56 protein-coding genes and 2 tRNA genes (1 of these 58 only partly in view) are annotated in these 55,653 nt (G+C 64.4%); 43 read left to right on the top strand and 15 right to left on the bottom strand.

Going from position 1 to position 55,653, the window contains the following annotated elements:
- The 3 genes from ACZIRK_RS35745 to ACZIRK_RS35735 form a co-directional block, all read right to left on the bottom strand.
- Window positions 1–434 carry the 5' portion of a DUF1186 domain-containing protein gene (locus tag ACZIRK_RS35745; RefSeq protein ID WP_130229107.1) on the bottom strand. Its footprint begins 532 nt before the window's first position, so the window shows 434 of its 966 coding nt (coding positions 1–434); the start codon lies at window positions 432–434; its stop codon lies beyond the left edge, outside the window.
- Between the two features lie 99 nt (window positions 435–533).
- Window positions 534–627 (bottom strand) — tRNA-Ser (locus tag ACZIRK_RS35740).
- 829 nt (window positions 628–1,456) lie between these two features.
- The gene (locus tag ACZIRK_RS35735; protein WP_474419083.1) at window positions 1,457–3,622 is read right to left on the bottom strand and encodes a lytic transglycosylase domain-containing protein; all 2,166 of its coding nucleotides are present in this window, start codon (window positions 3,620–3,622) and stop codon (window positions 1,457–1,459) included.
- 317 nt (window positions 3,623–3,939) lie between these two features.
- On the opposite strand from ACZIRK_RS35735, the gene dapA reads away from it, so the two are divergent.
- The 4 genes from dapA (at window position 3,940) to ACZIRK_RS35715 (ending at window position 6,481) form a co-directional block, all read left to right on the top strand.
- Window positions 3,940–4,830: a 4-hydroxy-tetrahydrodipicolinate synthase gene (dapA, locus tag ACZIRK_RS35730; RefSeq protein WP_130229098.1), complete on the top strand. Its 891-nt coding sequence runs from the start codon at window positions 3,940–3,942 to the stop codon at window positions 4,828–4,830.
- A 60-nt stretch (window positions 4,831–4,890) separates the two neighbouring features.
- Entirely contained in the window at window positions 4,891–5,304 is a 414-nt protein-coding gene (mscL, locus tag ACZIRK_RS35725; RefSeq protein WP_028166662.1) for a large conductance mechanosensitive channel protein MscL, read from the top strand.
- Between the two features lies 1 nt (window position 5,305).
- Entirely contained in the window at window positions 5,306–5,779 is a 474-nt protein-coding gene (smpB, locus tag ACZIRK_RS35720) for an SsrA-binding protein SmpB (protein WP_028166661.1), read from the top strand.
- A 120-nt stretch (window positions 5,780–5,899) separates the two neighbouring features.
- Window positions 5,900–6,481: a peroxiredoxin gene (locus ACZIRK_RS35715; protein WP_130229099.1), complete on the top strand. Its 582-nt coding sequence runs from the start codon at window positions 5,900–5,902 to the stop codon at window positions 6,479–6,481.
- Here the strand turns inward: ACZIRK_RS35715 and ACZIRK_RS35710 are convergent.
- Both ACZIRK_RS35710 and ACZIRK_RS35705 read right to left on the bottom strand, forming a co-directional pair.
- On the bottom strand, window positions 6,478–7,140 hold the full coding sequence (locus ACZIRK_RS35710; RefSeq protein WP_130229100.1) for a uracil-DNA glycosylase: 663 nt from the start codon (window positions 7,138–7,140) through the stop codon (window positions 6,478–6,480). The two genes, ACZIRK_RS35715 and ACZIRK_RS35710, sit on opposite strands and share 4 nt — an antisense overlap.
- Window positions 7,118–7,759, bottom strand: a complete 642-nt coding sequence (locus ACZIRK_RS35705; RefSeq protein WP_028166658.1) for a LabA-like NYN domain-containing protein — start codon at window positions 7,757–7,759, stop codon at window positions 7,118–7,120. The genes ACZIRK_RS35710 and ACZIRK_RS35705 overlap by 23 nt, the downstream gene beginning before the upstream one ends.
- Window positions 7,760–8,111: 352 nt before the next feature.
- Between ACZIRK_RS35705 and rpoZ the strand changes: the two genes are divergently transcribed.
- The 17 genes from rpoZ to ACZIRK_RS35620 all read left to right on the top strand — a co-directional run bounded on the left by rpoZ (window position 8,112) and on the right by ACZIRK_RS35620 (window position 25,368).
- Entirely contained in the window at window positions 8,112–8,504 is a 393-nt protein-coding gene (gene rpoZ / locus ACZIRK_RS35700) for a DNA-directed RNA polymerase subunit omega (RefSeq protein ID WP_027583153.1), read from the top strand.
- A 215-nt stretch (window positions 8,505–8,719) separates the two neighbouring features.
- Entirely contained in the window at window positions 8,720–11,005 is a 2,286-nt protein-coding gene (locus ACZIRK_RS35695; protein WP_474419081.1) for a RelA/SpoT family protein, read from the top strand.
- A gap of 107 nt (window positions 11,006–11,112) precedes the next feature.
- On the top strand, window positions 11,113–11,883 hold the full coding sequence (locus tag ACZIRK_RS35690; protein WP_130229102.1) for a pyridoxine 5'-phosphate synthase: 771 nt from the start codon (window positions 11,113–11,115) through the stop codon (window positions 11,881–11,883).
- Window positions 11,880–12,299, top strand: coding sequence for a holo-ACP synthase (gene acpS, locus ACZIRK_RS35685; RefSeq protein WP_028166655.1), 420 nt, complete (start codon window positions 11,880–11,882; stop codon window positions 12,297–12,299). Before ACZIRK_RS35690 ends, acpS begins: the two co-directional genes overlap by 4 nt.
- A 286-nt stretch (window positions 12,300–12,585) precedes the next feature.
- Window positions 12,586–13,344 (top strand): signal peptidase I, encoded by a 759-nt coding sequence (gene lepB / locus ACZIRK_RS35680; protein ID WP_028166654.1) that lies wholly within the window; start codon window positions 12,586–12,588, stop codon window positions 13,342–13,344.
- A complete protein-coding gene (rnc, locus tag ACZIRK_RS35675; RefSeq protein ID WP_028166653.1) occupies window positions 13,341–14,165 on the top strand; it encodes a ribonuclease III in 825 nt (274 codons plus the stop codon). Before lepB ends, rnc begins: the two co-directional genes overlap by 4 nt.
- Window positions 14,155–15,084, top strand: a complete 930-nt coding sequence (gene era / locus ACZIRK_RS35670) for a GTPase Era (protein ID WP_130229103.1) — start codon at window positions 14,155–14,157, stop codon at window positions 15,082–15,084. Before rnc ends, era begins: the two co-directional genes overlap by 11 nt.
- 13 nt (window positions 15,085–15,097) lie before the next feature.
- Window positions 15,098–15,478 (top strand): hypothetical protein, encoded by a 381-nt coding sequence (locus ACZIRK_RS35665; protein ID WP_028166651.1) that lies wholly within the window; start codon window positions 15,098–15,100, stop codon window positions 15,476–15,478.
- 112 nt (window positions 15,479–15,590) lie between these two features.
- Window positions 15,591–16,343 (top strand): DNA repair protein RecO, encoded by a 753-nt coding sequence (recO, locus tag ACZIRK_RS35660; RefSeq protein ID WP_130229104.1) that lies wholly within the window; start codon window positions 15,591–15,593, stop codon window positions 16,341–16,343.
- A 132-nt stretch (window positions 16,344–16,475) separates the two neighbouring features.
- On the top strand, window positions 16,476–17,057 hold the full coding sequence (locus tag ACZIRK_RS35655; RefSeq protein ID WP_035691373.1) for a hypothetical protein: 582 nt from the start codon (window positions 16,476–16,478) through the stop codon (window positions 17,055–17,057).
- 22 nt (window positions 17,058–17,079) lie between these two features.
- Window positions 17,080–18,630 carry an ABC transporter ATP-binding protein gene (locus tag ACZIRK_RS35650; protein WP_474419080.1) on the top strand — a complete coding sequence of 517 codons (1,551 nt, stop codon included), beginning with the start codon at window positions 17,080–17,082 and terminating at the stop codon, window positions 18,628–18,630.
- Window positions 18,617–19,300 (top strand): energy-coupling factor transporter transmembrane component T family protein, encoded by a 684-nt coding sequence (locus tag ACZIRK_RS35645; protein ID WP_165435623.1) that lies wholly within the window; start codon window positions 18,617–18,619, stop codon window positions 19,298–19,300. The genes ACZIRK_RS35650 and ACZIRK_RS35645 overlap by 14 nt, the downstream gene beginning before the upstream one ends.
- The gene (locus ACZIRK_RS35640; protein ID WP_130230997.1) at window positions 19,297–19,926 is read left to right on the top strand and encodes a phosphoribosyltransferase family protein; all 630 of its coding nucleotides are present in this window, start codon (window positions 19,297–19,299) and stop codon (window positions 19,924–19,926) included. Before ACZIRK_RS35645 ends, ACZIRK_RS35640 begins: the two co-directional genes overlap by 4 nt.
- 77 nt (window positions 19,927–20,003) lie before the next feature.
- Complete coding sequence (parC, locus tag ACZIRK_RS35635; protein ID WP_130230995.1) at window positions 20,004–22,256, top strand: DNA topoisomerase IV subunit A; 2,253 nt, start codon at window positions 20,004–20,006, stop codon at window positions 22,254–22,256.
- Window positions 22,257–22,392: 136 nt separating this feature from the next.
- Window positions 22,393–23,322: a cation diffusion facilitator family transporter gene (locus ACZIRK_RS35630; protein WP_130230993.1), complete on the top strand. Its 930-nt coding sequence runs from the start codon at window positions 22,393–22,395 to the stop codon at window positions 23,320–23,322.
- Window positions 23,323–23,476: 154 nt separating this feature from the next.
- The gene (dmeF, locus tag ACZIRK_RS35625) at window positions 23,477–24,442 is read left to right on the top strand and encodes a CDF family Co(II)/Ni(II) efflux transporter DmeF (RefSeq protein ID WP_130230991.1); all 966 of its coding nucleotides are present in this window, start codon (window positions 23,477–23,479) and stop codon (window positions 24,440–24,442) included.
- Between the two features lie 95 nt (window positions 24,443–24,537).
- Window positions 24,538–25,368 (top strand): N-acyl homoserine lactonase family protein, encoded by an 831-nt coding sequence (locus tag ACZIRK_RS35620; RefSeq protein ID WP_474419079.1) that lies wholly within the window; start codon window positions 24,538–24,540, stop codon window positions 25,366–25,368.
- Between the two features lie 21 nt (window positions 25,369–25,389).
- On the opposite strand, the gene ACZIRK_RS35615 is transcribed toward ACZIRK_RS35620, so the two are convergent.
- Entirely contained in the window at window positions 25,390–26,550 is a 1,161-nt protein-coding gene (locus ACZIRK_RS35615) for an MFS transporter (protein ID WP_474419078.1), read from the bottom strand.
- 129 nt (window positions 26,551–26,679) lie between these two features.
- On the opposite strand from ACZIRK_RS35615, the gene ACZIRK_RS35610 reads away from it, so the two are divergent.
- Complete coding sequence (locus tag ACZIRK_RS35610; protein ID WP_474419077.1) at window positions 26,680–27,939, top strand: adenylate/guanylate cyclase domain-containing protein; 1,260 nt, start codon at window positions 26,680–26,682, stop codon at window positions 27,937–27,939.
- On the opposite strand, the gene ACZIRK_RS35605 is transcribed toward ACZIRK_RS35610, so the two are convergent.
- From ACZIRK_RS35605 to ACZIRK_RS35595, 3 genes are all read right to left on the bottom strand, one after another.
- Window positions 27,936–29,156 (bottom strand): Bcr/CflA family efflux MFS transporter, encoded by a 1,221-nt coding sequence (locus ACZIRK_RS35605; RefSeq protein WP_130231494.1) that lies wholly within the window; start codon window positions 29,154–29,156, stop codon window positions 27,936–27,938. The two genes, ACZIRK_RS35610 and ACZIRK_RS35605, sit on opposite strands and share 4 nt — an antisense overlap.
- A gap of 142 nt (window positions 29,157–29,298) precedes the next feature.
- Window positions 29,299–30,543 (bottom strand): MFS transporter, encoded by a 1,245-nt coding sequence (locus ACZIRK_RS35600; RefSeq protein ID WP_474419076.1) that lies wholly within the window; start codon window positions 30,541–30,543, stop codon window positions 29,299–29,301.
- 170 nt (window positions 30,544–30,713) lie between these two features.
- Window positions 30,714–32,297, bottom strand: coding sequence for a porin (locus ACZIRK_RS35595; RefSeq protein WP_474419075.1), 1,584 nt, complete (start codon window positions 32,295–32,297; stop codon window positions 30,714–30,716).
- A 245-nt stretch (window positions 32,298–32,542) separates the two neighbouring features.
- Here ACZIRK_RS35595 and ACZIRK_RS35590 point away from each other — a divergent pair, with 245 nt between their 5' ends.
- On the top strand, window positions 32,543–33,919 hold the full coding sequence (locus ACZIRK_RS35590) for an Nramp family divalent metal transporter (RefSeq protein WP_474419074.1): 1,377 nt from the start codon (window positions 32,543–32,545) through the stop codon (window positions 33,917–33,919).
- 7 nt (window positions 33,920–33,926) lie between these two features.
- Here the strand turns inward: ACZIRK_RS35590 and ACZIRK_RS35585 are convergent, their stop codons facing one another.
- The 3 genes from ACZIRK_RS35585 to hemB all read right to left on the bottom strand — a co-directional run bounded on the left by ACZIRK_RS35585 (window position 33,927) and on the right by hemB (window position 36,711).
- Complete coding sequence (locus ACZIRK_RS35585) at window positions 33,927–34,703, bottom strand: arginyltransferase (protein WP_028162898.1); 777 nt, start codon at window positions 34,701–34,703, stop codon at window positions 33,927–33,929.
- A gap of 88 nt (window positions 34,704–34,791) precedes the next feature.
- A complete protein-coding gene (locus tag ACZIRK_RS35580; RefSeq protein WP_028162897.1) occupies window positions 34,792–35,337 on the bottom strand; it encodes an RDD family protein in 546 nt (181 codons plus the stop codon).
- Window positions 35,338–35,649: 312 nt separating this feature from the next.
- Window positions 35,650–36,711 carry a porphobilinogen synthase gene (gene hemB, locus ACZIRK_RS35575; RefSeq protein ID WP_130231476.1) on the bottom strand — a complete coding sequence of 354 codons (1,062 nt, stop codon included), beginning with the start codon at window positions 36,709–36,711 and terminating at the stop codon, window positions 35,650–35,652.
- Window positions 36,712–36,882: 171 nt separating this feature from the next.
- Here hemB and ACZIRK_RS35570 point away from each other — a divergent pair, with 171 nt between their 5' ends.
- From ACZIRK_RS35570 to ACZIRK_RS35510, 13 genes are all read left to right on the top strand, one after another.
- Entirely contained in the window at window positions 36,883–37,344 is a 462-nt protein-coding gene (locus ACZIRK_RS35570) for a DUF6163 family protein (RefSeq protein ID WP_028162895.1), read from the top strand.
- A 374-nt stretch (window positions 37,345–37,718) separates the two neighbouring features.
- On the top strand, window positions 37,719–38,237 hold the full coding sequence (gene ldtR, locus ACZIRK_RS35565) for a transcriptional regulator LdtR (protein ID WP_028162894.1): 519 nt from the start codon (window positions 37,719–37,721) through the stop codon (window positions 38,235–38,237).
- 239 nt (window positions 38,238–38,476) lie between these two features.
- Window positions 38,477–38,704, top strand: coding sequence for a hypothetical protein (locus ACZIRK_RS35560; RefSeq protein ID WP_028162893.1), 228 nt, complete (start codon window positions 38,477–38,479; stop codon window positions 38,702–38,704).
- Between the two features lie 22 nt (window positions 38,705–38,726).
- Entirely contained in the window at window positions 38,727–38,948 is a 222-nt protein-coding gene (locus ACZIRK_RS35555) for a hypothetical protein (protein WP_028162892.1), read from the top strand.
- Window positions 38,949–39,138: 190 nt separating this feature from the next.
- Window positions 39,139–39,399, top strand: a complete 261-nt coding sequence (locus tag ACZIRK_RS35550; protein WP_130231478.1) for a hypothetical protein — start codon at window positions 39,139–39,141, stop codon at window positions 39,397–39,399.
- 467 nt (window positions 39,400–39,866) lie between these two features.
- Window positions 39,867–41,177: a serine hydroxymethyltransferase gene (glyA, locus tag ACZIRK_RS35545; RefSeq protein WP_474419073.1), complete on the top strand. Its 1,311-nt coding sequence runs from the start codon at window positions 39,867–39,869 to the stop codon at window positions 41,175–41,177.
- Between the two features lie 12 nt (window positions 41,178–41,189).
- Entirely contained in the window at window positions 41,190–41,672 is a 483-nt protein-coding gene (nrdR, locus tag ACZIRK_RS35540) for a transcriptional regulator NrdR (protein ID WP_028162889.1), read from the top strand.
- Window positions 41,669–42,820: a bifunctional diaminohydroxyphosphoribosylaminopyrimidine deaminase/5-amino-6-(5-phosphoribosylamino)uracil reductase RibD gene (gene ribD, locus ACZIRK_RS35535; protein WP_474419072.1), complete on the top strand. Its 1,152-nt coding sequence runs from the start codon at window positions 41,669–41,671 to the stop codon at window positions 42,818–42,820. The genes nrdR and ribD overlap by 4 nt, the downstream gene beginning before the upstream one ends.
- 123 nt (window positions 42,821–42,943) lie before the next feature.
- A complete protein-coding gene (locus tag ACZIRK_RS35530; protein WP_130231125.1) occupies window positions 42,944–43,552 on the top strand; it encodes a riboflavin synthase in 609 nt (202 codons plus the stop codon).
- A 172-nt stretch (window positions 43,553–43,724) separates the two neighbouring features.
- Window positions 43,725–44,216, top strand: coding sequence for a 6,7-dimethyl-8-ribityllumazine synthase (gene ribH / locus ACZIRK_RS35525; protein ID WP_028162886.1), 492 nt, complete (start codon window positions 43,725–43,727; stop codon window positions 44,214–44,216).
- A gap of 2 nt (window positions 44,217–44,218) precedes the next feature.
- The gene (nusB, locus tag ACZIRK_RS35520; RefSeq protein ID WP_028162885.1) at window positions 44,219–44,713 is read left to right on the top strand and encodes a transcription antitermination factor NusB; all 495 of its coding nucleotides are present in this window, start codon (window positions 44,219–44,221) and stop codon (window positions 44,711–44,713) included.
- A 118-nt stretch (window positions 44,714–44,831) separates the two neighbouring features.
- Complete coding sequence (gene thiL, locus ACZIRK_RS35515; protein ID WP_130231127.1) at window positions 44,832–45,833, top strand: thiamine-phosphate kinase; 1,002 nt, start codon at window positions 44,832–44,834, stop codon at window positions 45,831–45,833.
- 317 nt (window positions 45,834–46,150) lie between these two features.
- Window positions 46,151–48,271: a sodium-translocating pyrophosphatase gene (locus tag ACZIRK_RS35510; protein ID WP_130231129.1), complete on the top strand. Its 2,121-nt coding sequence runs from the start codon at window positions 46,151–46,153 to the stop codon at window positions 48,269–48,271.
- 175 nt (window positions 48,272–48,446) lie between these two features.
- Here the strand turns inward: ACZIRK_RS35510 and ACZIRK_RS35505 are convergent, their stop codons facing one another.
- Together ACZIRK_RS35505 and ACZIRK_RS35500 are read right to left on the bottom strand one after the other, a co-directional pair.
- The gene (locus tag ACZIRK_RS35505) at window positions 48,447–49,454 is read right to left on the bottom strand and encodes a Bug family tripartite tricarboxylate transporter substrate binding protein (RefSeq protein WP_464344729.1); all 1,008 of its coding nucleotides are present in this window, start codon (window positions 49,452–49,454) and stop codon (window positions 48,447–48,449) included.
- A 162-nt stretch (window positions 49,455–49,616) separates the two neighbouring features.
- Window positions 49,617–50,093 carry an outer membrane protein assembly factor BamE gene (locus tag ACZIRK_RS35500; protein WP_028162881.1) on the bottom strand — a complete coding sequence of 159 codons (477 nt, stop codon included), beginning with the start codon at window positions 50,091–50,093 and terminating at the stop codon, window positions 49,617–49,619.
- 107 nt (window positions 50,094–50,200) lie between these two features.
- On the opposite strand from ACZIRK_RS35500, the gene ACZIRK_RS35495 reads away from it, so the two are divergent.
- From ACZIRK_RS35495 to ACZIRK_RS35470, 6 genes are all read left to right on the top strand, one after another.
- Window positions 50,201–50,752, top strand: coding sequence for a ubiquinol-cytochrome C chaperone family protein (locus ACZIRK_RS35495; RefSeq protein ID WP_130231467.1), 552 nt, complete (start codon window positions 50,201–50,203; stop codon window positions 50,750–50,752).
- Entirely contained in the window at window positions 50,749–51,357 is a 609-nt protein-coding gene (locus ACZIRK_RS35490) for a YceD family protein (protein ID WP_474419071.1), read from the top strand. Before ACZIRK_RS35495 ends, ACZIRK_RS35490 begins: the two co-directional genes overlap by 4 nt.
- Window positions 51,358–51,696: 339 nt before the next feature.
- Window positions 51,697–52,758, top strand: coding sequence for a phosphate acyltransferase PlsX (gene plsX / locus ACZIRK_RS35485; RefSeq protein ID WP_130231463.1), 1,062 nt, complete (start codon window positions 51,697–51,699; stop codon window positions 52,756–52,758).
- Window positions 52,755–53,732 carry a beta-ketoacyl-ACP synthase III gene (locus tag ACZIRK_RS35480; protein ID WP_130231461.1) on the top strand — a complete coding sequence of 326 codons (978 nt, stop codon included), beginning with the start codon at window positions 52,755–52,757 and terminating at the stop codon, window positions 53,730–53,732. Before plsX ends, ACZIRK_RS35480 begins: the two co-directional genes overlap by 4 nt.
- A gap of 132 nt (window positions 53,733–53,864) precedes the next feature.
- Complete coding sequence (locus ACZIRK_RS35475) at window positions 53,865–54,197, top strand: integration host factor subunit alpha (RefSeq protein ID WP_028162876.1); 333 nt, start codon at window positions 53,865–53,867, stop codon at window positions 54,195–54,197.
- A 137-nt stretch (window positions 54,198–54,334) separates the two neighbouring features.
- Window positions 54,335–54,949: a MerR family transcriptional regulator gene (locus tag ACZIRK_RS35470; protein ID WP_474419070.1), complete on the top strand. Its 615-nt coding sequence runs from the start codon at window positions 54,335–54,337 to the stop codon at window positions 54,947–54,949.
- A 30-nt stretch (window positions 54,950–54,979) separates the two neighbouring features.
- Here ACZIRK_RS35470 and ACZIRK_RS35465 read toward each other — a convergent pair.
- Window positions 54,980–55,057, bottom strand: a tRNA-Pro gene (locus tag ACZIRK_RS35465).
- A 256-nt stretch (window positions 55,058–55,313) separates the two neighbouring features.
- Here ACZIRK_RS35465 and ACZIRK_RS35460 point away from each other — a divergent pair.
- On the top strand, window positions 55,314–55,532 hold the full coding sequence (locus ACZIRK_RS35460; protein WP_130232029.1) for a DUF6894 family protein: 219 nt from the start codon (window positions 55,314–55,316) through the stop codon (window positions 55,530–55,532).
- The last annotated feature ends 121 nt before the right edge of the window (window positions 55,533–55,653 follow it).

Raw genomic sequence — 55,653 nt, 5'->3', positions numbered from 1 at the left:
ACGTACTGCTCTACGGAAGCGTCGGCGATGACGCCAAAGAGCGCGTCGGCATCGCCGTCGAAAGCGCCGGCAGCAATCCGCGACAAGTCCTCGGTGACGACATCGCCAAGCAGGTCGTCCACTTCACTCTCTGGCCGGCGCAACAGGCGCAGCAGCGGCTGGAAGGCTTGAGTCTGCTGCCCGCCGCCGAGAAGATAGATTCCGCGGACCAGTAACATCTCGTCTTTTTCCGTCAGCGGTTCTGCGCGCGCCGCACGCTCGAGCACGTCGAGCAAGGCGGGCGCGGATTCCTCTATCCTGACCGCGCACTGGGCAACCGCCAAGTCTGGCAGGCGTCGCTCGGTCGCGAGCAGGAAAAGCTGATCCTCAATCGGACCGATGTCGACCTCGCCGGAGCCGTCGCTCAGAATTGCTTCGAGTTCTTCCTTGCGCATGTGACGTTCCCTGGAAACGATGGTGCAGGATCGTCGTTACGCGGGACAGGGGACGATGAGGCCAACGGTAACGCGACCGAAATGGCTGCCGGAGGCAGCTGGCGGAGACGGAGGGATTCGAACCCTCGATAGGCCTTTACAAGCCTATAACGGTTTAGCAAACCGCCGCCTTCAGCCACTCGGCCACGTCTCCGGCAGCGCCGATATGCACGACGCGCGGGCGAGCCGCAAGCGGCAGATTGAGGGGACACCGGACTGTGCGTCGGCGTTGGCGCCCCGAGGCCCGATTACGCTGTGGATAACATCTGACGTTTAACACGCGACTCGATCGGACAGTATCGATCTTGAAAGCGGGGTTTCGCAATAATTATAGTTATTTCAATGAGTTATAGTAAGGGCGGCTTGCCAAGGGATGGGGCAGGCCGTCACGGCCGGCCTTCGCGGCGCTGAATCCTAACGTTACCGGTGTCGAGGGATAACGCGGACTGTCAGGCGGTTGAAAGCCCCAGGGTTCCCTGTTCCGGCAATTTTGCCTCGGCGCCTATGGCTTGCAGCCCGGCTCAGACGATCTCGCCCTTCTTCGTCCTCACAAATGGCGCTCCGAACCAGCAACACGCCGGGGAGTTCAAATCAGGACGAAAAGAGGGGGCAATGCTCGATAGGGATCGACAAGCCGAACTGAAAGGCGGCGCCCAGCGAAGAAGGGAATGCCAGATGGGCCGCTTTCTCGCGATTTTGGTTTTTGGCCTGGCCATGCCGACGGAGGTGTGGGCGAAGTGCGAGTGTCAGTGCGTCAACGGGCGGATGCAGCCGATCTGCACAAATCCCGGCGAACTTCTTCCGCCAAATTGTCCAATGACGGCATGCCCGATGACGGGGCCAACGGTCGTGCCGATCCAACCTCCGCAACCGCCGCCGCCCGGGACTTCCGCGTGTTCGCAACAGCAGGGACGCCGCGTCTGTCGTTAAGCGCGCTGCGCGGGACCGCCAACCTGTCCCGCCATTCGCCACTCGCTATTCGCCTATTCGACGCTGGCGCCGCGGTGGAGGTCGGCTTCGATCTGCAGCCGCGTGCCGCCGCCGAACCGGGCGCGATAGACCTGCAGGTTCTCCATGATCCGTTGCACATAGTTGCGCGTCTCGGAGAATGGAATCAGTTCGACCCAGTCGACCGCGTCGACCTTGGGATCGCGCGGGTCACCGTAGCGATCGATCCATTTCCTCACGCTGCCGCGGCCGGCATTGTAGGCCGCGAAGGTGAGGATGTAGGAGCCGCGATAGTCCTCGAGCAACCCACCGAGCTCGGCGGCGCCAAGCGCGGCGTTGTAGACCGAGTCGGTCTTCATCCGGTTCAGATCGAACGCGACGCCGGCGCGCTTGCAGACGTAGCGCCCCGCATCCGGCGTGACTTGCATCAGGCCATAGGCCTGCGCCGGCGAAACCACGGCCGGATTGAATGCGCTCTCCTGTCGCGCGATCGCATAGACGACGCTTCGCTCGACTTCGGGTCCGATCGACCTGAAGGACGGAATTCCGTTGATGGGATAGGCGTAGAAATCGAACGGCAGACCACGGTTGAGCGCGGCCTTGCCCATCAACAGCATCCCGCGGGCGTCGCTATAGCGCGCCGTCAGCTCGCCGAGCCCGACCAGCGCGTCGGGGTCGCCGTTTTCACCCATGTCGGCGAGCAGGGGAACCGCGAACTCGCCCGCATCGACCTCATAGAGCAATTGCGCCGCGCGCACGATTTCCAATCGCTCGACGCCGCGGCCGCGTGCGCCCGGGACGCCGTTCAGCTCGATCTGCGGCAAGCCAAGCTTGGCCCGCGCGAGCTGGCCGTAATAGCTGGTCGACTGCTCGGCCGCGCGTAGATAGGCCGCGCGCGCCTCCTGGTTGCGACCGGCGGCCTCGGCGGCGCGGCCTTGCCAATAGCCGGCACGCGCCAGCGCGGTTGGATTGACGCTGCCAACGCCGATGCGGGCAAAGTGCTGCGCGGCGAGCCCGGGATCTCTGAGGAAGCGCAGCGCGATCCAGCCGGCGGTGAACTCCTGCTCGGTCTTGTAGATGTCGCGGGCGGGTAGCGCTGCATCGCGCGCGATCAGATAGGCGCTGCGGTTCTCGCCGACGTCGATCATCTTGCGCGCCAAGAGGCGTCGCTCGATCCACCATTCGTCGACATTGAACAGCCTCGCCGGATCCTTGGGCGCGCTCAACATCACCTGCGCCGCTTCCGCGAATTTCTCCTCGCGACGGAGCAACTGGATTCGGGCGAAGAGATAACCGGTATCGCCGTGCAGTTCGCGCGGCACCGCCTCCAGCAGCGCCCGCAGGTTGGATGCTTTCTTGTTGGCGGCGATCCGTGCCTTGGCGAGCGCGAGATAGCCCGAACCCAGCCGCTTGGCCGCCCGCAGGCCAGCAGCCTCCTGCTCGGTGCCATAGAGCATGGTGTCCATGCGCGCCTTGTGATCACCGGCGGTGAGCAGAGGGCCGAACATGTCCAGCGCGGTGGTCTCGGTGTCCTCGCTCATGGGATCGCTGCGCCAGGCTTCGCGCACCAGCCGCTCGGCATTGGCGCGGTCGCCGCGGGCGAGCATCGCCTTGGCCAGCGCGAGCCGGCCCTTGGCGGACAAGGGCGACTCGTTTTCGAACCACGCCCAGACTGCTGCATCTTCGCGGCGGTCGTCCCACAGCGCGGCCTCGAGGCGGCGGCGCAGGAAGGTCTGCGAGGGCCAGCTCGGATTGGCCGAGATGAAGGCGCGGTAGCGCTCGACCGAGGCGCCGTTGTTTTCGCTGCGCAGGATCAGCCACTCGGCGAGCTTTCGGGCGACGGGATCGGAGATCGTCGCCGCGACCTCGGTCGCATCGCCGGACTTCTGCTTGCGGACGAGCTCGATGACATTCTCGAGCGCGTCCTTGTCGCTCTGGGAGGTCGATGAGGTCGCGGCCACGGCGGCCGGCACCGTCGGCTTGATCCGGGCCGGCGCCGCATGCTGGCGCGTGGCTGGCGCCAGATGGGGCGGGGGCGGAGCAGGCGTGTTGGACGATGTAGCTTTGGGAGGGGCGGTATTCTTGGCGGCGGCGGCGGTCGCGGGCGCGGTGGTGGCAGGCGTGGTTTTCGGAACCACGCTGCGCGCGATCGGCCGTGGTTTCGGCAAGGGAACATTTGGACCGGCCGCGGCTTCTGCCATCGCGGCCAAGGCGAACGCCAGCACCAGCGATGTTGCCAAGGCGGTCGATCGCAATGCGGCTGCGCGGGGGGAAGGGGTCACGGCTTTCCTCTGCGGCGGCGAATCATCTGATCGCTGAGGCCTTAGCTGTATTTGATTGAATATGTAGACAAATTGCTAAAAGTGTCGCGGGAAGCGAATATTTGCGCCATGACAGCGGCAAAATCGCGGCTCGCAATGGGAGGGGGACTGCGGCCCTTTCGCCTCGCCGCCGGACCCGATATGAATCGGCCTTTCTGACCCGCGCGCCGCAACCCTTAAGTGTTTGGAGGAAGTCCATGGCAGCCAAGACAAAATTTCGCGGCTCGTTCACCGCTTTGGTGACGCCATTCAAGAACGGTTCCGTGGACGAGGCGGCCTTTCGTGGCCTCGTGAACTGGCAGATCGGCGAGGGCACCAACGGCCTGGTTCCGGTCGGAACCACGGGCGAGAGCCCGACGCTCAGCCATGACGAGCACAAGCGCGTGGTCGAATGGTGTGTGCAGGAGGCCAAGGGCAGGGTGCCGGTGATCGCGGGCGCCGGTTCCAATTCGACCAAGGAGGCAATCGAGCTGTCGGAGCACGCCGAGCAGGCCGGCGCCGACGCCGTATTGGTCGTCACCCCCTATTACAACAAGCCGACCCAGGAAGGGCTCTACCAGCACTTCAAGGCGATTAACGATGCGATTGGAATACCGATCATTATCTACAATATCCCGCCACGCTCGGTGATCGACATGTCGGTCGATACGATGACGCGCCTGTGGGAATTAAAGAACATTGCCGGCGTCAAAGACGCCACCGCGAGCATGGTGCGGGTGTCGCAGCAGCGGGCGGCGATGGGCGAGGATTTCAACCAGCTCTCGGGCGAAGACGCGACCGTGCTCGGCTACATGGCCCATGGCGGCCATGGTTGCATCTCCGTGACCTCAAATGTGGCGCCGCGGCTGTGCGCCGAGTTCCACGCCGCCTGGCAGAAGGGCGACGTCGCGACCGCACTGAAGCTGCACGACAAGTTGATGCCGCTGCACACCAACCTGTTCATCGAGAGCAATCCCGGGCCGGTGAAATACGCGATGTCGTTGCTCGGCAAGCTGGAGGAGCGGCTGCGGCTGCCGATGGTGCCGGTGTCGGAATCCACGCGCGTGGCGGTGCGCAGCGCCATGGTGCACGCCGGCCTCATCAACTAAAGCCGGACGGGTTGCGCCAATGACTGGTCCGGTTGGCCAGGCGAGGAGAAGGGGCTTCGCATGCTGAAGGAGTTCCAAGAGTTCGCAATGAAGGGCAATGTCGTCGACCTTGCGGTCGGCGTCATCATCGGCGCGGCCTTCGGCGCCATCGTGAACTCCCTGGTCGGCGACGTCATCATGCCGATCATCGGCGCCATCACCGGCGGGCTCGACTTCTCAAACTACTTCACGCCGTTGGCGAAGTCGGTCACTGCCAACAATCTCGCTGACGCCAAGAAGCAAGGTGCCGTATTGGCTTGGGGCAGTTTCCTGACGCTGACCCTGAATTTCCTGATCGTCGCCTTCGTGCTGTTCATCGTGATCCGGCTCATGAACCAGTTGAAGCGCAAGCAGGAAACGGCGCCAGCGCCGCCGAAATTGACCCGTCAGGAAGAACTGCTCACCGAAATTCGCGATCTCCTCAAGAAATCCTGACGTGGCCGAGAAAAACGAACGTCCGATCAAAGTCGTCGCCGAGAACCGCAAGGCGCGCTTCAACTATGCGATCGAGGACACCATCGAGGCGGGCATTGCATTGACCGGCACCGAGGTGAAGTCGATCCGCGGCGGCAAGAGCACGATCGCGGAGTCCTATGCGGATTCCAAGAACGGCGAGATATGGCTGATCAACGCCAATATCCCGGAATACCTGCAGGCCAACCGCTTCAATCACGAGCCGAAGCGCCCGCGCAAATTGCTGCTTCACAAGAAGCAGATCAGCAAGTTGATGGGCGCGGTCGACCGCGAGGGCATGACGCTGATCCCGCTCAAGCTCTATTTCAACGAGCGCGGTCGCGCCAAGCTGTTGCTCGCGGTCGCCAAGGGCAAGAAGCTGCACGACAAGCGCGAGAGCGAAAAGAAGCGTGACTGGGGCCGCGAGAAGGGCCGCCTGCTGCGCGCGCGGGGCTAACGCTTCCATGTCCATCCGTCATTGCGAGCGAAGCGAAGCAATCCATAGCGCCGCAAGCGGAAGGATGGATTGCTTCGTCGCTTTCGCTCCTCGCAATGACGGCGGATGGAGAATAGCCCAATGAACCAGAAGAACCTGCTCGAAGTCGACTGGAGCAAGATCCCCGCGCCGACCGATGATGGTGACGCCGCGCATCTGAAGGGCATGGCGATCCCGCCGGTCAGCCTGGTGGCGACCGACGATACGTCAGTGTCGCTGTCTTCGCTGAAGGGGCGCACCGTGGTGTTCGCCTATCCGCGCACCGGCGAGCCCGGCAAGATCGCGCTGGTCGACGACTGGGACATGATCCCGGGCGCGCGCGGCTGCACGCCACAGACCTGCGCCTTCCGCGACCTGTTCGCCGAGCTCAAGGCCGCCGGCGCTGCCCACGTGTTCGGCCTGTCGACGCAGAGCAACGAATACCAGACGGAAATGGCGTCACGCCTGCATCTGCCGTTTCCGGTGCTCTCGGACGAGACGCTCGAGTTGACGCACGCGCTCAGACTGCCGACCATGGAGGTGGCGGGGCTGACGCTGATCAAGCGGCTGGCGCTGATCATCGACGACGGGCGTATCACCCACGTCTTCTATCCGGTGTTCCCGCCCGACCGGAACGCCGGCGACGTCCTTGAATGGCTGCGGGAAAATCCGGTAACGGGCTAGCCCAGATCCTTCCGCACCTGCGCAAAGACATCGCGGAACATCTTCGGCGTGAGCACGCCAGTATTCGTGTTGTAGCGCGAGCAATGATAGCTGTCGTAGAGGCGGATGTTGCCGGCCTCGTGCACGGCGGCATGCGTAAAGGGCGCGGCGGCATTGCGCAGGCCGAGCGCCTTCACCGTCGATTCATGCGCGATGCGGCCGAGCAGGACGATGGCGCGCAGTCTTGGCATGGTCGCGATGGTCGCTGCCAGGAACTTTCGGCAAGTGTTGATCTCGATCGGCAACGGCTTGTTCTGTGGCGGCACGCAGCGCACGGCGTTGCTGATCCGGCAATCGACCAGCCGCAAGCCGTCGTCCGGCCGCGCCTCGTAGACGCCCTTGGCAAAGCCGAACTCCAGCAGCGTCGCGTAGAGCAGGTCACCCGCATAGTCGCCGGTGAAGGGGCGCCCGGTGCGGTTGGCTCCCTGCAGCCCGGGTGCCAGCCCGACGATCAGCAGCCGCGCCTCGGCATCGCCGAAGGATGCCACCGGCGAATTGAACCAACCCGGCTGCTTGGCACGCGCCTCGGCGCGAAACTCGGCGAGCCGCGGACAGAGCGGGCAGTTGCGGTCGGGTTCGGTGGAGGCGGGAAGGAGGCTAGTCGTCGAAATCGTCGTCATCGGCCCGGGGCGCCGTGGTCGTGGCGCGCTGCAGGAATTGCGGCGCGTGGTGGCGAGACTCGCCGCGCTCGCGCGGGGCCGGGCGCTCGGACGGGTCGCGGCCGAGCTTGGATTGCAGTTCCACCAGGTCGGTGAAGACGTCGGCCTGGCGGCGGAGTTCGTCGGCAATCATCGGCGGCTGGCTTGCGATGGTCGAGACTACGGTTACCCGGACGCCGCGCCGCTGCACCGCCTCGACAAGCGAGCGGAAATCGCCGTCGCCGGAGAACAGCACCATCTGGTCGATATGTTCGGCGAGTTCCATCGCATCGACCGCGAGCTCGATGTCCATGTTGCCCTTCACCTTGCGGCGACCGCTGGCGTCGATGAACTCCTTGGTGGCCTTGGTGACGACGGTGTAGCCGTTGTAGTCGAGCCAGTCGATCAGCGGCCGGATGGACGAATACTCCTGATCCTCGATGATCGCCGTGTAGTAGAATGCGCGGAGCAGGGTGCCGCGGCTCTGGAATTCCTTCAGGAGGCGCTTGTAGTCGATGTCGAACCCGAGCGTCTTGGCGGTTGCATACAGATTGGCTCCATCGATAAAGAGCGCGATCTTGTTGGAAACGGGTGACGACATCAAAGTTTCTCGCCTTTTGTTAGCTTCTCGGCGCAGCGGCGACGAGCCGCGCACCTTAATTCTGCGTTGCAGCCTAAAGTCCGGTGAATCTTCCCCCAACGACAGTCACCATCGCAATTATGGTGAGGCGAGGGCGAAATACCTACACTTTTGACGATGCAATGAAGTGAGTTACTTGTCCACAACGGCGTCCCGCCGCGTTACGGACGCTCCGGCCTTCTGGCCCCGTCACGGGTTAGCAGAGGTTTGGGCGAAGGCAAATCACAAATTTAATGTTGCGAAACCCCGCCTCGCCCTATAACTAACGCACAATAATCAGCAAATTCTGTCCCACTTAACGGAGCGACAGCATATGGCGCGCGTCACCGTCGAAGATTGCATTGATAAGGTCGACAACCGGTTCGATCTGGTCCTGTTGGCTGCCCATCGCGCTCGGATGATTTCCTCGGGATCACAACTCACGGTTGATCGAGACAACGACAAGAACCCGGTGGTATCGCTCCGCGAGATCGCCGACCAGACCATTTCCCCGGAGGACCTGCGCGAGGAACTGGTGCACTCGCTGCAGAAGTTCGTCGAGGTCGACGAGCCGGAGCCCGACACCGTGCCGCTGATCGGTTCGGCTGGCGCCAGCGTCGATGCCGATGATACCGAAGTGGCGATGGAGCGGATGACCGAGGAAGAGCTGCTGAAGGGCCTCGAGGGCCTCGCGCCGCCGGAGGAGCAGCCCGAAGAGGACGAATAGGTCCTCGCTGCGGTCACCCAACAGGGTTGAATTGGCTGAAGGCCTGGGCACTGCCCGGGCCTTTGCTTTTGTTGACATTCTGGTCGCGAGATGCGTCCCTGAAGCCTTGACGGAAATTGAACGATTTTCGGCTCGAACAGGCTAAAGCTTGGTTCGAAATCGCACTAGATTAGAGCCGCAAGCTCAGTCGGCTCGATAGTTGAGGCAGCAATTCCATGGCGTATTGGCGCCGCACACCCCGCCAGATGCAGGCTGCGACCGACGCGGTCGCGGTGGCGCCTGACTCCGCGGTGGTGCAGAAGCCGCTCAAGCCGCGCGCCCGCATGATGCGGCAGTACGACCTGGTCGAGCGCGTCCGCTCCTACAATCCCGATACCAACGAAGACCTTTTGAACCGCGCCTATGTCTACGCCATGAAGGCGCATGGCACCCAGACCCGGGCGTCGGGCGATCCCTATTTCTCGCACCCGCTCGAAGTGGCGGCGATCCTGACCGGCCTCAAGCTCGACGACGCCACCATCGTCGCGGCGCTGCTGCACGACACCATCGAGGATACCGAGGCGACGCGGGCCGAGATCGACCAGGTGTTCGGCCACGAGATCGGCGCGCTGGTGGAGGGGCTGACCAAGTTGAAGCGGCTCGAGCTCGTCTCGCGCGAGGCCAAGCAGGCGGAGAACCTGCGCAAGCTCCTGCTCGCGATCGCCGACGACGTCCGCGTGCTCTTGATCAAGCTCGCCGACCGCCTGCACAACATGCGCACGCTGGAGTTCGTGCCGCCGGCCTCACGCCGCCGCATCGCCGAGGAGACGCTGGATATCTACGCGCCGCTCGCCGGCCGCATGGGTATGCAGGAGATGCGAGAGGAACTCGAGGACCTCTCGTTCCACGTGCTCGATCCGGAAGCTTATGCGGTGGTCAAGCATCGGCTGGATGCGCTCGCCGAGCGTAACCGCAATCTGATCGGCGAGATCGAAAGCCAGCTTTCGAAGAACCTGCAGAAGAACGGCCTCAGCGCACGCGTCTACGGCCGGCGCAAGCAGCCGTTTTCGATCTGGACCAAGATGGAGCGCAAGTCGGTCGGCTTCGAGCAATTGTCCGATATCTACGGCTTTCGGATCGTGCTTGCCGACGTCGAGGCCTGCTACCGCGCGCTCGGCGTCGTGCACACGACCTGGCCGGTCGTGCCCGGGCGTTTCAAGGACTACATCTCGACGCCCAAGCAGAACGACTACCGTTCGATTCACACCACCGTGATCGGTCCCGGCAAGCAACGCGTCGAGTTGCAGATCCGCACCGAGGAGATGAACCAGATCGCCGAGTTCGGCATCGCGGCGCATGCGTTCTACAAGGATGGCACGGGTTCGCCGACCGAGCGGCTGAAGCACGAGTCCAACGCCTTTGCCTGGCTGCGTCACACCATCGGCATTCTCTCCGAGAGCGCCAATCCGGAAGAGTTCCTGGAGCACACCAAGCTGGAGCTGTTTCACGATCAGGTGTTCTGCTTCACGCCGAAGGGCAAGCTGATCGCGTTGCCGCGCAACGCCAATGTGATCGACTTCGCCTATGCCGTTCACACCGATGTTGGCAACAGCGCGGTCGGCTGCAAGATCAACGGCAAGTTTGCGCCGCTGTCCTCCGAGCTGCAGAACGGCGACGAAGTGGAGGTCCTGACCTCGAAGGCGCAGTCGGCGCCGCCGTCGGCCTGGGAAGCGCTCGCGGTCACTGGCAAGGCGCGCGCCGCGATCCGGCGCGCCACCCGCGCCGCGGTGCGCGACCAATATGCCGGGCTGGGCCGCCGCATCATCGACCGCCTGTTCGCCCGCGCCAAGATCGAATACGCCGACGACAAGCTGAAAGGCGCATTGCCGCGGCTGGCGCGCACCTCGATCGAGGACGTCCTGGTTTCCGTCGGCCGTGGCGAACTGAAAGCCTCCGACGTCGCGCGGGCGATGTATCCGGACTACAAGGAAGAGCGGCTGGTGCGCTACGGCACCAAGAAGGCGCTTGCCGCCAAGGCGCAGACGCCGCCGCATCCGGCCCGCGCAGCTTCGGTGATCCCGGTGCGCGGCATCAATTCCGAATTGCCGGTCAAGTTTGCGCCGAACGGCGGCGCGGTGCCGGGCGACCGCATCGTCGGCATCGTGACGCCGGGCGAGGGAATCACGATCTATCCGATCCAGTCACCGGCGCTGAAGGATTTCGAGGACGAGCCCGAGCGCTGGCTCGATGTGCGCTGGGACATCGACGAGACCATGCCGCAGCGTTTCCCGGCGCGGATCCTGGTCCACAACGTCAACGAGCCCGGCAGCCTCGCGCAGATAGCGACCGTGATCGCTGAGCATGACGGCAACATCGACAACATCCACATGTCGCGGCGCTCGCCTGACTTCACCGAGCTGACCATCGACCTCGAGGTCTATGACCTCAAGCATTTGAGCGCTATTCTCGCCCAGTTGCGCGCGAAGGCCGTGGTCGCACGGGTCGAGCGCGTCAATGGGTAGGTCATCGTCATTGCCGGGCTTGACCCGGCAATCCATCTTTTCAAGAAGATGGATGCGCGGGTTGAGCCCGCGCATGACAGTCTAGGTTTCTGGCAGCGAGTTACATCATGCCTGTTCCGCCGCTCCGCCTTGGGGTCAATGTCGATCACGTCGCGACGCTGCGCAATGCGCGCGGCGGGGCGCGGCCCGATCCGGTACGCGCGGCGCTCTTGGCCATCGAGGCCGGCGCCGACGGGATCACCGCACATTTGCGCGAGGACCGTCGCCACATCCGCGACGAGGACATGGCACGGCTGAAGGCGCAGATATCAAAGCCCCTGAATTTCGAGATGGCGGCGACCGACGACATGCTGCGCATTTCACTCGCCACCAAGCCGCATGCCGTGTGCCTGGTGCCGGAACGACGGCAGGAGCTTACCACCGAGGGCGGGCTGGACGTCGTCGGCCAGCACAATGCCCTGGCCCCGTTCATCGCGCGGCTCAGCGACGCCGGCATCCGGGTGTCGCTGTTCATCGCCGCCGACCCGAGGCAGATCGAGATGGCGGCGAAGTTGAAGGCACCGGTGATCGAGATCCACACCGGAGGCTGGTGCGATGCTGTCGTGGACGGTCATCGTGAAAAAGCGGAAGCCGAATGGCGGCGCATTGTCGAAGGCGCCAAGCTGGCGCAGGCGGCCGGGCTTGAGGTCCATGCCGGCCACGGGCTCGACTATGACACCGCCGAGACGATTTCGGCGCTGCCCGAGATCAGGGAACTCAATATCGGCTACTTCATGATCGGCGAGGCGATCCTGGTCGGCTTGAAGGAGACCGTCCGCGCCATGCGCGCGGCGATGGACCGCGGCCGCAAGGCGATCGAGGGTGCGGGCGCGGCATGATCCTTGGCATCGGCTCCGACCTGATCGACATCACCCGGATCGCCAAGGTGATCGAGCGCCATGGCGATCGTTTCCTCGATCGCATCTTCACCGACGTCGAGCGCGCCAAGGCGCTACGCCGCGCCAACAGCGAGAAGATGGTGGTCGCGACCTATGCCAAGCGTTTCGCCGCCAAGGAGGCCTGTGCCAAGGCGCTCGGCACCGGGATCATGCGCGGCGTCTGGTGGCGCGATATGGGCGTGGTGAACCTGCCCGGAGGGCGTCCGACCATGCGGTTGACCGGCGGGGCACTGGAGCGGCTCAGGCAAATCACCCCTGATGGCCTCGAGGCGCAGATCGATCTTTCGATCACCGACGACTGGCCGCTCGCACAGGCCTTCGTCATAATTTCGGCGGTCGCGCCGGCCAAACCTTGAGGTCGGTGGACGGTGCGGCGCTCCGGAATCGGGTAAAACTAAAAAATCATTGATTTTTCAATTGATTATGAAGTTTTAACGCGGCGCTTGATTGCGCGCCCCGTAACAACCGTCTAAAACGCCGCAGGGTAAACCGAGCCAGGGCAAATTCGGGTTCGCGCCGGGACTTGCTCTCTACACCAGACGTAGGAACCATCTTCGTGACGCGAGCGCGGAAAACGCGATTCGCGTGAGGAGCGCGTTCTGCCACCGCGCAGTTAAGGCAGTTGCGGGAATTGGGAAAGCGATGAGCGTGACCACAGGGACGAAATCCGAAAGCGGCCTAGGCGAGACAGTCCGGGTCGTCATCCATGCGCTGATCATCGCGCTCGTGATCCGTACCTTCCTCTTCCAGCCCTTCAACATCCCGTCCGGCTCGATGAAGGCGACGCTGCTGGTCGGCGACTACCTGTTCGTGTCGAAATATTCCTACGGCTACAGCCACTACTCGATCCCGCTTTCGCCGCCCTTGTTTTCCGGCCGCATCTTCGGCTCGGAGCCCAACCGTGGCGACATCGTCGTCTTCCGCCTGCCGAAGGATGATTCGACCGATTACATCAAGCGCGTGATCGGGCTGCCCGGCGACCGCATCCAGATGAAGGAGGGGCTGCTCTACATCAACGACGCCCCCGTCAAGCGCGAGCGGCTCAGCGATTTCATCGGCGAGGACCCCTGCGGATCTGACGCGACCGCACGCGTCAAGCGCTGGAAGGAGACGCTGCCCAACGGCGTCAGCTATGAGACGCTGGATTGCGTCGACAATGGCTTCTACGACAACACCAATGTCTACACCGTGCCGGCCGGCCACTTCTTCATGATGGGAGACAATCGCGACAATTCGACCGACAGCCGCGTGCTGTCGGCGGTGGGTTACGTGCCGTTCGAGAACCTCGTTGGCCGCGCGCAGATGATCTTCTTCTCGATCGGCGAGGGCGAGCACGCCTGGATGTTCTGGCGTTGGCCGACCGCGGTGCGCTGGAATCGCCTATTCACCATTGTGCGATGAAAGACGATACGCCTGTCATTCAGAGTCTTCCGACTGCCGGCGAGCCGAGCGAGCAGCCCGACGCGGTCGGCACCGCTGCGCCGAAGAAGAAGCGCAGCAAGGCCAGCAAGGCGGCCGCCGAGAAGGAGGCGGTTGCTGCAACCGAGGCGCGCATCGGCTACAAGTTCTCGGATCCGGCGCTATTGATGACGGCGTTCACGCATGTCTCCGCGCTGAAGCCGGCCACCCGCCACCGCGCCGACAGCTACCAGCGGCTTGAGTTCCTTGGCGACCATGTGCTCGGATTGATCATCTCCGACATGCTCTATCGCGCCCATCCGCGCGCGGACGAGGGTGAATTGTCGAAGCGTCTCGCCGATCTCGTGCGCAAGGAAAGCTGCGCCGACGTCGCCGAGCAACTCGGTCTGCTCGACGACATCAAGCTCGGCATGGTCAAGGCGGTCGAGGGGGCGCGGTTGCGCAAATCCGTGCTGGGCGACGTCTGCGAGGCCGTGATCGGCGCGATCTTCCTCGACGGCGGCTACGAGGCCGCCGCGAAATTCGTCGAGCGGAACTGGATCGACCGGATGCGCAAGCTCCGCCGGCCGCTGCGCGATCCCAAGACCATGCTGCAGGAATGGGCGCAGAGCAGGGGCCTGCCGACGCCCGTCTACCGCGAGGTCGAACGCACCGGGCCGCATCACGATCCGCAATTCCGCGTTGCCGTCGACCTGCCGGGCCTGGCGCCGGCGGAAGGCGTCGGCCCGAACAAGCGCGCGGCGGAGAAGGCGGCGGCGTCCGCAATGATCGCCCGCGAAGGTGCCGGCAGCCATGACGGCTGAGTCGAGGGCGGAGGCCGATCCGGCCGGGACACGTTGCGGCTTCGTCGCCCTGATCGGGGCGCCGAACGTCGGCAAGTCGACGCTTGTCAACGCGCTGGTCGGCTCGAAGGTCACCATCGTCTCGCGCAAGGTGCAGACGACGCGTGCGCTGATCCGCGGCATCGTGATCGAGGGCAATGCGCAGATTATCCTGGTCGACACGCCCGGCATCTTTGCGCCGCGGCGGCGGCTGGACCGGGCCATGGTGTCGACTGCCTGGAGCGGGGCGCATGACGCCGACCTCGTCTGCGTGCTGCTTGACGCCAAGTCGGGCATCGATGCGGAAGCCGAGGCGATCTTCGCCAAGCTCGATAGCGTGGCCCATCCGAAGATCCTGGTGCTGAACAAGATCGATCTGGTGCCGCGCGAAAAGCTGCTGGCGCTGGCGAAGGCCGCCAATGACCGCCTGCGGTTCGAGAACACTTTCATGATCTCGGCGTTGTCAGGCGACGGTGTCGACGATCTGCGCAGGGCGCTGGCAGGCATGGTGGCCGCCGGGCCGTTCCTCTATCCCGAGGACCAGATGTCGGACGCGCCGATGCGGCACCTGGCGGCGGAGATCACGCGGGAGAAGATCTATCAGAAGCTCCACCAGGAGCTGCCGTACCAATCGACGGTCGAGACCGATAGCTGGACCGAGCGCAACGACAAGTCGATCCGCATCGAGCAGACAATCTTTGTCGAGCGCGAGAGCCAGCGCAAGATCGTGCTCGGCAAGGGCGGCGCCACGATCAAGTCGATCGGCGCGGAGGCGCGGAAGGAGATCGCCGAGATCATGGGCGTCCCCGTGCACCTGTTCCTGTTCGTGAAGGTGCGCGAGAATTGGGGCGACGATCCCGACCGCTACCGGGAAATGGGACTGGAGTTTCCCAAGGAATGATCGGGCTCTTCCGATGAAAGTACCCAGAAACGTGCTTCTGTTCGAGGTGCTGCTGTATCTGTCGCTGACGCTGGACGCGCTGTCGGTGGCGTTCCAGGACCGCACCCCGGGTGGCGAGATGACCGAGCAGATGATCACGGTCGTCACCTGGCTGCAGGCCGGCCTGATCCTGCTCCTGGTCTACTTCGTTTACCTGGCGGCACAGCACCGCAAGAACTGGCCGCGCTGGGTGCTGGCGGCGGTGCTGTTGCTGTCGGTGATCTCGCTGTTGCAGGTGATCGGCACCACCGGCATCCAGCTCGACAGCGGCGTCGAGGTGATCTCCTGCGCGCTGACGGCCGCCGGGCTCTATTTCTCCTTCACCGGCGACGCCCACGGCTGGTTCAACGCGTAGGGCCGAGTGGTGCGTAGGGTGGGCAAAGCGAAGCGTGCCCACCACCTCTTGCACCGATCGTGAATGGTGGGCGCGCTACGCTTTGCCCACCCTACATGCTACTCTCCGCGTCATGGAATGGTCCGACGAAGGCATCGTGCTCGGGGTGCGGCGGCATGGCGAATCTTCCGCCATTGTCGAGCTCCTGACGCGCGAGCACGGCCGCCATCTCGGCCTGGTGCGCGGCGGGGCCAGCGCGCGGATGCGGCCGCTGCTGCAGCCCGGCAACAGCGTCACCGCGATGTGGCGGGCGCGGCTCGACGAGCATCTCGGCTATTACCAGCTCGACGGTACGCGGCTGCGCGCGGCGAACCTGCTGGCGTCGTCGCATGCCGTTTATGGCATCACCCATCTGGCTTCGCTGGCGCGGCTGTTGCCGGAACGCGATCCGCACCAGGACATCTACGAGATGCTGGAGCGGACGCTGGATGATTTCGAGGATGCCGGCGGCGCCGCGATCCATCTCATCCGCTTCGAGCTGGCGATGCTGACCGAACTCGGCTTCGGGCTCGACCTCTCGAACTGCGCGGCGACGGGCGCGACCTCCGAACTGGTCTACGTCTCGCCGAAATCGGGCGGCGCAGTCTCGCGCGCCGCCGGCGAGCCCTGGCGCGATCGCCTGATGCGGCTGCCGCCGTTCCTGCGCGAGGACGATGACGGCGCCGGCACCTGCTCGGACCAGGACCTGCTCGATGGCTTTGCGCTCACCGGCCGCTTCCTCCTGCGCAATGTGCTGGAGCCGCGCGGGCAGGGGCACTCCGACGCGAGGGAAGGCTTCATCAATGCGGTGGTGCGCCGTCGGGCCCGGATCACTGCCCCGCCCTGACGGCAATGCGCGCCGAAATTGCCAACCCACACATGGTGGTTCTATTGCGTGCAACCCTCGGCCCGTTCCATGCCGCATGGCCCGAAACTTGCCTGAAAAATCTCAGGGCAAACTCATGACGGGGAGCATGCAATGAGTACGCAAATCACCTACAGCGAATCCGATTCGGTCGGTTTCTTTCCTATCGTCCTTGCGGTCGTCTGCGGCGTGGCGACGGGCGTGTTGTGGGCCTACGCCAATCCGATCCAGCTTGTGCCCGGCGTGATCCAGTGGCGCATCTTCGCGTTCCTGCCGCCGTTGATCGGGCTGCTGCTCGGGCCGAAGAGCGGGTTCATCTGCGGCTATATCGGCACCATCGTCTGGTCGCTGCTCGCCGGCACCTTCATTCCCGCGCATTCGCTCATCGTGGACGGCATCATGGTCGGGCTCACCGGCGCCGTACCGCCGATGCTGGTCAATCTGCGCAAGACCAATTTCGACCTGTCGATGCCGGTGCTGCTCAAGATCGCGGTGATCTGCGCGGTGGTCGGCATCATCATGGTGGCGGCGGTGTCGGCGAGTCTGGCGGTGCTCGGCATTTTCCCGTTCTGGTATGCGATGCTCTATATCGGCCTGTCGGACATCGTGCCGATGGTGATCGGAACGCCGCTGCTGGTACGTCCCGGCGCCAGGCTGCTTGCCGGCATCAGCCGGGGCACGCTGCACCGGTTCTGACCGCCTTGGGGAGCGCTACTTGATGCTTGATCTGCGTGGAGTAAGCGTCGGCTTTCGGGCCGACGCTCACGTGCTGTCCGATATCAATCTCCGTCTCGAAGCCGGCAGCACCACGATCGTGACGGGGGCGGGCGGTTCGGGAAAATCGACGCTGCTTGCGGTCGCGGCCGGTCTCATTCCGAAGCTGATCCGGCCGCAGCGCATGGAGGGCGCGGTGTCGCTCGACGGCACCGATCTCGGCGCGATTGCGGGCAGCGAGTTGTTTCGCCGCGTTGGCCTCGTGCTGCAATCGGTCGAGGACCAGGTCTGGGATCTTTCGGTCGAAGACCTGATCGCTTTTCCGCTGGAGAACCGAGGCGTGGCGCAGGCGGAAATCCGCGCGCGCGTCGGCGCCGTGATCGCGCAGATGAACATTGGGCGGCTGATCGGTCGCACCGTGCGCACGCTTTCGGGTGGCGAACGCCGGATCGCGGCGCTTGCCTCGGCGCTGGTCTGGCAACCGGACGTGCTGATCCTGGATGAGCCGACCAGCGGACTCGATCCCGATGCGCGGCTGCGCATGATCGGCATCCTGCGCGAGCTTAGGAAAACGAAGCTGACGCTGTTGATCGCCGAGCAGGATCTCGCCTGGTTCGATGGCGTGGCCGATCGTGTGGTGTTCTTGAAGGAGGGCGGCATCATCGACGATCTGTCCTGGCAGGCGGCCGTTCGCGCGACCACGCCGTATGCGGTCGCCGGCATCGAGCCGCCCTTTGCGGCGCCGGCGCCGCGGGCCGTGGTGCGGCCGGCACAGTCGGGCCCGGCGCTCTCGGTCCGGCAGCTTTCGAGCACGCTGCGCCGTCCGAACGGCGAGCCGGTGCTGCGGTCGATTGAGCTCTCGCTCGGAAAAGGCGAGGTAGCGGGGCTGATCGGCAGCAACGGCGCCGGCAAGACCACGCTGATGCGTACGCTGCTCGGCCTGCAGAAGGCGGCCGGCGGCGCGACCGAGATCGGCGGCCGCGATAGCGCCGGCTGGACCATCGCGCAGCGGGCGCGCGAGATCGGTTATGTCGCGCAGAATTTGCGGCGGATGTTCTTCCTGCTCTCGGTCGTGGAGGAGGTCGTGTTCTCGCTGTCCGGCGGCGATGCCGGCGCCAAGGCCGTTGCTGCGCATCGCGAACGGGCGATCGAACTTTTGCAGGGCGTCGGTCTCGCCGACCGCGCCGAGCTTTCGCCATTCGCGCTGTCGGCGCGCGAGCAGTTGATGCTGGCGCTGGTCTGCATCGAGGCGACGGCGCCGTCGGTCGTGATCCTGGATGAGCCGCTGATCGCCTGCGACAGCGTCTCACGTGCCGGCGTGCTGGCCTTCCTCGACCGCTGCCGCGCACGGGGTTGTGCGGCGCTGCTGGTCTCGCACGACCTGCAGCTTGTCGACCGCGCCACCGACCGCGTACTGATCCTGGAGGATGGCCGGCTGGCCTTCGACGGGACGACCGAGGCGGCCTGGTCCTCGGACGTATTTGCGCGTCGCGGCTGGCCGCGCCCGGACCAGAACGTCACAACATCAGGAGGAGGCCAGCGTGCATCGGCTTGATCGCATCAACCCGTTCGTCAAATTGCTGGCGGCGCTGGTGCTGTCATCGCTCGGCTGGGTCGCCGGCAGCGCGGTGACGGCTGGCGTGATCGCCGCGGTCGTGCTGGCGGCCGTGATCGCCTGCCGGCTGCCGCAAACCAGAGGCTATCTCAAACTGATGGCGCTGGTCGGCGGCCTGGTGACGCTGAGCTGGACCTTGAGTTTCGTCTGGAACGGGACGCCGCTCGCCGCGGCGATCGATGATGCGCTGCGCATGGCCTTCCGCCTGATCGCCACCACCGGCAGTTTCTTCGTCGCGATCGAGACTACGTCGGCCGGCACGCTGCTTGCGGCCTGCAGCCGGCTGCGCTTGCCGGGCTCGTTGACGCTGGTGCTGGTGCTCGTGATCGGCATGATCCCGCTGATGCGCGAGGAGTTCCAGAGCATCGGCGAGACCCAGCGGGCGCGCGGCCTCGAACTCGACCGCGGGCCCTTGCCGCGGCGCGTCCTCTATGCGCTGGCGCGCGGCGTGCCGCTGATGGTGCAGACGTTCCGCATGGCCGAGACGATCGCGCTGGCGCTGTCGATCTACGGCTTCGATCCGAAGATGGCGCGCACGAGCTGGCGCGACATCGGCTGGCTCACCATCCAGACCGACTTTCCTTTGACAAATCCGGGCAGGACCACATGAGCGCACTCACCCCCGCCACCTATACTGTCGACATCGGCGGCGAGCCGACGGAGCTGCCGCTCGTCGCCATCAACGAGCGCCTGGCGATTTCGCTTCTGATGGTGATCGACATGGGCGTCGGCTTCGGTGAGCGCATCGGAAAGGCGCTGGCCGCGCGGCTGAAGGGGAAGGAGCCGGACATCGTGGTCGGCGCGGCGACGCTCGGCATTCCCGTCGCCATCGAGGTCTCGCGCCATCTCGGGCTCGACCAATATGTCATCGTGCAGAAATCGCCGAAGATTCATTTGGGCGACGCGTTGGTCGAGTATGTGCAATCGGTGACCTCATCCGGCTCGCAGCGGCTGCTGCTCGACCGCCGGGCGATCCCGCTGCTGAAGGGCCGGCGGGTCGTCGTGGTCGATGACGTCGTGGCGACCGGCTCGAGCCTGGCTGCGACCTTGAAGCTGGTGCGGCAGGCCGGCGCCGAGGTCGCCGGCGTCGGCGTGATCCTGACCGAGGGGCACGAGTGGAAGAAGGTGCTGGGCGCCGATGCCGATCTCGTGACCGGGCTCGGCCATATCCCGCAATTCAACATCACCAATGGCCATGCCACGCCGAACCCGGCGACCCTGGCGGGTGCAGGCTGAAAAATCGGGCTTTTTCTGCGGGGTATGGTGCCGAATCGATTCTTGCCCGATTCGCCCGGAGCGGTTAACCCGTCGGCATGGGAAAAGCACTGATTCCGCCGGAACCGCCGGAGATCCACGAGGTACCGCTGCGCGATGCGCTGGAAGAGCGCTATCTCGCTTACGCGCTATCGACCATTATGCATCGTGCGCTGCCGGACGCCCGCGACGGGCTGAAGCCGGTGCACCGGCGCATCCTTTACGGGATGCGGCTGCTGCGCCTCGATCCGGGCTCGCCGTTCAAGAAATCGGCAAAGATTGTCGGCGACGTGATGGGCTCGTTCCATCCGCATGGCGACCAGGCGATCTACGACGCCATGGTGCGCCTCGCGCAGGATTTCTCCTCGCGCTACCCGCTGGTCGACGGCCAGGGCAATTTCGGCAATATCGACGGCGATAACCCCGCCGCCTACCGCTACACCGAAGCGCGCATGACCGATGTCGCGCGGCTGCTGCTCGAGGGCATCGACGAGGACGGCGTCGAGTTCCGCGCCAACTATGACGGCCAGTCGAAGGAGCCGGTGGTTCTGCCCGGCGGCTTCCCGAACCTGCTCGCCAACGGTTCTCAGGGCATCGCGGTCGGCATGGCGACCTCGATCCCGCCGCACAATGCCGCCGAGCTCTGCGACGCGGCACTGCACCTGATCGAGAAGCCCGACGCCAAGTCGAAGGCGCTCTTGCGATGGGTGAAGGGCCCGGATTTCCCGACCGGCGGCATCATCATCGATTCCAAGGAAGCGATCACCGAGGCCTACAGCACCGGCCGCGGCTCGTTCCGCACGCGTGCGCGCTGGAAGCAGGAAGAGGGTGCGCGCGCCACCTGGGTGATCGTGGTCACTGAGATCCCGTGGCTGGTGCAGAAATCGCGCCTGGTCGAGAAGATCTCCGAGCTCATCGACCAGAAGAAATTGCCACTGGTCGGCGAGGTCAGGGACGAGTCGGCGGATGACGTTCGGCTGGTGATCGAGCCGAAGTCGCGCAATGTCGATCCCGAACTGATGATGGAGTCGCTGTTCCGGCTGACCGAGCTGGAAAGCAAGATTTCGCTGAACCTCAACGTGCTGGTGAAGGGGAAAATCCCCAAGGTGGTCGGCCTCGCCGAGTGCCTTCGCGAATGGCTCGACCACCTGCGCGATGTGCTGGTGCGCCGCTCGAATTATCGCAAGGGTCAGATCGAGAACCGGCTGGAGATCCTCGGCGGCTACCTCATCGCCTATCTGAACATCGACAAGGTGATCAAGATCATCCGCACCGAGGACGAGCCGAAGCCGGTGCTGATGAAGACGTTCAAGCTCACCGAGGTCCAGGCCGACGCCATCCTTAACATGCGCCTGCGCTCCTTGCGCCGGCTCGAGGAGATGGAGATCCGCACCGAGGACAAGGACCTCCGCAAGGAATTGAAGGGCATCGAACAGCTGCTCCGCTCCGAGACCGAGCAATGGGCCAAGGTCGGCGAGCAGGTGAAGAAGGTCCGCGACATGTTCGGGCCGAAGACGCCGCTCGGCAAGCGCCGCACCACCTTTGCGGATGCGCCCGAGCATGATCTCGCCGCGATCGAGGAGGCCTTCGTCGAGCGCGAGCCGGTCACCGTCGTGATCTCCGAGAAGGGCTGGGTGCGCACGCTCAAGGGCCATGTCGCCGACCTCTCGGGCCTTGCCTTCAAGACCGACGACAAGCTCGATCACGCCTTCTTCGCCGAGACCACCTCGAAGCTCCTGCTGTTCGCCACCAACGGGAAATTCTACTCGCTCGATGTGGCGAAGCTGCCGGGCGGTCGCGGCCATGGCGAGCCGATCCGCATGTTCATCGACATGGAGCAGGATGCGGCGATCGTGTCGCTGTTCGTCAACAAGGGCGGCCGCAAATTCCTGGTCGCCAGCAGTGAAGGACAGGGCTTCGTCGTCAACGAGGACGACTGCGTCGGCACCACCCGCAAGGGCAAGCAGGTGCTGAACGTCGACATGCCGAACGAGGCGCGCGCGCTCGCAACCGTCGCAGGCGACACCGTCGCGGTGATCGGGACCAATCACAAGATGGTGCTGTTCCCGCTCGATCAGGTGCCGGAAATGGCCCGCGGCCGCGGCGTGCGGTTGCAGAAATACACCAGCGCCTCGCTGTCCGACGTCGCGGTGTTCGATTCCAAGGCGGGCCTGACCTGGAAGGATTCCGCGGGCCGCGAGCACGGCATGAGCATCAAGGAGCTCGCCGACTGGCGCGGCAACCGCGCCGACGCCGGCCGCCTCGCGCACGGCCTGCCGAAGTCGAACAAGTTCAACCGCGGCGTGGAGTAGTTACGTAGGGCGGATTAGGCGCAAGCCGTAATCCGCCATCTTGCCGCGAAGCGGCGGATTACGCCTTCGGCTAATCCGCCCTACGCTTTCCGCGCCGTAATAGTATTCGCAAATCGACGCGCTATAAATTCTTCCCATGGCGCATCATCATCACGATCACTCCCATGCGCATGATCATGCCGGGCACAGCCATGCCCCGGATGATTTCGGCCGGGCCTTTGCCATTGGCGCGTCGCTCAACACCGCCTTCGTGATCGCCGAGCTGGTGTTCGGCTATGCCGCCAATTCGCTGGCGCTGATCTCCGATGCCGTCCACAATCTCTCGGACGTGTTCTCGCTGCTGCTGGCATGGGGGGCGGCGTGGCTTGCGGGGAGGCGGCCGACGGAGAGGCATACTTACGGCTATCGCCGCGCCTCGATCCTCGCCGCATTGTTCAATGCCGGGCTCCTGCTGGTCGCGGTCGGCGGCATCGCGGTGGAGGCGGTCAACCGGCTGCGCGCGCCGGCCGAGGTGGCGAGCTGGACAGTGGTCTGGGTCGCGGCGCTCGGGATTCTCGTCAACGGCTTCACGGCACTATTGTTCATGCGCGGGCGGCACGGCGACCTCAACATTCGCGGCGCTTATCTCCACATGGCGGCGGATGCCGGCGTCTCGTTCGGCGTCGTCATCGCCGCGCTGCTGATCATGTCGACGGGATGGCTATGGATTGACCCGGCGATCAGCCTCATCATCGCCTTCGTCGTGCTGGTCAGCGGCTGGGGTCTGATGCGCGACAGCGTCAACCTCGCGCTCGACGCGGTGCCGCGCGGTATCGAGCTCGTCGAGGTGAGGGAGTTTTTGCGCACGCTCGACGGCGTCTCCGAGGTCCACGATCTGCACATCTGGGCCATGAGCACCAACGAGACGGCGCTGACCGCGCACCTGGTCCGGCCCGGCGGACATGACGATGCCTTCCTGCATCACGTCTGCGCGCAGCTCTCGCACCGCTTCAAGATCCATCATGCGACGCTGCAGGTCGAGGCCGACGGTGCCGCCTGCAAGCTGGCGCCGGAGGAATTAGTCTAGAGCTTCGGTTCTGACTGAATCAGAACCGAAGCTCTAGATTCTTATTTTGACGTGTTTTCTTCACGCGAACCGGTGTCCACTTCGCTTGAAAACGCTCTAACGGCCGTCCGTCGCAATCGCTATATTCGACGAGCGGACTATCCGGAGATGAACCATGCACTCGCATTCGATCGAACAGTGGACCCACGATCACGTCTTCCTGGGCGCGACCCACGCCCATAACGAACGGCGCACCTGGCTCGTGGTGGCCTTGACCACGGTCATGATGATCGGGGAGATCGCGGCAGGTTGGTGGTCCGGCTCGATGGCGCTGCTCGCCGACGGCTGGCACATGGGAACGCATGCGGCGGCGCTGGGCATTGCCGGGCTGGCCTATCTGTTCGCGCGGCGGCAAGTGGGCAACGCGCGCTTCAGTTTCGGCACCGGCAAGTTCGGCGATCTCGCCGCCTTTGCCAGCGCGATCATTCTGGCGATGATCGCTACGCAGATCGCCTGGGAAAGCGTGGACCGGCTGTTCCATCCGGTGTCCATTGCCTACGGGGAAGCGATCTCGGTTGCCGTGCTCGGACTTGCCGTCAACCTCATCAGCGCCTGGCTGCTCCGCGACGACCACGACCATCATCACGGTCATGGCCATTCTCATGACCATGACGACGACGATCATCATCACCACCACCACGACAACAATCTTCGCGCGGCTTACGTCCACGTGATGGCGGATGCCGCAACCTCCATCCTCGCCATTGCGGCGCTGCTGGTTGCGATGTCCGCGGGATGGGTCTGGGCCGATCCGGTAGTCGGGATCATCGGCAGCGCTGTGATCGCGAGCTGGGCCTTTGGCCTGATCAAGGCGTCAGGCGCGATCCTGCTCGACGTCAGCGCCGACAAGAAGCTCGAGGCGGTCATTCGCGACCGGCTCGAGACCAAGGGCGACCGCATCACCGATCTGCATCTGTGGCAGGTCGGTCCCGGCCATCGCGCGGCGGTGATCTCGGTTGTCTCCGACCATCCGCTGCCGCCCGCGACCTACAAGCGCCGTCTCAGCGGTCTGCACGGTCTCAGCCATGTCACGATCGAGGTCGAGACCTGTCCGCATCACGAGCCGGCGCACGCGGCTTGAGAGATCAAAAGACCGTCAGCGGTGACGATTGCCGCCGGCGATGACGTAATATTCCTTCCTCGAACGCTGGGGGCGATTAGTCGAGGGAGCGGAACGTGAAGACAACAATCGGTGTTGCGGTGGCGCTGCTGTTGGTTGCGGCGGCTGCGGGTCCTGCGCGCGCCCAATCGGAAAAGCCGGGCGTCGAGAAGCTCTATATCCTCAATTGCGGCGAGGGCGTTGCGGGCGACATCTCGCGCTGGTCGCCCGGTGTCAACGAAGGCAAGTCGATGGATTTCGTCGACAACTGCTATCTGATCAAGCACGCGCAAGGGTGGTTCCTGTGGGACACCGGCATTCCCGACGCGGTGGCGAGCATGCCGGACGGGCTCGTGCCGTCGGATACGAAAGCGGTGATCTGGCGGCGTCCCAAGACGCTGGCCGCGCAGTTCGACCAGATCGGCGTGAAGCCGTCCGACATCAAGGCGATGGCGGTCTCGCATACCCATCCGGACCACATCGGCAATGTGGAGATGTTCCCGACCGCGATGCTCTATGTGCAGAAAGCCGAATATGACTGGCCCGGCGCCAACAACCAGCCGCGCTTCAAGGCGGAGCATCCGGTGACCAAGCTGGACGGCGACCGGGATGTGTTTGGTGATGGCAATGTGGTGATCCTGTCGACGCCCGGGCACACGCCGGGCCACCAGTCGCTGTTGGTGAAACTGCCGAAGACCGGGGCGGTCGTACTTTCCGGCGACGCCGTCCACTTCAGGGACAACTGGGATAACCGCCGGGTGCCGTCGATGAATGCCAGCAAGGAGCAGACGACGGCCTCGATGCAGAAGATCGCGGAGACGCTCACGAAAGAGAAGGCGCAACTCTGGATCAATCACGACAAGGCCCAGCGCGATAGCCTGAAGATGGCACCGGCGTTTTATGAGTGATGGGGCAGATGGAATGGCTGCCTATTGCGGTGCTGGCTTGTTGTCGCGCACCAGGAGCAGCGCCCCCAATGCCGCGAGACTGAGTGCGGAGGAGACGATCAGGATGCCGCTGCCCATGCGTTCGAGCAACAGCCCGAACAGCAGCGGGGCCGCCGCCTGCGCCATCCGGGCCGGGGCGCCGATGATGCCGAGGCGGTAGGCGTAGTTCTGCGAGCCGAAGATCGCGAGCGGCAATGTGCCGCGCGAAATGGTCAGGATGCCGTTGCCGGCGCCGTGGCAAAGCGCGAAGACGCTTGCCGCGCCGCCGCCGGCGATCGCCACGATCGCGGCGCCGATCGGGTGGCCGAGACAGGCCAATTCGGTCGAGAGCAGCGGATGGTAGCGGCTGAGCAGCCACGCCTCGACCACGCGCGCGCCGACCTGCGCCGGCCCGATCAGGGCGCCGGCGGCAATTGCCTGCACCGGGGTCGCGCCGGCCGCTTCCAGGATGCGTGGGAAGTGCGCCGCCATCGCGCCGGTGACGGTCCAGGCGGTCGCGAACGCAAACGCCAGCAGGACCATCGGCCGGTCGATCGGGATATGCGGCTTCACCGCATTGGCGGCCGCGGCCTTGGCGCCGGGGATCGGCGGCAGCATCAGCCAGTTGAGCGGCAGGCCGATCAAGAGATGCGCCGCCGCCCAGGCAAAGCAGGTGTTGCGCCAGCCGATCGTCTCAAGCCCCAGCGCGCTCAGCGGCCAGCCGACGGTGGAGGCAAAGCCCGCCATCAGCGTGATGCCGGTGATCGGGCGCCGCGCCGCCTCGCCATAGATGCGTCCGAGCGCGCCGAAAGCGGCATCATAGAGGCCGTATCCCATGCCGATCCCAAGGAAAAGCCATGCGAGCAGCAGCAGAGGAATCGATTGCGTGAGGCCGAGCAGCACCAGTCCTGCGGCCAGCGTCAGATTGGAGATCGACAGCACGGACCTGCCGCCGACCAGGTCGATCTGGCGGCCGATCCGCGGGCCAAGGAGCGCCGAGAGCACGAGCGAGGCGGAGAAGGCGGCGAAGATCCAGTTGGGGCCGATGCCGAGATCTCTGGCGATGGGATCGGCGAGCACCGCGGGCAGGTAGTAGCTCGAGGCCCAGGCCAGGGTCTGGGTGGTGCCGAGCGCCAGAATGATCGGAAGCTGCCGGGCGCTCATCGGACCGTCGCGTTTCTGTCTTGCCTCGTTATTCCCAGCATTTGCCGCTGTCACGGAACTGTCGTCAAGTCGCGCTCTGGGCCGCCAACCGATCTTTCGCGCGACACGATTGCCCGGCATAATCCGCGCATGGAACTGACGCCCCGCCTGCGCCTGATGAACTGGCTGGTCAGACAGGGTCTGACCGGCCTGCCCGAAAACGATCTGCTGCGCGGTTTCTGCGAACGCTGCCGCGCGGCCGGAATGCCGCTGTCACGTGCAATCGTCTTCATCGATACCCTGCACCCGATCTTCGAAGGCCACGGGTTCCGCTGGAGCGACAGCGAGACCAATGAAAGCGACGCTTTCGAATACGGCTCGACCTCCAGCGGTGATGCCAACCAGAATTGGCGGCGTTCGACCTTCTACCACATGCTGCAAAATGGGCACGAAGAGATGGTGATCGACCTGGCCGATTGCGCCACGCCCGATTTCTCCATGATCAACGACCTCGCGGAAAAGGGCCACAAGCATTTCGTCTCCTTTGTGCACCGGTTCGGCGAGGCCGGCACGATCGGCGAGATGGACTGCTTCTACTCCTCCTGGACCACCCGCCAGTCCGAAGGATTTGGCGAGCATCACATGGCGGCGCTGCGCGACCTGGTGCCGGTCTTGGGGCTCGCGGTGAAATCGGCTGCGCAAGTCGACATCGCGCGCACCTTGGCGCGGGTCTATCTCGGGCGCGAGACCGCCGAGCAGGTGATGCGCGGCCGCATCTCGCGCGGCGTCACCGAGCGCATCAAGGCGGTGTTGTGGTATTCGGACGTGCGCGGCTCGACCGCGATCGGCGAGCGCATCGGGCCGGACGAGATCATCCCGTTCCTCAACGATTATGCTCAGGCCTCGATCGACGCGATCCACGATGCCGGCGGCGAGGTGCTGAAGCTGATCGGCGACGGCGTGCTGGCGATGTTCACGCAGGAGAACATGGGAGGCGCAAAACGGGCTGCGCTTCGGGCCGAGCATCGCTTGCGCCGCAATCTGAATGCGCTCAACGTCCGCCGTGCCAGCGAGGGTCGGCCGACCACCTCAGCCTATGTCGGGCTGCATGTCGGCGAGGTGTTCTATGGCAATATCGGCAGCGAGGACCGGCTCGATTTCACCGTGGTAGGGCCGGCGGTCAACGAAGTCAGCCGGATTGCTTCGATGTGCAGCTCGGTCGATCGGGAACTGCTGACCTCGCAGGCGTTCCGGGATGGCCTGGATGGAGCAGGGCGGAACTATCTGGTTTCGACCGGGCGCTTCGCGCTGCGCGGCATCAGCCGGGCGCAAGACCTCTATACGCTCGATCCCGACGTTGCGGCGGACGAAGTCGTGGCCGGAAAATACGAGCGCTACCTCGCGAGCTAGCCCTGCTTGGCCCGTAGCGCGTATAGGCCGACCGCTATCAGTGAGAACGCGGTCAGCACCACGCCGAGCCCGAACATTGCCTCATGCGACACGATTGCTGCGAGCCAGACTCCGATCGCCGCGTTCATCATTTGCCAGAAGCCGAGCAGTGCGGAAGCCGCACCGGCCTTTTCGCCGAACGGTGATAGCGCCTGCGCGACGCCGAGTGGGTTGACGATGCCCATGCCGAGCAGGAACACGCTCATCGCAGTCAGGAACGGCAGGAAGCTCGGGGTGAAGAGCGAGACCAACAACATGGCGGCGCCGCCGATGGCTGCCGCCAATAATGCACCCTTGATCGAGCGGTCGAGGCCAAAGCGCGGCGCAAGCCTTGTCGCGAGCCAGCCGGAGGCGAACACGATCAGCACCGTGCCGGCGAAGAACAGGCCGAGCTCGATCGGTGAGAAATGCAGCGCCTCGATCAAGATCCGGGGCGCGGCCGAGAACATCGCAAACAGGCCTCCCATGATCAGGCTGACGGTCGCCGTCGGCACAACGAAGCGGCGATCTGCGATCAGACCGAGATAGGTGCTGATGATGGCGAGAGGGTTGAGCGGGATCCGCGTCGAATGGTGGGTTTCTCCGAGCGTGGCGCCATAGGCGAACGCGCCGAGAGCCGCAAAGGCCGCGACGAGCACGAATTCCGAGCGCCAGCCGAAATAGTGATCGAGCGCGCCGCCGAGCAGCGGCGAGAAACCCGGCGCGGCCGCCATCGCGATCATGATCAGCGCCATCGCGCGTGCCAATGCGGCACCGGTGAACAGGTCGCGGGCTATGGCGCGCGACAATACCGAGGTTGCGCAGGCGCCGGCGGCCTGGACGACGCGGCCGATCAAGAGGTTCGGGAGATCTTCTGCCAGGCTGCACCAGACGCTGCCGGCAAAGAACACGGCGAAACCGATCAGAACCGGCCAGCGACGGCCGAAGCGATCCGAGATCGGACCAACTATGAGCTGGCCGAGCGCGAACACGGCGAGAAAGATCGTGATGGCCGACGTGACCGCCGCGGTCGTCACCTTCAGCGAGGCCGCCATCTGCGGCAGCGACGGCAGCAGGATGTTGGTGGCCAGCGTACCGGTGGCCGCAAGCGCGGCCAGAACCGCGATCTGCAGGGCGCCGGAGGAGGAGGATTCGGGGCGAGATGCGGCGGCGTCAATGGTTGCAGTCTGATCGGTCATAGTGCTCCCGCTCGGCTATTGGATGACGTGTATCATACAAAGCGGGAAAGACCAGCCACTAATTTGGCCGTCGTGGCCGGCCCTCGGCTCTGACGCAAAACATTCTCCGATCGCAGATCAGATCAGTTGAATCTTTCTCTCATCAACATCCCGCCGGTTCGCTGACCATGTCGGGTTGTCTGACGAGGGAGACCGCCGGCGACAGCAGGATCACCAGCGCCTGCGCGGCGAAGATTGCCGCGGCAAGGCAGAGGCAGGTCTCGGCGCCGAAAAGCCCGCCGACGATCGCGCCCAGTGCGGAGCCGAGCGGGCGCGCGCCGTAGCTCATGATGTTGATGGCGGAGACACGGCCGAGCAGCGAAGGCGGCGTCACCGATTGCCGGAGCGTGGTCGTCGAGATCACCCACAGGATCGGACCGACGCCGAGCAGGAAAAAGCTCAGGCCCGCAAGCAGAGGCGTAGGGACAATTGTCGTCAGCGCCATGATGGTGGAGGCGATGAAGCCGGTCACCGGGCCGAGCCCGATCACAGTGCCGAACGCAAGACGTCGCATCACCCGCGTTGCCGCAAGCGCGCCGACCACCATGCCGACACCATACATCGCGAGCGTGGTGCCGACGCCGGTTGCGGAGAGGCCGAGATGCCTGACGGCATAGGGCACGAACACCGCGAGCAGCAGGAAGGAAGCGGTGTTGAAGATGAACTGGGTGATGAACACCGGTCGCAGCAGCTCATGACGGAACACGAACACGGCGCCTTCCTTGATCTCCAGCGGCGGATGTCGACGTGGCGCCGGCGCGCGGGCCGGCTCATGGATGCCGGCCAGCAGCACCACGGCGATCACCGAGAGTGCGGCGGCAAATCCGAAGGCCGGCGCGGCACCGACCCATCCGACCAGCACGCCGCCGAGCGCAGGCCCGCTGGCGAAAGCGACGGTGCGGGCCAGTTCGATCCGCGCATTCGCCGTTGGCAACTGATCTGGCGTCACCAGCGACGGCACCAGCGCGGGCGCGGCGACGCTGTAGGCAACGGTCCCGCACACGGCGATGAAGCCGAGCACGGAGAGCAGGGGCAGCGTCAACAGGCTGAGCCAGATCAGGAGCAGCGTTGCGGCCAGCGCCGCCGCACGCAACGCTTCGGAGCCCGCCATCAGGACCCGCCGCGAGAAGCGGTCTGCGAGCAGGCCCGCGGGGATCGCAAACAGGATGAAGGGCAGTGTCAGCGCGGTCTGCAGCAGGCCAGTCTGGCCCTCGCCGACGCCGAGCAGGAGCACCGCCACGATGGGAGCGGCTGCCAGCGCGATCTGCTCGGCCGATTGTGCGGCGAGGTTCGACCAGGCCAGACGGCCGAAGGTCGGAGGCAGGTGAGGGGCCTTGAGGGCGGGCATGGCAGAAATTCCTCGGAATGTCGTTTGTCGACATTGTCTGACCCGAGGACGGCCAAACCCACCCGCTTTCCGACAGCGCCGGCGTGACAGGCCGCCGCGGTGCTTTCAAACTGGCGATAGACCGTGGACAAGTTCGCCCACGGTCAGGATCAATAGCTGTTCTCAGCCGGTCAGAAGTTCCGCTGGGCGCGAAGCTGCAGGTGGAACGTGTCCTGATCGCTGAACTCGTAGCGCGCGGTAGGCTTTGGGGCCGAAGCTCCAAGGACCGCGGAGCCCTGGAATTTCTGGTCGAGGTGGAACCACATGAATTCGGCGGAGAAGGTCAGGTTCTTGACCGGGGTCCAGCGGGTGATGACACCGAGCTGCGACAAGTTGAAGTCGGGGTTGCAGACGTAGTCCGCACTGACCGCTTTGCCGGGCGTGGTGTAGTTCGCGCAGATGAAGGCCTTGGCCGCGCCGTCATGGCGGACGCCCACATACGAGCCGAAGAGGCTCGACGACCAATATGGGTCCCAGTTGTGGTTGAACGCACCACGAATGCCAAAGGCCTCCGTCAGATGCAGCGAGCCATCGCCGCCGGCTGCGACCGGCAGATAGACGGCATCGGTCGTCGCCCCGAACCCGATGCTCTGATAGGCGCCAAAAGTGCTGGAGCTGCCGAACATGGCAAAGCTCGGCGAGGTTGAAGCCGACGAGATGATGTATTTGGTCGCTCCCTTGGAATAGCTCGCGTCCATCTTGATGTCGTCACCGGTACCGGTCGGGATATTCTTGATCTGTAACGCCGCCATGACCGCGCCGCCCCAGGAGGTGTCGGGATGTCCGGAAAGCTCGGACGCTCCGGTCGGCGCCGCGCCTGGCAGGCCGACGGCGCCCGCTGGCGCTCCAAGGGCGTTCAGGACATTGTAGGAGGCGTTGACCTCATGCGCCGCGGCGGAAATCTGGAACAGACCCCAAGCCTGGTCGACGCGGATGTTGCCGACCACATCGGGCGCGTGGACGCCGGCATAAGCGTTGCCCGTGTTCAGCGTGGCGTTCAGCGGCAGCGACAGGTTGTAGACGGCGGTGCGGTCCCATACCGTCGGATCGTCGAGGCCGATGGTGCCGGTCACTCCGTTGCCGAAATCCGCAGTGTATTGGATGTTGTTGACGCCGGTATCATTGTTCTGGCCGCCGAGCAGGAAGTCCGAGATGTTGCCGGGGAAGCCCTGCCAAGGCGAGGAGTAGGCCGACGCCGACTGACCGAACGTGAAGCCTGCGAACTGGATAAAGAGGAATTGGATGGTAGTAACGCCGCCGCCGGGAGTGTCGAGCAGCTGCGAGTTTGCGACCGGCAGCGAGCCATTGATCGAGTTCGGGTTGAAGGTGTTGTTGCCGAGCGTAGAGAACTGAAACCGGCCCTGCCCGAAGGTGCGGACCACGCCATAGTCGGTGGCGGTGCGGGTATCGATTGACAACAGCATACGGGAGCGGGCGGCAAAGTAGTCGAAGTAGCGGTTATGTTGTCCTGCGTCGCCGTTCCAGGCCGGCGAGCCCTGCACGCCGCCATCGAATGTGGTGTCGACCCGGAGGTAGCCGCCGATCTTCATGCAGGTGTCGGTACCGGGGATGAAGAAGAAGCCGGGACCGTAAGCCGAGCAAATCTTCACATATTCGATGGGCTTCGCCTTGATCGGAAGATCGGCCGCATGCGCACCGCCGGCTGCCATCAGCCCCACGGCGGTGCCGAGGATCAAGGTTCTCATTGTCGCCATTGCTGGCCTCCACTGTGAACTGCACGCCCCATACCCACCTAGCGAGCCCTAACGCGGGACTTTATGTCGCAGTGTGACGACCGCGTTACACGCGCGGGGTTCGTGCAGCAGTGTGACTTTGCCGCAACGCAGCAAGACGCGCTCCGAGGGCCGCGGCAGCGGCGCCTGAGGATGTGGCCCGATGACTTCCTAGATGCAGTTGCAAATGAGTTGCAACAAAAAATGTTTTCCGGCATTGTGGCATCATGGATGCCCGAACGCCCCGATTGATCCCCGACACCGCACCGCAGGTGCTGCCGACCTCCACCGGATGGCGCGCCGACGCGCCGGATACGCGAAGCCTCCCCGAGGTGAACGCGACGGTCGAGGTTCCGACGGCAGGCCGATGGTGGCGCCGGCTGCTTGCCTTCGCCGGACCGGGCTATCTGGTGTCGGTCGGCTATATGGATCCCGGCAACTGGGCGACCGACATCGCGGGTGGCTCGAAGTTCGGCTACACGCTGCTTTCGGTCATCCTGCTGTCCAACCTGATGGCGATCCTTCTGCAGGCGCTCGCGGCCCGGCTTGGCATCGTCACCGACCGCGACCTGGCGCAGGCCTGCCGGGCGACCTATTCGCGCCCGGTGAACTTCCTGCTGTGGATCGCCTGCGAAGCCGCGATCATCGCCTGCGATCTGGCGGAGGTGATCGGCACCGCGATCGCGTTGAAGCTCCTGTTCGGCATTCCCCTGATCGGCGGTGCGCTGCTCGCCGCGCTCGATGCCTTCCTGCTGCTGCTCCTGATGAATCGCGGCTTCCGCTTCCTGGAAGCCTTCGTCATCGCGCTCCTGATCGTGATCGCGACCTGCTTTGCGATCCAGGTCGCCGCGGCGGCCCCGCCGGTTGCTGCACTGCTGCGCGGCTTTGCGCCGTCGAGCGAGATCTTCACCAATCCCGAGATGCTCTACATCGCGATCGGCATCATCGGCGCGACCGTGATGCCGCATAATCTTTATCTGCACTCGTCCATCGTGCAGACCCGCGCCTATGAGCGCACCGAAGAGGGACGGCGGGACGCGATCAAATGGGCGACGACCGACTCCACGATCGCGCTGATGCTGGCGCTGTTCATCAATGCGGCGATCCTGGTGGTCGCGGCCGCGACCTTCCATCGGAGCGGCCATTCCGATGTCGCGGATATCAGCCAGGCCTACGAACTGCTGTCGCCGTTGCTTGGCCTCAGCATCGCCTCGACGCTGTTCGCGGTGGCGCTGCTTGCCTCCGGCCTCAACTCGACGGTAACGGCGACGCTGGCTGGCCAGATCGTGATGGAAGGCTTCCTCAGCTTGCGGCTGCCGAGCTGGGCGCGGCGGCTGCTGACGCGCGGCATCGCGATCGTCCCCGTCATTGTCGTCACCGCGCTTTATGGCGAGCGCGGCACCACCGACCTGCTGGTGTTCAGCCAGGTCATCCTCTCGATGCAGCTTCCGTTCGCGGTCATTCCGCTGGTGCGGTTCGTGTCCGACCGGCGCAAGATGGGCAAGTTCGCGATATCGATGCCGGTCGCCGCGGTCGCCTGGCTGGTGGCTGGCGTCATCGTCATCCTGAATGTGAAGCTGCTGTTCGATACCCTCTTCGGCTGAGGGCCGGTCAGTCCTGCGGCTCCGCGGCCATGTCGCCGGCCGCATCGACCCGGAGCCAGCCGCTCGGGGCGAGGCGCTGCTGCGGCAGGAAGCGGGCCTTGTAGTCCATCTTCTTGGAGCCGTCGATCCAGTAGCCGAGATAGACGTATGGCAGTCCGAGCCGGCGCGCGCGGGCGATGTGGTCCAGGATCATGAAGGTGCCGAGCGAGCGGTTCTCGAGCGACGGCTCGAAGAAGGAATAGACCATCGACAGGCCGTCGCTCAGCACATCGGTGAGGGCCACTGCGATCAACTCCTCGCCGCGTCCGGTGATGCCGCTGTCGATGCCGCGCTTGCGATACTCGATGATCCGGGTCTCGACATGGCTATCCTCGACCATCATCGCATAGTCGAGCACGGTCATGTCGGCCATGCCGCCGTGGCGGTGGCGCCTGTCGAGATAGGCGCGGAACACGGAATATTGTTCGGAGGTCGGCACTGCGGAACGCTGCTCGCCGACGAGGTCGGCGTTGCGGGCCAGGACCTTGCGGAAGCTGCGCGAGGGTCGGAATTCGTTGGCGATCACGCGCACCGACACGCAGGCCCGGCATTGGTCGCAAGCCGGCCGGTAGGCGATCGACTGGCTGCGGCGGAACCCGCCATGGGTGAGCAGATCGTTGAGATCGCCCGCTTTGTCGCCGACCAGATGCGTGAACACCTTGCGCTCATGGCGACCCGGCAAATAGGGGCAGGGCGACGGCGCCGTCAGGTAAAACTGCGGGGTATCACGCGAATGCTGGGTCACGACAAGTCGTCAGGCCTCCAAAACAGCCTCCCAGCATCGCGCCCCGGAGGCTAGCGGTCAATCATCTTGCTGGGCTCAATTGGCTGGCTCAATAAGTGTGCGCTGCGGATGCCGCGTGAGCGCGGGCCGAGCTGTTGATGATAACGGTTCCGAGCACGATGTCGTGCAGCAAACGCCGCCGGCTATTGAAGAGGCCGAACAGCAGCACAAGCGGCGAGAGGAACGAGACCGACAGCCAGAACAGCACCGCATGCATGGCGCCGAGCACGAAATAGCCTGGCGCCCCGTACCAGGTGCGCAACTCCAGATCCATCACCCGCATGCCGACGGTCGCCGACGAGGCGCCGCCGATCGATGCGCCGTAATAGACGATCGCCCAGACAATCGTCGCCGGCCACGCCAGCCAGAACAGCGCCCAACCGAGCCCAAGGGTAATCAGGCCGAACACGGCGATGAAAAGATACCCAAGGATGACGGGGACCGAAAGCACAACCAGGTCAATCAGGAAGGCAAATACCCGCCGGGTGAGCACGCCGCGGAACAGCTCCGGCTCCAATCGCGGATCGAACGCATGCGGCGGCACGCCGCCGTCGTTACGCCAGGCACCATAGTTACCCGAACCGCCGTAAGACATAATCTCCCCTCCGACTGGGACCTATCCCGGGCAGGACATGGGAACGGGCTGCCCGGGTGCCAAGGTCCGGAACCCCAGCAAGCGCAAATATTCGGCGATTCGGAGGCGCAATGCCGTGAGCCTAAGTCCGGTAGATGGGGTAACGGGCCGCGGTCTGCCCTCCAAGCATCGAGGAGAGACGACCATGGAGCACTATGCCGGAATCGACGTGTCATTGGAATGCTCGAGCGTGTGTGTGGTGGGCAAAGCGAAGTGCGTCCACCATTCACGATCGGAGCAAGAGAGGGTGGGCACGTTTCGCTTTGCCCTACACTACGATTGCCCCTTCAGCTTCTCCGCGGCTTGCGGTGCAAAATACGTCAGGATGCCGTCGGCGCCGGCGCGCTTGAAACCGACCAGGCTCTCCATCATCGCGCGCTCGCCGTCGATCCATCCATTGCGCGCGGCGCCCGCGATCATCGCGTATTCGCCTGATACCTGGTAGACGAAGGTCGGCATCGCAAACGTGTCCTTCACCCGGCGCACGATATCGAGATAGGGCATGCCGGGCTTCACCATCACCATATCGGCGCCTTCGGCGATATCGAGCTCGACCTCGCGCAGGGCTTCGTCTGAATTGGCGCTGTCCATCTGATAGGTGCGCTTGTCGCCGGTCAGCGTCTTGGCCGAGCCGATAGCGTCGCGGAACGGGCCGTAGAAGGCGGAGGCGTATTTCGCCGCATAGGCCATGATCTGCACGTCGCCAAAGCCCTCGGCGTCGAGTGCTTCGCGGATCGCGCCGACCCGCCCGTCCATCATGTCCGACGGCGCGATGATGTCGCAGCCGGCCTCGGCCTGCACCAGCGCCTGCTTCACCAGCACCGCGACCGTCTCATCGTTGAGGATCCTGCCGTCCTCGATCAGTCCGTCATGGCCATGGCTGGTGAAGGGATCGAGCGCGACGTCGCAGAGCACGCCGATATCGGGGAATTCCTTCTTGATCGCACGGACCGACTGGCAGACGAGATTGTCCGGATTGAGTGCCTCCGAGCCCTGCTCGTCGCGCAGCGACGGCTCGGTGTAGGGAAACAGCGCGATGCAGGGGATATCGAGCTTGGCCGCGCGCTCGGCGTCGCGAACCGCCTGGTCGACACTTAGTCTGTCCACGCCCGGCATCGAGGCAACCGGGGTGCGGACATTATGGCCGTTAACGACGAACAGGGGCCAGATCAGGTCGTCCGGGGTCAGCACGTTTTCGCGCACCAGCCGCCTGGCCCATTCCGCCTTGCGGTTGCGGCGGGGCCGTATGGTCAAATCCAGCGGCGGGGAGGCGAGGGCCGTCTGCCGCTTTGGCGCATCGCGCAGTTCGATCGGGCGCCCGAATTTGATCGCCATGGGCTTGTTCTCCTAACACGGCAGGCTGGTTTTTGATTTGATCCAACTCTAGCATCCTCGTCCAGCAACGTCACGGCGCCGTTGATCTGCCGCAACTGCAATTGATTTTGCCGGCCCGGCGGGCCAAGACTGCGCCGATGACCCATTTCGCTTCCACGGACGACTTCTGCGATGTCTGACACCTCTGCGCGCGACCAATCGCGGGACAATGCGATTTCCGTTGCGGCGATGTCGTCGGACCGGATCCGACGGGATGAGAATGTATGGACCCGGCGGCTCGTCTTCTTCCTCCGCATCATGGCGGTGGTCTCGATCGCCAAGGGCCTCTATCACTGGGCGCAGGTGACGGGATTCGTCGGCGCCGAGGAGGAGGCCTTCGAGAACCAGTCGATGGCCTGGCAGACCGCGACCATCTACTTCGCCGTCATCGAGCTTGTCGCCGCCGTCGGGCTGTGGCTCGCCACGCCCTGGGGCGCGGTGGTGTGGCTGACCACCGTCGTCTCGATGGCGGTGATCGAATTGATGTTTCCGAACATCTACGGCGGCAGCCTAACAGTGGTGGCGTTCGAAGCCTTGATGCTCGCCGGCTATCTCGCGCTCGCCTGGATGGCCGCACGCGAACGGCCGCCATAGCGCGCTTAACCGGCCGAGCGTGCAGCGAGCGCAAGTGGTGTCGCGAAAATTTTCAGAAAATTGTCCGGTAACGTTTCGCTCACCGTAAAGGGTTCCCTCATATCTATTACGCGGTCGTTTCGAATTTGAGCGAAGCTGTTTCCGATTGTGACAGGGCGTGCAGACGAAGCGTGAACAGGGGCGCTCCACCGTCAATGAAGGGTTGCGAAAAGCCCTTGTTTGACGGGCTTAATCCGCGATTCACTGTCTTAAATTCATGATCTCTTTATTGTCTTATTTAAGCTGATGTTCAAACGGCCCCCTTAAGTTGAACCTATCAGGCGGGACACAAGTTTCGTCGAATAAGTCGATAAAACGACAACAGGGGAAGTGTCATGATCAAAGCCGTTGCCTCAACGGCGGTGGAAACCGCTGAGCGCGCCGCCGGCCAGCCGACGGTGCAGTCGCTCTATCTCGAAGCCCTTACGCTGGTGGAGCGGCTGCATCGGCGGCTGCTCGACGTCATCAAGGACGAGTTCGATCGCCGCGGGCGCGCCGACATCAATTCGGTGCAGGCGCTGTTGCTCTACAATATCGGCGACAAGGAATTGACCGCGGGTGAGCTGCGCACGCGCGGCTACTATCTCGGCTCCAACGTCTCCTACAATCTGAAGAAGCTCGTCGAGCTCGGCTTCCTCGATCACCAGCGTTCGCGTGTCGATCGCCGCTCGGTGCGCATTCGCCTGACGCCGCAGGGCCAGGAGATCCGCCGTATCGTCGATGCGCTCTACCAGAAGCACGTCAAGACCGTGGAGCAGGTCGGCGGCATCTCGAACGAGGAGTTCTCGACGCTGAACAAGTCGCTGCACCGGCTCGAGCGGTTCTGGACCGACCAGATCCTCTATCGCCTCTGATACCTTCAAGACTTCGCGCCTCCAAGACTTCAACACCTCTCCAAGACTTCAATACCTTCAAGACTTCGCCAGAGCGGCCAAGCCGGCCCGATAGAAGACCGGCAAGCCGTCAGCCTCCAGCAGAGCGCATCGACTGTGCCCGGTCGGTGCGCTCTTGCTTTTCGGCACCGCAAAAAGAGTTTTGCGGAACCGGGAACCACTCGCGTCCTCACGCTTTATCGTGGGCTACGGAGAGCGAGATGCTGGTCGAGCGCGGAATGTGGGCGATGAATGTCGAAGTGGTCGGCGAGGCCTACGCCATCGCTTCCAACTATCTGCGCAGGACCGGGATCATTCCGGACTCTTATGCCACCAACGAGCAATTGCTCACGATCATCGTGCAGATGTTCCGGCGCGGCGAAACCAACAAGATCAAGCTCGCCAACAAGGCGATCGCCGAGTTTGAAGCAGCACAGCTCGTGATCTGATCATTCCCAATCGGAGAAAGTGATGGAAGCCGCGATCGATCGCATCATGCACACCTATGACCTGCTTGCGAACCGCACCGCCGCGGCGAGCGAGGAGGCGCGGGCGAAGGTGACGGAATATGTCCGCACCTTGTTCGAGGCGGGCGAGACCGACACGCACCGCCTGACGGTCTGCGGATTGACCTATCTGCGCCAGCTTGACGGCTCCACCGATCATGTGAAGGCGGGATTCACGGGGTTGTAGCGCGGCTGTCGCGGCGCTCTCCGCTGTCGTCCCGCCCCGGGCCGGAACCCATCACCGATCTCTATTGGACCCGAGCAGGCTGTTGCGCCGTCACTTTGGCAGGCGCAGAGGGTTACGCGATGTTGATTTGTGGAGGAGGGCCGGCCGTGCCACAAGTTCCCCGGGGTGGATCCTCTCAGAGGAGCCGACTATGACGAAGAGCGTTCTTGTCAGTCTTGCAATCCTCGCCCTCGCTACTTCTACCGCTCTGGCCGCACAGCGGACGCATCATCGCCACGCGATGAATGCGAATGCCAGTATGCGTGCCGCTCCGGTCATCGCGCCGGGCTCGGTCATCATGCCGGGCGGAGTGAGTAGCGGTGACCGCGACCTGTATTTCCGAAATCTGCACGACTCCGGGTATGATACGAAGAAGAACTTCAACTCGGTCGGAAACGTAGTGACGCAATAGCGTCAGGTCTGAATCGTCGATCTTTGTCTTCTCACCCCAGGCCGGCATGACAGCGCCCTGGGGTGAGTTTATTTTCGTCTCGCGATCCGAACTCCATCAACACCATCCAGCGCCGTGCTCGCGCTGGCGAGCACGCTTCCGCTTCGCCCCCGCATCGCCGCCGCACACTCCGCTGTCATCGTCCGCGGCAGCTCTTGCTGCTCGCGCACTTAGCGCCAGCGTCGGGGCGCCAGGATCTCGCGACTTCGCCGCGCCCCGGAATGACGGGGGGCGGGGCGAACGGATGAGGCCGCCTCTGGAACTGGCAAACCCCGGCAGGCCACCATATGTGGCACAAAGGCCGCACTCCTACCGCAATCGCTTGGCCGGCACCCGGCAATGTGATAACGCTGACCGACCAGCTTCGACCGCCCACAATGGACCGACCGCATCCTCTAAAGGCTTGCGGCGGTGGAGATATTTCGCCGATGACCTGTTCCTCCCCGAGCGCCAAATCCAGTTCCGCGCCTGATTCCTTCTTCAGGGCGACCCTTGCCGAGGCCGATCCCGAGATCGCGGAGGCGATCAAGGGCGAATTGGGCCGGCAGCGCCATGAGATCGAGCTGATCGCTTCCGAGAACATCGTCAGCCGTGCGGTGCTGGAGGCGCAGGGCTCGGTGATGACCAACAAATACGCCGAAGGCTATCCGGGCGCGCGCTACTATGGCGGTTGTGAATGGGTCGACGTCGCCGAGACGCTGGCGATCGAGCGCGCCAAGAAACTGTTCGGTGCGAAGTTCGCCAACGTGCAGCCGAACTCCGGCAGCCAGATGAACCAGGCGGTGTTCCTGGCGCTGCTGCAGCCCGGCGATACCTTCATGGGTCTCGACCTCGCCGCCGGCGGCCATCTCACCCACGGCTCGCCCGTCAACATGTCCGGCAAATGGTTCAAGGCCGTGCACTACACGGTGCGGCGCGAGGACCAGGTCATCGACATGGATGCGGTGGCCAAACAGGCCGAACAGGTCAAGCCGAAGCTGATCGTTGCGGGCGGCTCAGCCTATTCGCGCGCCTGGGACTTCAAGCGCTTCCGCGAGATCGCCGACAGTGTCGGCGCCTACCTCATGGTCGACATGGCGCATTTCGCAGGCCTCGTCGCCGGTGGCGTGCATGCTTCGCCGGTGCCGCACGCGCATGTCACCACCACAACGACGCACAAATCGCTGCGCGGCCCGCGCGGCGGCCTGATGCTGTGGAATGACGAGACGCTGACCAAGAAGCTCAACTCGGCGATCTTCCCGGGTCTGCAGGGTGGCCCCTTGATGCATGTGATCGCGGCCAAGGCGGTTGCGTTCGGCGAGGCGCTGCGGCCGGACTTCAAGGTCTACGCCAAGAACGTGGTCGAGAATGCCAAGGCGCTCGCCGAAACGCTGCGCGGCCATGGGCTCGACATCGTGTCCGGCGGTACCGACAACCATCTGATGCTGGTCGACCTCCGGCCCAAGGGGCTGAAGGGCAACGTCTCCGAGAAGGCGTTGGTGCGCGCCGCCATCACCTGCAACAAAAACGGCATTCCCTTCGATCCTGAGACGCCGTTCGTCACCTCGGGCCTGCGGCTCGGCACGCCGGCGACGACCACGCGCGGCTTCGGCGTCGCTGAGTTCAAGGAAGTCGGCGGCATGATCGCGGAAGTCCTGACCGCGCTGCAGCAGTCGCCGGAGGGCAAGGCGCCGCTGGTGGAAGCCGCGATCAAGGAACGCGTGAAGGCGCTGACCGACCGCTTCCCGATCTATCAATAAGGAAATCGGCAGATGCGTTGCCCGAGTTGCAACAGTCTGGATACGCAGGTCAAGGACTCGCGTCCGACTGAGGATTCGGCTGTGATCCGACGGCGGCGCGTCTGCATCACCTGCAATTTCCGCTTCACGACATTTGAGCGGGTGCAGCTTCGCGAGCTGACAGTGATCAAGCGCAACGGCCGTCGCGTTCCGTTCGACCGCGACAAGCTGGTGCGCTCGCTGCAGATCTCGCTGCGCAAGCGGCCGGTGGATTCGGAGCGGCTGGAGAAGATGGTATCGGCCATCGTGCGGGAGCTTGAGAGCGCCGGCGAGGCCGAAGTCTCATCGGAGGCGATCGGTGAGATCGTGATGGAGCATCTGCGCCAGCTCGACGATGTCGCCTATGTCCGCTTCGCCTCGGTCTACCGCAATTTCCGCGAAGCCAAGGATTTCGAGGCATTGCTCGGCGAGCTCACCAGCGAAGATGACCCGCGCATCGCGCAGTTCCGCAAATGATCTTCCGCATCCTGGAAGACAAGCTCGCCGCACAAGCAAAGCAGTCGAAAGCCGCCGATTTGCGGTTCATGCAGCTCGCGCTGACGCTCGGCCGGCGCGGGCAGGGCCGCACCTGGCCGAATCCGGCGGTCGGTGCTGTCGTGGTCAAGGATGGCGTCATTGTCGGTCGTGGCTGGACGCAAGCGGGCGGCCGGCCGCATGCCGAGCCGGAGGCGCTGCGGCGCGCGGGCGAAGCGGCGCGCGGCGCCACGCTGTATGTGACGCTCGAGCCATGCTCGCATTTCGGCCGCTCGCCGCCCTGCGCGGACGCGGTCATTGCGGCCGGCATCGCGCGCGTGGTGTCGGCGATCGAGGATCCCAATCCTGAAGTCGGCGGGCAGGGGCACGCACGGTTGCGCGCGGCGGGCATCGCTGTTGATGTCGGGCTGTGCGCGGAGGAGGCCGCGCGGGACCATGCCGGTCATTTCCGCAGTGTCCGCGACAAGCGTCCGCATGTGCTGCTCAAGCTGGCGATCTCCGCCGACGACAAGATCGGCGCTGCCGGCCACCGCCCGGTGGCGATCACGGGAGACGTGGTCCGGACGCGGGTGCATCTGCTCCGCGCGCAGAGCGATGCGATCCTGATCGGGATCGGCACCGCGCTGGCCGACGATCCGGTTCTGACCTGCCGCCTGCCGGGCATGGAGGCTCGTTCGCCGGTGCGGGTGGTGCTGGATCGCGCGCTGCGCCTGCCGGGCGACAGCCGCCTGGTGCATTCGGCGCGCGAAACGCCGTTATGGGTGGTGACCTCGGAGCTTGCCGAAGCGCCGGCTGCGATGAAGCTGGGTGCCGCCGGTGCCCAGGTGATCCGGGTCGCGGACACGGTCTCGCCGCCGGGACTCGATCTGCTCGCGGTGCTGCATGCGCTCGCCGAGAAGGGCATCACGAAAGTGATGGTCGAGGGCGGGGCGCGGGTGGCGTCATCCTTCGTTGCGGCTGACCTGGTCGACGAAGCCTGGCTGTTGCGCGCGCCAGAGGCGGTCGGCGCCGACGGCGTGCCCGCGCTGGACGCATTGCCGCTCGCCGCGATCACGCAGTCGCCCGCCTTCAAGGTTCGTGCTAGCGAAACGCTCGGAAAAGATTTTTTGACGATCTACGATCGTGCCTAGCGCTGTGTCCGCGCGTCATGCCCGGGCTTGACCCGGGCATCCACGCCTTGGCCGCTGGCGAAAGGAAGACGTGGATGGCCGGGACAAGCCCGGCCATGACGGCGGTGAACTGGGAAGGGTTTGATGTTCACGGGAATAGTCACAGATGTCGGCGAGATCACCAGCCTGACACCTACGGCGCAGGGACAGTTGCACCGGCTGCGGATCGCCTGCCGTTACGATCGCGCGACCATCGCCGATGGCGCCTCGATCGCCTGCAATGGGGTGTGCCTGACGGTGGTCGCCTCCGGCGCCGAGGGCGGCAAGACCTGGTTCGACGTCGATGCCGCCGCGGAAACGCTTGGCATGACGACGGCGAAGCACTGGGGTGTCGGAACCCGCCTCAATCTCGAGCGCGCGCTGAAGATTGGCGACGAACTCGGCGGCCATATCGTGGCGGGCCATGCCGATGGCGTCGCCACCATCGTCTCACGCGAGGATCTGCCTGATATGGCGCGGTTCGTGCTCCGGACCACGCGCGAACTGGCGCGTTTCATCGCGGTCAAAGGCTCGATCACGCTGGATGGCGTGTCGTTGACGGTGAATACGGTCGATGACGTCACGTTTTCGGTGCTGATCATCCCGCATACTCTCAACGTGACGACGATCGGCGGCTGGCGCGCCGGCGGCGAGGTCAATATCGAAGTGGACCTGATGGCCCGCTACGCGGCGCGGCTGACAGAGATGAAGTAACGGCGGCCCTTGGCACAGGCGGCGCCTGCGCCTAAAACCCGGCCAATCCCTCATGGTGAGGAGGCGCGAAGCGCCGTCTCGAACCACGAGGCCCGGCTACATTCTCATCCTTCGAGACGCGGCCAAGTGGCCGCTTCTCAGGATGAGGGCACCGATCGAAACGGAAACAGTAATGGCAGACGCACGGCGTGCACCGCTGAAGGACCAGACCGACATTTCCGGCGCGCGTGCGCTGATCGTCGAGGCGCGGTTCTATGACGATATTCAGGACTCGCTTCTGGAAGGCGCGGTCGCCGAATTGAAGGCCGCCGGCGTCGGCTACGACGTCATCACGGTGCCCGGCGCGCTGGAAATTCCAGCGGCGATCGCGATCGCAATCGATGCCGCCGAAAAGAACGGCAAGCCCTATGACGCGGCGGTCGCGCTCGGCTGCGTGGTGCGCGGCGAGACCATCCATTTCGAGATCGTGTCGATGGAGTCATCGCGCGGGCTGATGGACCTCGCCGTGAACAGGAGGTTTCCGCTCGGCAACGGCATCATTACCGTCAACACCGAGGAACAGGCCTGGGCACGGGCGCGCGCCAATGACTTGAACAAAGGCGGCGACGCCGCGCGCGCGGCGCTCGCGATGCTGCGCATCAAACGCCGGCTGGCGAAGGGTTGACCATGGCGGAAGACAGGAAGCCCGTAAGACCAGCGGACAGGAAGGCCAATCGGCGCGGCGCCGCACGGCTCGCCGCCGTGCAGGCGCTCTACCAGATGGACATCGCCGGCGCCGGGCTGGACGACGTGTTCGCGGAGTTTGAGAGCCACTGGCTCGGCAACGAGGTCGAAGGCGAGACGTATCTGCCGGCGGAAGCGGCGTTTTTCCGTGACGTGGTATCAGGGGTGGTACGCGACCAGGCCAGGCTCGATCCGCTGATCGACGAGGCGCTGTCGAAGGGGTGGCCGCTGAAGCGCATCGATGCGATCCTGCGCGCGGTGCTGCGGGCAGGCTCCTATGAACTGGAGCATCGCAAGGACGTGCCGGGCCGCGTGGTGGTCTCCGAATATGTCGACGTCGCGCATGCGTTTGTGGAGAAGGACGAGACCGGAATGGTGAACGCGGTGCTCGACCAGATCGCCCGGCAGTTCCGGGCCGACGAGTTCGTGCGTGGGTAGCTCTCCGTCATTGCGAGCGAAGCGAAGCAATCCATAGCTTCCGCGGGGGAGACATGGATTGCTTCGTCGCTACGCTCCTCGCAATGACGTCGCGGTTTGAGGAGATGGTCCGGGAAGCATGACGAACCGCGGAGAAACGGCATCCGGCGAGGACTCCCTTATCGCGCGCTACTTCAAGCCGCTCGCGAAGGACCCGGGCGCTTTCAATCTCGATGACGATGCGGCGGCGTTGCGGGCAGGGGGCGACGATATCGTCGTCACCACCGATGCAATCGTCGAGGGCGTGCATTTCCTCCCCGGCGATCCGCCGGCGACGCTGGCGCGTAAGGCGCTGCGGGTCAATCTCTCTGATCTCGCCGCCAAGGGGGCTACACCCGCCGGCTTCGTGCTGACGCTGGCGCTGCGTAGCGCCGACGATGCCTGGCTGAAACCGTTCGCGCAGGCGCTCGGCGAGGATGCTGCGCAGTTCGGCTGTCCGCTGCTCGGCGGCGACACGGTGTCCACGCCCGGGCCGGTGATGATCTCGGTCACGGCGTTCGGGCGCGTGCCGCAGGGCAAGATGATCCACCGTAGAGGCGCGCGGGCAGGGGACCGCGTCGTGGTTACCGGCACAATCGGCGATGCCGCGCTTGGCCTCAACCTGCTGAAGGCCGGGTCTGTTGCCTCGCTACTTGCGAGCGACGAAGCCTCCCGCGAGATGCTGACCGGCCGCTACCGCGTGCCGCAGCCGCGCAATGCGCTCGCCAAGGCGGTGCGCGATTACGCCAGCGCCGCGATGGATGTGTCCGACGGGCTCGCCGGTGATCTCGCAAAGCTCTGTGCGGCTTCCGCCGTCTCGGCCGTGATCGACGTCCAGAGCATCCCACTCTCGTCGCCGGCCGCTGCGCTGGTTGCGGGCAAGGCCGTCGGTATCGAGGCCCTGATCTCGGGCGGCGATGACTACGAGATCCTCTGCACGATCCCCGGGGATCGCATGGCGGCCTTCGTGCAAGAGGCCAAGCGCACAGGCGTTGCCGTGACCGCGATCGGCGGTATCATCGCAGGCTCCGCACCCCCCAGCTTCCTAGATTCGCAGGGCCGGGAGCTGGCCTTGAAGCGGCTGTCCTACAGCCATTTCTAGAGCTTCGGTTCTGATTGCATCAGAACCGAAGCTCTCGATTCTCGTATTGACGCGTTTTCTTCACGCGAGCCGGGGTCCGCCTCGCTTGAAAACGCTTTGGAATAGGCCGAGAAAGCCGCCCCTCAGACTAATTAGCTGCCCAAATCGTCCCGTTTTGATTGCCGGCGGCGTTGCGCTGCGAAAGCGATTTTGGCAAGGTTCGCGACCGATTGTGGCCATCCTTGAGGGCAGGGGTGGACCGCTCAATAAGCGCCCGCCGCATCCCGCGGAAAAAACAAGGGCGTGGGGATACATCAAGGATCTGAGGCAGAATTCAAATGACAGCATTATGGTTGATCGTGCTCTGCGGGGTACTTTCCATTGTCTACGCGATTTGGGCGACCAATTCGGTCCTGAACGCTGACGCGGGCAGCCCGCGCATGCAGGAGATTGCCGCGGCGGTGCGCGAAGGCGCACAGGCGTATCTGCGGCGCCAATACACCACGATCGGCATCGTCGGCGTCTTGATCTTCATTCTGCTGGCTTACTTCCTTGGGCTCCTGGTCGCGATCGGCTTTGCGATCGGCGCGATCCTGTCGGGGGCGGCCGGCTTCATCGGCATGAACGTCTCGGTCCGCGCCAACGTCCGCACCGCGCAGGCGGCGACCAAGTCGCTGGCGGGCGGCCTGGAGCTTGCCTTCAAGGCGGGCGCGATCACCGGGCTCCTGGTCGCGGGCCTGGCGCTGCTCGGCGTCACCATTTATTTCGCCTACCTGACCAAGGTCGCAGGGTTCGCGGCGGACAGCCGCACTGTGATCGACGCCATGGTGGCGCTCGGCTTCGGCGCTTCGCTGATCTCGATCTTCGCCCGTCTCGGCGGCGGCATCTTCACCAAGGGCGCCGACGTCGGCGGCGACCTCGTCGGCAAGGTCGAGGCCGGCATCCCCGAGGACGATCCGCGCAACCCGGCGACTATCGCGGACAATGTCGGCGACAATGTCGGCGACTGCGCCGGCATGGCCGCCGACCTGTTCGAGACCTATGCAGTGACCGCGGTCGCCACCATGGTGCTGGCGGCGATCTTCTTCGCGAAGTCGCCGATCCTGGTGAGCATGATGACGCTGCCGCTCGCGATTGGCGGCATCTGCATCATCACCTCGATCATCGGCACTTTCTTCGTCAAGCTCGGCAGCAGCCAGTCGATCATGGGCGCGCTCTACAAGGGCCTGATCGCGACCGGCATCCTGTCGCTGATCGGCATCGCCGGCGTGATCTACGCCCTGATCGGCTTCGACAAGCTGCCGGGCGTGGACTATTCCGGCATGGCGCTGTTCCAATGCGGCGTCGTCGGCCTCATCGTCACCGCGCTGATCATCTGGATCACCGAATACTATACCGGCACCGACTATCGCCCGGTGAAGTCCATCGCCTCGGCCTCGGTGACCGGCCATGGCACCAACGTGATCCAGGGATTGGCGATCTCGATGGAGGCGACCGCGCTGCCCGCGATGGTCATCATCGCCGGCATCCTCGTCACCTACAGCCTGGCCGGCCTGTTCGGGATCGCGATCGCGACTGCGACCATGCTGGCGCTCGCCGGCATGATCGTCGCGCTCGATGCCTTCGGTCCGGTCACCGACAACGCCGGCGGCATCGCCGAGATGGCGGGGCTGCCGAAGGAGGTGCGCAAATCGACCGATGCGCTCGACGCGGTCGGCAACACCACCAAGGCCGTGACCAAGGGCTATGCGATCGGCTCCGCCGGTCTCGGCGCGCTGGTGCTGTTTGCGGCCTATAACCAGGACCTCAAATTCTTCATCAGCGACTCCGCCAACCACGCCTATTTCAAGGGCGTCAATCCCGACTTCTCCCTCAACAACCCCTATGTGGTGGTGGGCCTGTTGTTCGGCGGCCTCTTGCCGTATCTGTTCGGGGCGATGGGCATGACCGCGGTCGGCCGCGCGGCCGGCGCGATCGTCGAAGAAGTGCGGCGCCAGTTCCGCGAGAAGCCCGGCATCATGCAGGGCACCGACAAGCCGGACTACGGCAAGGCGGTTGACCTCCTGACCAAGGCGGCGATCAAGGAGATGATCATCCCGTCGCTGCTGCCGGTGCTGTCGCCGATCGTGGTCTACTTCCTGATCTACGTGATCGCGGGCGGCGGTGCGGCCGGCAAGTCGGCGGCGTTCTCGGCCGTCGGCGCGATGCTGCTCGGCGTCATCGTCACAGGGCTGTTCGTCGCGATCTCGATGACCTCAGGCGGTGGCGCATGGGACAACGCCAAGAAGTACATCGAGGACGGCCACTACGGCGGCAAGGGCTCCGATGCCCACAAGTCCGCAGTGACCGGCGACACCGTCGGCGATCCCTACAAGGATACGGCCGGCCCGGCGGTCAACCCGATGATCAAGATCACCAACATCGTGGCGCTGCTGCTGCTAGCGATCCTGGCACATTGACGGGTGTCCGAACGAAGAACGCAAAACCCCGCGGCCGAGCCGCGGGGTTTTTGTTTGGACATACGTGCGTGTCTCTCAACTCGTCATTGCGAGCGTAGCGAAGCAATCCATCTCGCCACGAGTGGAGAGGTGGATTGCTTCGTCGCTGACGCTCCTCGCAATGACGGAGCGCCCGTCACTTCACCTCCATCTGCAGGCCTTCCTTCTCGATGATGGCCGCGAACTTCCTGGTTTCGGCGTCGACGAAATCGGTGAACTGCTGCGGCGTGCCGTGGTCGGGGCGGGCGCCCATGCCGGCGATGTTCTTCCTGACGTCGTCGCGCTCCAGCATCGCCTTTATCTGGCGGTTGAGCTCGTCCACGATCGGCGCGGGTGTGGCCTTGGGCAGGAAGACGCCGAACCAGGAGGAGACTTCGAACTTCGCAAGCTCCGGCGCGCTCTCGCGCATGGTCGGCAGTTTCGGCGCGGCGTCGCTGCGCTCGGCGGTGGTGACGCAGAGCCCGTTGAGCTTGCCGTCCAGCACCTGCGGCAGCGACGGATAGAGGTTGTCGAACAGGATCTGGATGTCGCCGGCAAGCCCCGCCTGCAGCGCGGGACCGGCGCCGCGGAACGGCACATGCGTCATCTTGAGCCCCGTGAGCTGCAGGAACCAGGCGCCGGTCAGATGCGGGCTCTGGCCGGTCCCGGACGAGCCGTAGGTCAGCTTGTCCGGATTGGCCTTCAGATAGGCGATCAACTCGGGGATCGACTTGATGCCGGTCGAGGGATGGGCCGAGACGATGTTCGGGATCCGGATCATGTTGGAGACCGGCTGCAACTGATCCTTCTGGTAGGTGAGGTTCTTGAAGATCGAATAGGCGATCGCATTCGGCCCGGGATTGCCGATCAGGATGGTGTGGCCGTCGCCCTTGTTGCGGGCGACTTCGGCGGTGCCGATGGTGCCGCCGGCGCCTGAGCGGTTCTCCACAATCGCCGACTGTCCCCAGGCGGTCTGCAGATGCGCCGCGAGCAGGCGGCCCATCACGTCGGTGGAGCCGCCGGCGGCGGCCGGCACGATCAGGCGGACGGTCTCGGTCGGCCGCCAGTCGCCGGCGCCTAAGCTCGCGCGCGGCAGGATGGCGGCGGCCGAGACGGCGGCGGTGCCCGTCAGCAGGCGGCGGCGGGAAAGCAAGGTTCGGCTCACGTGTTCACTCCCTGATTTGATCTTGTTTTCAGGGAGCGTAGGGGACCGCGAGGCGGTCCGGCAAGCGAGGAGTTAGGCGGCGACTTGGCGCAGCCGCGGATTCTTGTTCTGACGCGTTTTCTTCACGCGAACCGGTATCCACTTCGCTCGAAAACGCTTTGGTTAGTTAAAGCTGAGCAGCTTGAACAGCGGCGTCAGGTAGCTGAGCTCCTGGCCCGAAGTCGGCGTGGTGCGGCTGACGAAGTCGAAGATCTTGCCGTCCTGCAGGCCGTAATTGGCGATGCGGCGGACGGTGCGGTTCTTGTCGAAATAAACCGCGATCACGCGCTGGTCGACCACCCGCTGGTTCATGAAGGCGACCGGACGCTCGGTGCGCTGGGAGATGTAGTAGAACACCTCGCCGTCCAGTGTGGCCACCGTCGACGGAGTGCCCATCACGATCAGCACTTGGTCCTGGCTGGCGCCGATCGGGATTTGCTCCAGCGCGCCCTGCGGCAGGATGTAGCCCTTCTGGAATTGTTCGCCGGTGCAGGCGGCAAGCAGCGCGCAGACCAGGCCGATGGCCGCCGCGGCGCGGCAGCGTGCTAGTACGCCGCGTGAGAAGGACACGCGTGGGCTGGTCTTGTTGGCTTCGGTCATTGGCGGAACTGATCCGTCCCCTTGCGTCGCGCGAGGCGTTGACGTACCGGGCACGGCTGAGGATTGCAACAGAGGCGGGCCTTTTGGGCCCGTGGGCGGAACCCACAATGCTTTGGCCGTTCAATCAATTCAAGAAACCCCGGCTACTCCCGAGCGGCACCATTGAGACCATCTATGGCATGATCGTGACGCAGGCGCGAGAACCGGTGTTTTACCGACAGTTCGCCGTCGCGGACACGGTTAACGGCCGATTCGACCTGCTCTTGCTGCATTTGTGGCTGGTGCTGCGGCGCCTCCGGGCCGTGGAGGGCGAATCGGGTCTGTCGCAGGCGCTGTTCGACCGCTTCTGCGAGGATATGGACGACAATTTACGCGAAATGGGGGTCGGCGACCTCACGGTGCCGAAGCGGATGAAGGCTTTCGGCGAAGCCTTCTACGGTCGTTCCGTGGCCTACGACCTCGCGCTCACCGATGGCCATGAGGCGCTGGCAAACGCATTCTGCAAGAATATCTTTGATGGCAAGGACATCGAGAAGGCGCGGCGGCTTGCGACCTATGCCGAGCGGGTAGCGTCCGTGCTGGACCGGCTCGACGCAACGGCGCTGTCGGGCGGATCGTGGAAGTTTCCAGTGCCGGAGCAGGTGGGCACGGCTCAATGAAAGATACCGAGACAGAGAGGCCTCATCCTCCGCGCGACCCTTGGCGCGTGCTGGTCGCGGTGGCGCAGGTGCCGGAAACCGGCCTGCATCGCGACCTCGAGGCCGATCCGCGCCAGCGTCAGGCATTGGCCGATATCGCGGGGCTGCGCGAGGTGCTTTCGGCTGAGGCGTCATTCGACATTACGCCGAAGAGCGGCGGCCGCGTTCACGTCGTGGGCTCGGTGCGCGGCCGGGTCGGGCAGACCTGCGTGGTGACGCTCGAGGAGATCGAGAACGACATCGACGAGGAGATCGACCTCATCTTCGCCCCGCCGGAGCAGATTCCGCAGATGGCCGCGCTGGCCGAGGAGGCCGAACGCAGTGAAGCTGAGATACCCGACCCGCCGGAGCCGATCGAGAACGGCATGATCGATCTGGGCCGGCTTGCGACCGACGCGCTGTTCCTCGCGATCGACCCCTATCCGCGCAAGGCGGATGCCGTGTTCGAGCCGGTGGTCGAGGCTGCCGACCCCGAGGACCACCCGTTTGCCGCCCTGAAAGCGCTGCAGGCCGCGCCGAAAACGCCCGGTGGAAACAAGCCGAAAGGGAAATCCAACGGGAAATAGGCTCCGGTTAAAGTGGATTATGAGGGCGAACCTTCGCGCGAAATCGATCCGTTGCATTCTCATAAATCTGAGATAAGATATTGAATAAGTTGAGATATCCTGCGTCGATGCCTCCGCGTTCCCGCAGCCCTGAGCCAACCGGTAAAGCATGGTGAAGAGGTTGTGTCAGAATGGGGAGAGGTTATTGTCGCGGCCCGGCCGGGCGCGCCGTTGCCTTCGGCCGTACATCGCTTGCGCGACAGACATCGCTGACCGCGATAGACATCGCTGATGGCGGTGGCTTTCAAACGGGTGGCCGGTCCGCTTCAAGGCCGCCGAGAGCAGGTTTCCGGGACGTTCATGCCTAAAAAGGTTCGAATCGCGCTTGACGCCATGGGTGGCGATGACGGCGCATCGGTCGTCGTCCCTGGCGCCGCCATCTCGTTGAGCCGGCATCCTGACACCGAATTCTTGCTGTTTGGCGACAGCAAGCTGATCGAGCCGGAATTGGCAGCGCATCCCGCCCTGAAGGCGGCCTCGCGTGTGATCCACACCGACGTTGCGATCAGCAACGACGAGAAGCCGAGTCAGGCGCTCAGGCGCGGCCGCAAGACCTCCTCGATGTGGCTTGCGATCGACGCGGTGAAGCACGGTGAGGCCGATGTCGCGGTGTCAGCCGGCAACACCGGCGCGCTGATGGCGATGGCGCGGTTCAACCTGCGCATGTTGCCCGGAATCGAGCGCCCGGCGATCGCGGGGCTGTGGCCGACCGTGCGTGGCGACACCATCGTGCTCGACCTCGGGGCGAGCATCGGCGGCGACGCACAGCACTTGGTGGCGCTGGCACTGATGGGCGGCGCGATGGCCAGCGTCCGATTCAACGTGGAGCGGCCGACCGTAGGGCTGCTCAATATCGGCCGCGAAGAGATGAAGGGACATGAGGAGATCCGCGAGGCGGCCGAGCTGTTGCGGGCAATGAACCTGCCGCAACTGAATTATATCGGCTTCGTAGAGAGCGACGGCATCGGCAAGGGTATCGCCGATGTGGTCGTCACGGAGGGATATGCCGGCAACATCGCGCTGAAGGCGGCCGAGGGCACCGCGCGGCAGATGGTGGATTTCCTGCGCAACGCCCTGTCCCAGACTTGGCCAAGGCGCATCGGCTATCTCCTGGCCCGCGGCGCCTTCCGGGCGCTCCGGGACAAGATGGACCCCAACAAGTCCAATGGCGGGGTGCTGCTCGGCCTGAAGGGCCTGGTGGTGAAAAGTCACGGTGGGATCAACTCCGAAGGCTTTGCCTATGCGGTCGATGTTGGCTATGAGATGGCCCACTACGATCTCCTCACCAAGATCAATCAGATGCTCAACCGCGACGGAAGCGCGCTGGCCTCAGCGCAGACCGCGCAGGAGGCTGTCTCGTGACTGCGATACGATCGGTCGTGCTCGGCTGCGGCTCTTATTTGCCGGAGCGGGTCTTGACCAATGCCGAGCTGGCGACCCGCGTCGATACGTCTGACGAATGGATCGTGCAGCGCACCGGCATTCGGGAGCGGCACATCGCGGCCGAGGGGGAGTTCACCTCCCATCTCGGCATTAATGCCGCGCGCGCGGCATTGGCGAACGCCGGCCTCGATGCGCAGGATATCGACCTGATCGTGCTCGCGACCTCGACGCCGGACAACACGTTTCCAGCGACCGCAGTCGCGGTGCAGAACGGGCTCGGCATCACCCATGGAGCGGCCTTCGATCTGCAGGCGGTCTGCTCCGGCTTTGTCTTCGCGCTGGCGACCGCCGACAATTTCCTGCGCACCGGCGCCTACAAGCGGGCGCTGGTGATCGGCGCCGAGACCTTTTCGCGCATCCTCGACTGGAACGACCGCGGCACTTGCGTGCTGTTCGGCGACGGGGCCGGCGCGGTGGTGCTGGAAGCGCAGGAGCAGCCGGGCAAATCGTCCGACCGCGGCGTACTGACCACGCATCTGCGCTCCGACGGCCGCCACAAGGCGAAGCTGTTCGTCGACGGCGGCCCGGGATCGACCCGGACGGTCGGCCACCTGCGAATGGAAGGCCGCGAAGTGTTCAAGCACGCGGTCGGCATGATCACCGACGTGATCGTCGACGCCTTCAACGCCACCGGCACCAGCGCGGAGGACATCGACTGGTTTATCCCGCATCAGGCCAACAAGCGGATCATCGATGCTTCGGCGCACAAGCTCCATATTGCGCCGCAGAAGGTGGTGCTGACGGTCGATCGCCACGGCAACACTTCGGCGGCATCGATTCCCCTGGCGCTATCAGTTGCGGTGCAGGATGGACGCGTGAAGAAGGGCGATCTCGTGCTGTTCGAAGCGATGGGCGGCGGCTTCACCTGGGGCTCGGCGCTCGTCCGCTGGTGAAGCGTGCAATCAGAAAAGACACATCCCTGACGATTTTGGCAGGCTGCTGCATTATAGCCACTGTTGACCATCGCCTGCTAACCCTCTAATTTCAGGGGATAAATTTTGTTCGCCGAGAGTGCGGGGCAGGCGATGACCGGAACCGGTAAAACAGTCACACGAGTCGATTTGTGCGAGGCGGTCTACCAGAAGGTGGGATTGTCTCGCACGGAATCCTCGGCGTTTGTCGAACTCGTCTTGAAGGAAATCACCGATTGCCTGGAAAAGGGCGAAACGGTGAAGCTGTCGTCCTTCGGCTCCTTCATGGTGCGCAAGAAGGGCCAGCGCATCGGACGTAATCCGAAGACCGGCACCGAAGTGCCGATCTCGCCGCGGCGGGTGATGGTATTCAAGCCGTCGGCGATCCTGAAGCAGCGGATCAACGGCCACAACGGGTCGACCAACGGCGAAGGCAAGAGCGGATAATTCCTTCTTGGACGTGATGGCGTTTCTTCGAATCGTCATCCCGCGCTATCGTTGTTTGAGCGTGATCTCCGCGCTGGCGCATGGCGTTGTCGCGAGCGCGTTTGTGCGGATCATGCTCTAGGAGAAGGAGCGGGCATTTGGAAAAGGCGCCCGATGCATTCCGTACCATCAGCGAGGTAGCCGACGAGCTCGACATCCCCCAGCACGTGTTGCGTTTCTGGGAGACGCGGTTCGCGCAGATCAAGCCGATGAAGCGTAGCGGCGGCCGCCGCTACTATCGCCCCGACGATGTCGACCTGCTCAAGGGCATCCGCCGCCTACTGTATGGCGAAGGCTATACGATCCGCGGCGTGCAGCGGATCCTGAAGGAGCACGGCATCAAGTCGGTCCAGGCGATCTCCGACCAGAGCGCGGCAATCTCCTTCGGCGCCGTCGAGGAGGCGATCGGCCAGAGCCTGCGGGAATCCCACGAGGAGGAGGAGACCGCCGGCCACGATAACGATGCCGAGGATGAGGAATTTGATGACGGCAACGCCATCGAGATCGATTACCGCTTCGTCGACCCCGACGAGGACGGCATCCTCGCCCCGTTCAAGGGCCGGCAAGCGCCAGCCGCCCAGCCCACGCCGGCAGCCGCACCCGCCCGCGGCATCCCCGCCGCCGACCGCGAACGCCTGCAGCGCGCGCTCCAGGACCTGATTGGTTGCCGGGAGATGCTGGATTCGGCGATGAAGGACGGCGAAGGCCGGTAAATCGCCCCCAGAGCATAACTATTGAAAGTTTGGTCGGAGCGAAAGGATTTGAACCTTCGACCCCTAGTCTCCCAGACTAGTGCGCTAACCGGGCTGCGCCACGCTCCGATGCCGTTCCATTAGCTGCGATCAGGGCTTCGCGCAAGGCGCGATCGGATTGAACTCGCCAAGTCCAGTCCTGCGCCCGCGATACGCCCTCAATCTTAGCCGCGAGCGCCAGCTTTTGGAACGCTACCGCAAAAACCGACCCGACGAAGCCGGTCAGCCCAGATTGAGGCAGATCAAGCTGAAGTTCCCGTCGGCGCCATAGCGTGGAGGAGCCTTTCGCCACCCGCCTGCGCCACCAGATCAGAGGCAAACGAACGTGCAGACCTTCTATTTCGACCGGAAAGACGGTGTTCCGATCCGCGACCGGATCGGAAAGCAGTTTTCATCGGATGCCGAAGCTATCGAATACAGCAAGATCCTCGCCGCACATTTCCGCAAAGAGGCTCCCACCGAACCGGACCTTGCGATCGTGGTCGTCAGCGAGTCAGGGCGCGAGATCCATCGCGAGCCGGTGCATCCGGCGGGGGCCTCCTAGCATTACAGTTGTTTTTTTAGTGGGTTTCTGAATCCATGGGCAACCATGATTCGAAGATCGTGGACGCAGGCAGCGTCGATTGAGGAGACGCTTGCGTTGTGGGCGGCGTCGCTTCGGGAGA

The sequence above is a fragment of the Bradyrhizobium sp. Leo114 genome (assembly GCF_055229415.2).
This window is presented reverse-complemented; position numbering and strand designations above follow the sequence as displayed.

What these genes read in the sequence shown, in the direction of transcription:
- ACZIRK_RS35655 (WP_035691373.1), top strand. Translation starts at nt 16,476, where the DNA reads ATGAGTACGCAAATCACCTACAGCGAATCCGATTCGGTCGGTTTCTTT.
- nusB (WP_028162885.1), top strand. Translation starts at nt 44,219, where the DNA reads ATGGCGGAAGACAGGAAGCCCGTAAGACCAGCGGACAGGAAGGCCAAT.
- ACZIRK_RS35550 (WP_130231478.1), top strand. Translation starts at nt 39,139, where the DNA reads ATGACGAAGAGCGTTCTTGTCAGTCTTGCAATCCTCGCCCTCGCTACT.
- ACZIRK_RS35595 (WP_474419075.1), bottom strand. Translation starts at nt 32,297, where the DNA reads ATGGCGACAATGAGAACCTTGATCCTCGGCACCGCCGTGGGGCTGATG.
- lepB (WP_028166654.1), top strand. Translation starts at nt 12,586, where the DNA reads ATGAGCGTGACCACAGGGACGAAATCCGAAAGCGGCCTAGGCGAGACA.
- ACZIRK_RS35665 (WP_028166651.1), top strand. Translation starts at nt 15,098, where the DNA reads ATGAAAGTACCCAGAAACGTGCTTCTGTTCGAGGTGCTGCTGTATCTG.
- ACZIRK_RS35555 (WP_028162892.1), top strand. Translation starts at nt 38,727, where the DNA reads ATGGAAGCCGCGATCGATCGCATCATGCACACCTATGACCTGCTTGCG.
- ACZIRK_RS35490 (WP_474419071.1), top strand. Translation starts at nt 50,749, where the DNA reads ATGAAAGATACCGAGACAGAGAGGCCTCATCCTCCGCGCGACCCTTGG.
- ACZIRK_RS35615 (WP_474419078.1), bottom strand. Translation starts at nt 26,550, where the DNA reads ATGAGCGCCCGGCAGCTTCCGATCATTCTGGCGCTCGGCACCACCCAG.
- recO (WP_130229104.1), top strand. Translation starts at nt 15,591, where the DNA reads ATGGAATGGTCCGACGAAGGCATCGTGCTCGGGGTGCGGCGGCATGGC.
- parC (WP_130230995.1), top strand. Translation starts at nt 20,004, where the DNA reads ATGGGAAAAGCACTGATTCCGCCGGAACCGCCGGAGATCCACGAGGTA.
- plsX (WP_130231463.1), top strand. Translation starts at nt 51,697, where the DNA reads ATGCCTAAAAAGGTTCGAATCGCGCTTGACGCCATGGGTGGCGATGAC.
- ribH (WP_028162886.1), top strand. Translation starts at nt 43,725, where the DNA reads ATGGCAGACGCACGGCGTGCACCGCTGAAGGACCAGACCGACATTTCC.
- hemB (WP_130231476.1), bottom strand. Translation starts at nt 36,711, where the DNA reads ATGGCGATCAAATTCGGGCGCCCGATCGAACTGCGCGATGCGCCAAAG.
- ACZIRK_RS35630 (WP_130230993.1), top strand. Translation starts at nt 22,393, where the DNA reads ATGGCGCATCATCATCACGATCACTCCCATGCGCATGATCATGCCGGG.
- ACZIRK_RS35715 (WP_130229099.1), top strand. Translation starts at nt 5,900, where the DNA reads ATGAACCAGAAGAACCTGCTCGAAGTCGACTGGAGCAAGATCCCCGCG.
- ACZIRK_RS35650 (WP_474419080.1), top strand. Translation starts at nt 17,080, where the DNA reads ATGCTTGATCTGCGTGGAGTAAGCGTCGGCTTTCGGGCCGACGCTCAC.
- ACZIRK_RS35500 (WP_028162881.1), bottom strand. Translation starts at nt 50,093, where the DNA reads ATGACCGAAGCCAACAAGACCAGCCCACGCGTGTCCTTCTCACGCGGC.
- ACZIRK_RS35590 (WP_474419074.1), top strand. Translation starts at nt 32,543, where the DNA reads ATGGATGCCCGAACGCCCCGATTGATCCCCGACACCGCACCGCAGGTG.
- ACZIRK_RS35690 (WP_130229102.1), top strand. Translation starts at nt 11,113, where the DNA reads ATGCCTGTTCCGCCGCTCCGCCTTGGGGTCAATGTCGATCACGTCGCG.
- ACZIRK_RS35510 (WP_130231129.1), top strand. Translation starts at nt 46,151, where the DNA reads ATGACAGCATTATGGTTGATCGTGCTCTGCGGGGTACTTTCCATTGTC.
- ribD (WP_474419072.1), top strand. Translation starts at nt 41,669, where the DNA reads ATGATCTTCCGCATCCTGGAAGACAAGCTCGCCGCACAAGCAAAGCAG.
- ACZIRK_RS35580 (WP_028162897.1), bottom strand. Translation starts at nt 35,337, where the DNA reads ATGTCTTACGGCGGTTCGGGTAACTATGGTGCCTGGCGTAACGACGGC.
- ACZIRK_RS35600 (WP_474419076.1), bottom strand. Translation starts at nt 30,543, where the DNA reads ATGCCCGCCCTCAAGGCCCCTCACCTGCCTCCGACCTTCGGCCGTCTG.
- ACZIRK_RS35695 (WP_474419081.1), top strand. Translation starts at nt 8,720, where the DNA reads ATGGCGTATTGGCGCCGCACACCCCGCCAGATGCAGGCTGCGACCGAC.
- glyA (WP_474419073.1), top strand. Translation starts at nt 39,867, where the DNA reads ATGACCTGTTCCTCCCCGAGCGCCAAATCCAGTTCCGCGCCTGATTCC.
- ACZIRK_RS35705 (WP_028166658.1), bottom strand. Translation starts at nt 7,759, where the DNA reads ATGTCGTCACCCGTTTCCAACAAGATCGCGCTCTTTATCGATGGAGCC.
- mscL (WP_028166662.1), top strand. Translation starts at nt 4,891, where the DNA reads ATGCTGAAGGAGTTCCAAGAGTTCGCAATGAAGGGCAATGTCGTCGAC.
- ldtR (WP_028162894.1), top strand. Translation starts at nt 37,719, where the DNA reads ATGATCAAAGCCGTTGCCTCAACGGCGGTGGAAACCGCTGAGCGCGCC.
- ACZIRK_RS35495 (WP_130231467.1), top strand. Translation starts at nt 50,201, where the DNA reads ATGCTTTGGCCGTTCAATCAATTCAAGAAACCCCGGCTACTCCCGAGC.
- thiL (WP_130231127.1), top strand. Translation starts at nt 44,832, where the DNA reads ATGACGAACCGCGGAGAAACGGCATCCGGCGAGGACTCCCTTATCGCG.
- ACZIRK_RS35570 (WP_028162895.1), top strand. Translation starts at nt 36,883, where the DNA reads ATGTCTGACACCTCTGCGCGCGACCAATCGCGGGACAATGCGATTTCC.
- nrdR (WP_028162889.1), top strand. Translation starts at nt 41,190, where the DNA reads ATGCGTTGCCCGAGTTGCAACAGTCTGGATACGCAGGTCAAGGACTCG.
- dapA (WP_130229098.1), top strand. Translation starts at nt 3,940, where the DNA reads ATGGCAGCCAAGACAAAATTTCGCGGCTCGTTCACCGCTTTGGTGACG.
- era (WP_130229103.1), top strand. Translation starts at nt 14,155, where the DNA reads ATGACGGCTGAGTCGAGGGCGGAGGCCGATCCGGCCGGGACACGTTGC.
- rnc (WP_028166653.1), top strand. Translation starts at nt 13,341, where the DNA reads ATGAAAGACGATACGCCTGTCATTCAGAGTCTTCCGACTGCCGGCGAG.
- ACZIRK_RS35560 (WP_028162893.1), top strand. Translation starts at nt 38,477, where the DNA reads ATGCTGGTCGAGCGCGGAATGTGGGCGATGAATGTCGAAGTGGTCGGC.
- ACZIRK_RS35530 (WP_130231125.1), top strand. Translation starts at nt 42,944, where the DNA reads ATGTTCACGGGAATAGTCACAGATGTCGGCGAGATCACCAGCCTGACA.
- rpoZ (WP_027583153.1), top strand. Translation starts at nt 8,112, where the DNA reads ATGGCGCGCGTCACCGTCGAAGATTGCATTGATAAGGTCGACAACCGG.
- dmeF (WP_130230991.1), top strand. Translation starts at nt 23,477, where the DNA reads ATGCACTCGCATTCGATCGAACAGTGGACCCACGATCACGTCTTCCTG.
- ACZIRK_RS35640 (WP_130230997.1), top strand. Translation starts at nt 19,297, where the DNA reads ATGAGCGCACTCACCCCCGCCACCTATACTGTCGACATCGGCGGCGAG.
- ACZIRK_RS35605 (WP_130231494.1), bottom strand. Translation starts at nt 29,156, where the DNA reads ATGACCGATCAGACTGCAACCATTGACGCCGCCGCATCTCGCCCCGAA.
- ACZIRK_RS35475 (WP_028162876.1), top strand. Translation starts at nt 53,865, where the DNA reads ATGACCGGAACCGGTAAAACAGTCACACGAGTCGATTTGTGCGAGGCG.
- ACZIRK_RS35710 (WP_130229100.1), bottom strand. Translation starts at nt 7,140, where the DNA reads ATGACGACGATTTCGACGACTAGCCTCCTTCCCGCCTCCACCGAACCC.
- ACZIRK_RS35735 (WP_474419083.1), bottom strand. Translation starts at nt 3,622, where the DNA reads ATGGCAGAAGCCGCGGCCGGTCCAAATGTTCCCTTGCCGAAACCACGG.
- ACZIRK_RS35610 (WP_474419077.1), top strand. Translation starts at nt 26,680, where the DNA reads ATGGAACTGACGCCCCGCCTGCGCCTGATGAACTGGCTGGTCAGACAG.
- acpS (WP_028166655.1), top strand. Translation starts at nt 11,880, where the DNA reads ATGATCCTTGGCATCGGCTCCGACCTGATCGACATCACCCGGATCGCC.